At 69.9% G+C, this 46,632-nt stretch carries 37 protein-coding genes; 11 read left to right on the top strand and 26 right to left on the bottom strand.

The genetic code is table 11. The features are described from left to right. Positions 1-135: 135 nt before the first annotated feature. The 6 genes from AC07PZ_RS31090 to AC07PZ_RS31115 are packed head-to-tail and all read right to left on the bottom strand — an operon-like array spanning position 136 to position 8,397. Positions 136-1,773: an AMP-binding protein gene (locus AC07PZ_RS31090; protein WP_495299048.1), complete on the bottom strand. Its 1,638-nt coding sequence runs from the start codon at positions 1,771-1,773 to the stop codon at positions 136-138. Between the two features lie 7 nt (positions 1,774-1,780). Beyond that, on the bottom strand, positions 1,781-2,281 hold the full coding sequence (locus AC07PZ_RS31095) for an aromatic-ring-hydroxylating dioxygenase subunit beta (RefSeq protein ID WP_495299049.1): 501 nt from the start codon (positions 2,279-2,281) through the stop codon (positions 1,781-1,783). Then, complete coding sequence (locus AC07PZ_RS31100) at positions 2,278-3,618, bottom strand: aromatic ring-hydroxylating oxygenase subunit alpha (protein ID WP_495299050.1); 1,341 nt, start codon at positions 3,616-3,618, stop codon at positions 2,278-2,280. The genes AC07PZ_RS31095 and AC07PZ_RS31100 overlap by 4 nt, the downstream gene beginning before the upstream one ends. Positions 3,619-3,641: 23 nt before the next feature. Then, positions 3,642-4,631 (bottom strand): PDR/VanB family oxidoreductase, encoded by a 990-nt coding sequence (locus AC07PZ_RS31105; RefSeq protein ID WP_495299051.1) that lies wholly within the window; start codon positions 4,629-4,631, stop codon positions 3,642-3,644. Positions 4,632-4,670: 39 nt separating this feature from the next. Further along, on the bottom strand, positions 4,671-6,164 hold the full coding sequence (locus AC07PZ_RS31110) for an indolepyruvate oxidoreductase subunit beta family protein (RefSeq protein WP_495299052.1): 1,494 nt from the start codon (positions 6,162-6,164) through the stop codon (positions 4,671-4,673). 13 nt (positions 6,165-6,177) lie between these two features. After that, positions 6,178-8,397, bottom strand: a complete 2,220-nt coding sequence (locus tag AC07PZ_RS31115; protein WP_495299053.1) for a thiamine pyrophosphate-dependent enzyme — start codon at positions 8,395-8,397, stop codon at positions 6,178-6,180. A gap of 115 nt (positions 8,398-8,512) precedes the next feature. Here AC07PZ_RS31115 and AC07PZ_RS31120 point away from each other — a divergent pair, with 115 nt between their 5' ends. Continuing rightward, entirely contained in the window at positions 8,513-8,965 is a 453-nt protein-coding gene (locus AC07PZ_RS31120; RefSeq protein WP_495299054.1) for a MarR family winged helix-turn-helix transcriptional regulator, read from the top strand. A gap of 136 nt (positions 8,966-9,101) precedes the next feature. Here the strand turns inward: AC07PZ_RS31120 and gph are convergent, their stop codons facing one another. Further along, the gene (gene gph, locus AC07PZ_RS31125) at positions 9,102-9,809 is read right to left on the bottom strand and encodes a phosphoglycolate phosphatase (RefSeq protein WP_495299055.1); all 708 of its coding nucleotides are present in this window, start codon (positions 9,807-9,809) and stop codon (positions 9,102-9,104) included. Between the two features lie 80 nt (positions 9,810-9,889). Beyond that, positions 9,890-10,678 (bottom strand): IclR family transcriptional regulator, encoded by a 789-nt coding sequence (locus AC07PZ_RS31130; protein ID WP_495299056.1) that lies wholly within the window; start codon positions 10,676-10,678, stop codon positions 9,890-9,892. A gap of 99 nt (positions 10,679-10,777) precedes the next feature. On the opposite strand from AC07PZ_RS31130, the gene AC07PZ_RS31135 reads away from it, so the two are divergent. Further along, the gene (locus AC07PZ_RS31135) at positions 10,778-12,004 is read left to right on the top strand and encodes a multidrug effflux MFS transporter (RefSeq protein WP_495299057.1); all 1,227 of its coding nucleotides are present in this window, start codon (positions 10,778-10,780) and stop codon (positions 12,002-12,004) included. A gap of 15 nt (positions 12,005-12,019) precedes the next feature. Here AC07PZ_RS31135 and putA read toward each other — a convergent pair whose 3' ends face one another. Further along, a complete protein-coding gene (gene putA / locus AC07PZ_RS31140; protein ID WP_495299058.1) occupies positions 12,020-15,820 on the bottom strand; it encodes a trifunctional transcriptional regulator/proline dehydrogenase/L-glutamate gamma-semialdehyde dehydrogenase in 3,801 nt (1,266 codons plus the stop codon). 63 nt (positions 15,821-15,883) lie between these two features. Between putA and AC07PZ_RS31145 the strand changes: the two genes are divergently transcribed. Further along, positions 15,884-16,390, top strand: a complete 507-nt coding sequence (locus AC07PZ_RS31145; protein WP_495299059.1) for an Lrp/AsnC ligand binding domain-containing protein — start codon at positions 15,884-15,886, stop codon at positions 16,388-16,390. A 39-nt stretch (positions 16,391-16,429) separates the two neighbouring features. On the opposite strand, the gene AC07PZ_RS31150 is transcribed toward AC07PZ_RS31145, so the two are convergent. From AC07PZ_RS31150 to badH, 5 genes are all read right to left on the bottom strand, one after another. Then, positions 16,430-17,434 (bottom strand): tripartite tricarboxylate transporter substrate binding protein, encoded by a 1,005-nt coding sequence (locus AC07PZ_RS31150; protein ID WP_495299060.1) that lies wholly within the window; start codon positions 17,432-17,434, stop codon positions 16,430-16,432. A 93-nt stretch (positions 17,435-17,527) separates the two neighbouring features. After that, on the bottom strand, positions 17,528-19,204 hold the full coding sequence (aliA, locus tag AC07PZ_RS31155; protein WP_495299061.1) for a cyclohexanecarboxylate-CoA ligase: 1,677 nt from the start codon (positions 19,202-19,204) through the stop codon (positions 17,528-17,530). A 42-nt stretch (positions 19,205-19,246) separates the two neighbouring features. Then, on the bottom strand, positions 19,247-20,398 hold the full coding sequence (gene aliB, locus AC07PZ_RS31160) for a cyclohexanecarboxyl-CoA dehydrogenase (RefSeq protein ID WP_495299062.1): 1,152 nt from the start codon (positions 20,396-20,398) through the stop codon (positions 19,247-19,249). 18 nt (positions 20,399-20,416) lie between these two features. Continuing rightward, positions 20,417-21,199, bottom strand: a complete 783-nt coding sequence (badI, locus tag AC07PZ_RS31165) for a 2-ketocyclohexanecarboxyl-CoA hydrolase (RefSeq protein ID WP_495299063.1) — start codon at positions 21,197-21,199, stop codon at positions 20,417-20,419. 48 nt (positions 21,200-21,247) lie between these two features. Then, positions 21,248-22,015 (bottom strand): 2-hydroxycyclohexanecarboxyl-CoA dehydrogenase, encoded by a 768-nt coding sequence (gene badH, locus AC07PZ_RS31170; protein ID WP_495299064.1) that lies wholly within the window; start codon positions 22,013-22,015, stop codon positions 21,248-21,250. 130 nt (positions 22,016-22,145) lie between these two features. On the opposite strand from badH, the gene AC07PZ_RS31175 reads away from it, so the two are divergent. Then, on the top strand, positions 22,146-22,655 hold the full coding sequence (locus AC07PZ_RS31175; RefSeq protein ID WP_495299065.1) for a MarR family winged helix-turn-helix transcriptional regulator: 510 nt from the start codon (positions 22,146-22,148) through the stop codon (positions 22,653-22,655). A 42-nt stretch (positions 22,656-22,697) separates the two neighbouring features. On the opposite strand, the gene AC07PZ_RS31180 is transcribed toward AC07PZ_RS31175, so the two are convergent. Beyond that, positions 22,698-23,429 carry a LuxR C-terminal-related transcriptional regulator gene (locus AC07PZ_RS31180; protein WP_495299066.1) on the bottom strand — a complete coding sequence of 244 codons (732 nt, stop codon included), beginning with the start codon at positions 23,427-23,429 and terminating at the stop codon, positions 22,698-22,700. A gap of 167 nt (positions 23,430-23,596) precedes the next feature. On the opposite strand from AC07PZ_RS31180, the gene AC07PZ_RS31185 reads away from it, so the two are divergent. Then, positions 23,597-24,316, top strand: coding sequence for a DotU family type IV/VI secretion system protein (locus AC07PZ_RS31185; protein WP_495299067.1), 720 nt, complete (start codon positions 23,597-23,599; stop codon positions 24,314-24,316). 14 nt (positions 24,317-24,330) lie between these two features. On the opposite strand, the gene tssJ is transcribed toward AC07PZ_RS31185, so the two are convergent. Then, positions 24,331-24,876 (bottom strand): type VI secretion system lipoprotein TssJ, encoded by a 546-nt coding sequence (gene tssJ, locus AC07PZ_RS31190; protein ID WP_495299068.1) that lies wholly within the window; start codon positions 24,874-24,876, stop codon positions 24,331-24,333. A gap of 71 nt (positions 24,877-24,947) precedes the next feature. On the opposite strand from tssJ, the gene tssA reads away from it, so the two are divergent. The 5 genes from tssA to AC07PZ_RS31215 all read left to right on the top strand — a co-directional run bounded on the left by tssA (position 24,948) and on the right by AC07PZ_RS31215 (position 29,281). After that, the gene (tssA, locus tag AC07PZ_RS31195; protein ID WP_495299069.1) at positions 24,948-25,988 is read left to right on the top strand and encodes a type VI secretion system protein TssA; all 1,041 of its coding nucleotides are present in this window, start codon (positions 24,948-24,950) and stop codon (positions 25,986-25,988) included. Between the two features lie 40 nt (positions 25,989-26,028). Continuing rightward, entirely contained in the window at positions 26,029-26,544 is a 516-nt protein-coding gene (tssB, locus tag AC07PZ_RS31200) for a type VI secretion system contractile sheath small subunit (RefSeq protein WP_495299070.1), read from the top strand. A gap of 35 nt (positions 26,545-26,579) precedes the next feature. Then, positions 26,580-28,076 (top strand): type VI secretion system contractile sheath large subunit, encoded by a 1,497-nt coding sequence (tssC, locus tag AC07PZ_RS31205; RefSeq protein WP_495299071.1) that lies wholly within the window; start codon positions 26,580-26,582, stop codon positions 28,074-28,076. 185 nt (positions 28,077-28,261) lie between these two features. Continuing rightward, positions 28,262-28,741 (top strand): Hcp family type VI secretion system effector, encoded by a 480-nt coding sequence (locus AC07PZ_RS31210; RefSeq protein ID WP_495299072.1) that lies wholly within the window; start codon positions 28,262-28,264, stop codon positions 28,739-28,741. Between the two features lie 36 nt (positions 28,742-28,777). Continuing rightward, entirely contained in the window at positions 28,778-29,281 is a 504-nt protein-coding gene (locus AC07PZ_RS31215; RefSeq protein ID WP_495299073.1) for a hypothetical protein, read from the top strand. A gap of 56 nt (positions 29,282-29,337) precedes the next feature. Here AC07PZ_RS31215 and AC07PZ_RS31220 read toward each other — a convergent pair whose 3' ends face one another. From AC07PZ_RS31220 to tssF, 10 genes are read right to left on the bottom strand one after another with little or no spacing between them, the layout of a single operon-like run. Continuing rightward, on the bottom strand, positions 29,338-30,123 hold the full coding sequence (locus tag AC07PZ_RS31220) for a PP2C family protein-serine/threonine phosphatase (protein WP_495299074.1): 786 nt from the start codon (positions 30,121-30,123) through the stop codon (positions 29,338-29,340). A 14-nt stretch (positions 30,124-30,137) separates the two neighbouring features. After that, positions 30,138-31,916: a type VI secretion system-associated FHA domain protein TagH gene (gene tagH, locus AC07PZ_RS31225; RefSeq protein ID WP_495299075.1), complete on the bottom strand. Its 1,779-nt coding sequence runs from the start codon at positions 31,914-31,916 to the stop codon at positions 30,138-30,140. A 40-nt stretch (positions 31,917-31,956) separates the two neighbouring features. Beyond that, on the bottom strand, positions 31,957-32,358 hold the full coding sequence (locus AC07PZ_RS31230; protein WP_495299076.1) for a DUF4150 domain-containing protein: 402 nt from the start codon (positions 32,356-32,358) through the stop codon (positions 31,957-31,959). 21 nt (positions 32,359-32,379) lie between these two features. After that, positions 32,380-33,057, bottom strand: coding sequence for a DUF3540 domain-containing protein (locus AC07PZ_RS31235; protein WP_495299077.1), 678 nt, complete (start codon positions 33,055-33,057; stop codon positions 32,380-32,382). A gap of 40 nt (positions 33,058-33,097) precedes the next feature. Then, entirely contained in the window at positions 33,098-34,150 is a 1,053-nt protein-coding gene (locus AC07PZ_RS31240) for a pentapeptide repeat-containing protein (RefSeq protein WP_495299078.1), read from the bottom strand. Next, positions 34,147-36,756, bottom strand: coding sequence for a DUF2169 family type VI secretion system accessory protein (locus tag AC07PZ_RS31245; protein ID WP_495299079.1), 2,610 nt, complete (start codon positions 36,754-36,756; stop codon positions 34,147-34,149). The genes AC07PZ_RS31240 and AC07PZ_RS31245 overlap by 4 nt, the downstream gene beginning before the upstream one ends. Positions 36,757-36,771: 15 nt before the next feature. Beyond that, a complete protein-coding gene (locus AC07PZ_RS31250; protein ID WP_495299080.1) occupies positions 36,772-39,531 on the bottom strand; it encodes a type VI secretion system Vgr family protein in 2,760 nt (919 codons plus the stop codon). A gap of 11 nt (positions 39,532-39,542) precedes the next feature. Then, a complete protein-coding gene (tssH, locus tag AC07PZ_RS31255; protein ID WP_495299081.1) occupies positions 39,543-42,230 on the bottom strand; it encodes a type VI secretion system ATPase TssH in 2,688 nt (895 codons plus the stop codon). A 54-nt stretch (positions 42,231-42,284) separates the two neighbouring features. After that, positions 42,285-43,367, bottom strand: coding sequence for a type VI secretion system baseplate subunit TssG (tssG, locus tag AC07PZ_RS31260; RefSeq protein WP_495299082.1), 1,083 nt, complete (start codon positions 43,365-43,367; stop codon positions 42,285-42,287). Beyond that, positions 43,343-45,280 carry a type VI secretion system baseplate subunit TssF gene (gene tssF, locus AC07PZ_RS31265; protein WP_495299083.1) on the bottom strand — a complete coding sequence of 646 codons (1,938 nt, stop codon included), beginning with the start codon at positions 45,278-45,280 and terminating at the stop codon, positions 43,343-43,345. Before tssF ends, tssG begins: the two co-directional genes overlap by 25 nt. Before the next feature lie 348 nt (positions 45,281-45,628). Here tssF and AC07PZ_RS31270 point away from each other — a divergent pair. Beyond that, positions 45,629-46,632, top strand: a 1,004-nt coding sequence (locus tag AC07PZ_RS31270; protein ID WP_495299084.1) for an esterase/lipase family protein, incomplete at its 3' end; no start/stop codon positions are given.

A 46,632-nucleotide genomic window follows, 5' to 3' on the forward strand; every position in this document is an offset into this window, starting at 1 on the left:
CCCCGCAGCGAAATCAAGGAGGAGGCCGCAGGCCGGGGGACATTCGCGGAGGGGAGTACGCCGTCGGCGCGAGCCCGTCCACAGCGCCTCCGATGCACCGCACAAGACGTCATGCAAAAAACGATGCACCCCATCTCAGCCCTGCCGCTTCTTCATCGCACGCGTATCGACGCAATGCGGCCGCCCCGGCAGCGCATGCGCCATCTCGCGCAACTGCCCACGCTGGATCTTCTGCGACGGCGTGAGCGGCAAAGCATCGACGAAGGCCACGTAGCCCGGCGCCTTGTAGTAAGCGAGCTGCGCCAGCGCGTGCGTGACGATGCTCGCAGCAGTCTCTGCGGGTGATGTCGTGTCAGCATCCTCCCGCAGCACCACGCAAGCCAGCACCTCGTCGCCCCGCACCGCATCGGGCGTGGCCGCGACGGCCGATGTCTTCACGGCCGGATGCTGGTTCAGCACGCTTTCGACCTCGACCGCCGAGATGTTCTCGCCGCTGCGGCGGATCACGTTCTTCTTGCGATCGACGAAGAAGAAGTTGCCGTCGACGTCGCGCCGCACCAGGTCGCCGGTGTGGAACCAGCCGCCGGCCCAGGCCTCGTCGGTCGCTTCGGCGTCCTTCAGGTAGCCCGAGAAGAAGTGGCGCCGCGGATCGGCGCCGGCCGAGCGCACCAGCAGTTCGCCCGGCGCATCGGCGGGCACATCGGCGCCGGCTTCGTCGACCAGGCGCAGTTCGAGAAAGTCGGCCTGCCGGCCGAAGCAGCTGGTGCCGACCAGCCGCGGCTCGCGGTTGGCCATGATGCAGGCGGCCACGCCGGTCTCGGTCATGGCCCAGGCCTCGACCAGCGGGAAGCCGAAGCGCGCCTCGAACACCGCGTGGTGCTTGCGGTCGACGCCGGCACCGAAGCCCCAGCGGATCGCATGGTCGCGGTCGGCCGGCGACGGCGGCGCGGACAGCAGCATCGCGGGCATCACGCCCAGGTAGTGCGCGATGGTCGCGCCGCTTTCGCGTGCGCTCTGCAGCCAGGTCTTCGGATGGAAGCGGTCGAGCTGCACCAGGCAGCCGCCCGCGACCAGCACGACCATCGTCGAGCAGGCCATCGCGTTCATGTGCGTGAGCGGCAGCGGCGTGATGACGCGCTCGCTGTCGGGCCGCACGCTGCAGACGCCGTCGAGCGCCGCATACCACTCGCCCGACCAGAGGTAGTAGGCGTTCGACAGGATGCAGCCCTTCGGCCGGCCGGTGGTGCCCGAGGTGTAGAGCAGGCCGCATTCGGTGTCGCGGCCGATCGGCTCGGCGGCGCGCGGTGCGGCGGTCGGCGCGGGCGGAATGGCATCGACGTCGTCGGCCGCCATGGTCGCGAAGGTGCCGACACTGGCCAGCTCCGCGGCGGCCAGCAAGTCGGCGGCGCGTTCCGGCAGCGTGACGGCCAGCGCGATCTCGCTGTGGCCGATCAGGTAGCTCAGTTCGGCCGAGCGCATGTCGGCGTTGATCGGCACCACGCTCACGCCCAGCGCGTTGAGCGCGAGCCAGTGCAGCAGGAAGGCCGGGCGGTTCTCCAGCAGCAGGCCGACGCGGTGGCCGTGGCCGTAGCCGGCGGCTGCATAGGCGGTGCGCAGCCGCTCGACCTGCGTGGCCGCATCGCCCCAACGGAGCGCGCCGGGCGCGATGCCGTAGGCCCGGGCCGTGACCGACTCGGTGAAGAGGAAGTCGGCTTCCGGCGTGCGCGCCGCGGTGGCGCAGAAGACGGCGTGAACGGTGTGGTGCGTCGACATGGAACGGCTAGATGAACAGCTGCACGGCCAGCAGCGCGGCGTCGCAGTTGAGCAGGTTCACGCGCTTGAGCGCGATGCGCAACCGGCCGTCGCGCAGCACCAGCTCGTGGATGAAGCTGCCGACCAGGAACTGCAGATCGTCGCCCTGCGCCTCGGTGTAGTGGAACTCGGTGCGCAACGCGAACTCGCCGGCCTCGACGTCGAAGCGCTCGACCACCGGCACCTGCAGCAGATGGTGGCAGCGGCTCGGCGGCTGTTGCGCGAAGGCGCGCGGGCTCTTGAGGCGCTCGATGCGCAGTTCGCGCAGCAGCTTGTCCTCGTACAGGTGCGAGGTATGGTTGATGCCGTCTTCCTGGTCGGGCACCAGCGGCACCCAGTAGAAGGCCTCGTCGGTGAACAGCGCGTTCCAGTCCTCGTAGCGCTTGTCGTCGAGCAGGCGCGACTCGCGCACCACGAAGTCGATCAGGTCCTGGCGCGTCACCGGCGTCGTGGCGAGTGCGGTCGTCATTTCATCGTCTCCGTCATGCGCTCGACCCAGCTGCGGTACTGGTTGCGCATCGGCAGCTCGCTGGTGCCGACGGTGGTGATCTCACCGCCCGCGAGCTCGGACGGGTCGAAGTTGCGGTGCAGGCTGACCCATTCGTTGCCGCTCGCATGCAGGCCGGCCTGCACCTCGCGGTACGCATGCAGGTCGTCGTGGCCCACCACCGAGAACGGCGAGTTGATGAGCCGGTTGTACATGGTGGTGCGCTGCAGCAGCTCGGGCGGCGCGCCCTTCAGGCGGAAGGTCCAGCTTTCGACCAGCGTGCGGTCGGCGGCCAGCGGCTTGACCACGCGGATCGACTGGATCGCGCCCTTGATCGTGAGGTTCGGGTAGTACACCGTGTTGTGCCGCTGCGTGGCCAGGATGCGCGCGGTGCGCTCCTCGCCGTAGGCCGCCTTCATCGCATCGTCGTACGCCGGGATCGCCTTGTACTTGCTGTGGATGCTGAAGTTCACGCCCGTGAAACTGTGGCCGTGGTCGTACGTGCGCACGCCCATGTCCTCGAAGAACTTGTAGTCGGACATGAAGGGCACGAACTGCTCGATGGCCATCGGCTTGGGCTCGTCGGCAGGCTTGCCGGCCCACATGGCCTTGGCAGTACCGGCCGAGGACTCGTGCGCCACCATCGGATGCATGGTGTCGTTGAGGTTCTCCACAAACATCTTCCAGTTGCAGGGGTGCACGAAGCGCAGGCAGCCGCCCGCGATCTCGAGTTCGCCTTCGGGCGAGCGGTCGGCCATGTTGTCGATCGAGCTCAGCGAGTCGCCGAAGTAGGTGTCGAAGTCCGGGCCGGCGTCGTTGATCTTCAGGAAGATGAAGCCACGGTGCGTGCGCAGGTGGCGCAGCGGCGTCAGGCCCTTGCCCGTTTCGCATTCGTGCAGTTGCGTGCCTTCGTAGCCGTTGCGCAGCGGCATGCCGAGCAACGCGCCGTCGAGCTTGAAGGTCCACGCGTGGTACGGGCAGCGGAAGAACTTGCCCGCGTTGCCGCACGGCGCGCTGACGAGGCGCGAGCCCTTGTGGGCGCAGCGGTTCATCATCGCGCGCAGGGTGCCGTCGCCATGGCGCACGACGATCACCGGCTGGCCGCCGATGTCGACGTTCAGGTAGTCGCCCGGCTTGGGCACCTGGCTCTCGTGGCCCGCGTAGTTCCAGGTGTTCGCGAAGAAGTGCTCCTGCTCCAGCGCGAAGATCTCCTCGCTGGTGTAGAGGTCGCGGTGCACGCGGTCGGGCTGCACCAGCGCGCGGACTGCGTCGGGGTTGCCGCGGTAGGACGTGGGTCTCTGGCCTGTCGTTCTTTCCAAGGGATCGCTCCTTCAGGACGTCGTCAGATGTCGAGCAGCAGCCGCGCGCCGGGCGCGGCACGCGAGATGCAGACCTGGATCACGTTGCCGGCGGCTTTCTCGCGCGCGCTCAGCACGTAGTCGCGGTGGTCGATCTCGCCGTCCAGCACCGGCACGGCGCAGACACCGCATTCGCCGCGGTTGCAGTCGTAGAGCGGGTCGCAGCCGTTGGCGATCAGGCAGTCGAGGATCGTCTGGTCCGCCGCCACGGTGAAGCGCTGGCCCGACTGCGCGAGTTCGATCTCGAAGGGCTGGTCGCCCTCTTCGGCCACCGGCGCATTGAAGAGCTCGAAGTGCACGCGGTCGTGCGCCCAGCCGCGTGCCTGCGTCTGCGCGAGCACGGCGTCGAGCATCGGCTTCGGGCCGCAGACGTAGAGCCGGTCGCCCGCGGGCACGGCGTCGAGCACCGCGGCGATGTCGAGCGGGCCGCCGCGCTCGGCATCGGCATGCACGTGCAGCGCATCGCCCAGCAGCGCCTGCAGCTCGGGCAGGAAGGCCATCGCCTCGCGGCTCGCGCCGGCGTAGTACAGCTGCACCGGCGCGCCTTCGGCCTTGCGGCGCGCGGCCATGCTGGCGAGCGGCGTCACGCCGATGCCGCCGGCCACCAGCACGGTGCCGCCGGGTCCGGTGTGCAGCGGGAAGTCGTTGCGCGGCCGCTCGGCCACCACGCGGTCGCCGGCCTGCAGCCGCTCGTGCATGTAGCGAGAACCGCCACGGCCATCGGCCTCCTTGCGCACCGCGATCAGGTACTCGGTGGGCGCCACGGTCGCGTTGCGCACCGGCGCGAAGTTGACCAGCGAGTACTGGCGCCAGTCGGTCGTGCCGTCGGCCAGCGTGACCTGCACACGCAGGTGCGCGCCCGCCTCGAAGGGCGGCAGCGCCGCGCCGTCATCGGCCCGCAGCCGGAAGATGCGGATCAGCGGATGCGGCGACCAGGCCTCGGCCACGCGCAGGTGAAGGGTGTTCGGGTCCATCGTCGTCGGTCTTCTTCTCTGTCTGTCGGGGGCGCCCGTTCAGCCCAGCGCGTGCTGCGCCATCACTGCGCGCAGCTTGTTTCCGTGCTCGTCGGCGAGCGCCGCGTCGCGCAGTTCGCGCAGCGTGGCCGGCGCGATCGCCGCACCGGCGCGCTGCACCGCGTCCATCACGGTGTCGTAGTTGCGCAGGCCGCGGGCATGCGTGTCGCTGTAGCCCTTCACCAGCCGCTGGCACTGCGCGATTTCCACCGCAAGCTCGGCGTTGCGCGGCGCGGTCGCGGCGATGCGCTGCAGCCATTCGTCGATGCGGCGGTTCTCGGCCGCGTAGCGCAGCGTCGACCGGCGCCAGCGCTTCATGCCGGCCACGGTGCGCAGCAGCAGGTAGCCGCGCAGCGAGTTGGTCTGCACCACGCGGCCCTTCTGCGTGAAGTGCTCGACGACGCGCCGCGGCAGGCCCGACTTGACCAGCCAGCGGCCAATGCCGGCCGGCAGCGTCTCGCAGATTTCCTGCAGCCGCGGATGCATGTATTCGTTGATGGCCAGCACCTGGCCGTCCTGCACGCGCGCCTCGCCGCGCACCCGCTCGAAGCGCGTGCTGCGGGTCTTGAGCGCGGCGACACGCGCCGTGTCTTCGTACGACATCCACAGCGCGAGATGCCGCGCGGTCTCGCGCAGCAGCCGGCCGTCGTCGGCCGCGGGCAGCGCCGCGACGGCCTGCATGCGGTCGAGGTACAGCGTGGCGTAGTCGAGGTCCTGGTAGTCGATCAGCCGCCGCACGCCTTCGAGCAGGAAGTGCTGCGCGTGCGCCGGAAAGCGCGACTGCACGCGCTCGACCAGCGCGCGCACCGCCGGGTGGCGCGGCTGCGGCACCGGAATGGCGGCCACCGGCGCGGCCTCTTCCGCCACGCCCTGCGCACGCGCGAACGCGCCGCCGAAAGCCTTCAGGCTCGGTTTGACGCCGACGCCGCCGCGCTCGATCGTGGCCTCGAACTGCGCACGGCCGAAGGGCAGCACGCCGGCACCCGCGAGCGCGCCGAACAGCACCGCGCTGATCACGCTGCCCGCGGCCTCGGCGGCCTGCGCCATGTCGAAGCGGATGAAGCGCCGGGCCGCGCGCTCGGCATGGCCCAGCAGTTGGCGGCTGTCGACCCGGCCGTCGCCCAGCGCGCTCTTCTCGGCGATCGAGTACACGCGGTGCGTCGACGCGATCAGCGTGGTGCGATCGGGCGTGACCAGCCCGCGCTGCACCGCGCGGCCGGCTTCCATGAGCTCGGACGCGAGCACGATGTCGACGTCGCCCGGCAGCGGCATCAGCGCCAGCACGGGCCGGCCGCCGTCGGCCGCGGCCTGCGCCTCGGGGTAGAGCTCGACGTAGTAGATGGTGGCGCCGGTGCGCTGCGCGACGCCGGGCACCGAGGTGGTCTGCGCGACGTAGCCGTTGGCTTCGCCGAGGTCGACGATCCAGTCGGCGAGCACGCCGCCGCCCTCGCCGCCCATGGCGAGGATCGCGATCTTCAAAGGTTGGACAGACATCGTGGCCGCCCGTTCAGAACGCGTACTCGGCACGGCGCTTCGCCTCGCCGCGCTGCAGCCAGCCGATCACCCCGCTGCGCACACGCTCGCGGATGCGGTCCCAGCGGTTCGGGTTGCTCACGACCTGCGCCTTGTAGAACGACGGGCACAGCACCGCGGCATGCGACACCTCGCCGCAGACGCCGCAGCCCACGCAGCTGTCGAGCACGGTCGCGACCGGGTCGGTGCGCAGCGGATCGGGGTTCGGCTTGATCGACAGCGACGGGCAGCCCGACAGCCGGATGCACGAGTGGTCGCCGGTGCAGGTGTCCGAGTCGACGCCGAACTTCTCGCGCACCATGCGCTTGCCGTCGGCCACCGCCTTGCGCACCAGCGGCTTCTCGCGGCGCTGCCGGTTCAGCATGCATTCGGACTGCGCCACCAGCACCTTCGGGCCCTTCTCGGTGGTGGTCAGCGCCTCGCGCAGCACGTCGCGCATGCCGGCCACGTCGTAGGTGCGGCGCATGGTCTTCACCCACTTCACGCCGACGCCGCGCACCGCGCGCTCGATCTCGTGGCCGGTGCTGCGCGTCGCGTTGTGCGCGTTCGACGACAGGATGTCCTGGCCGCCGGTGGCCGAGGTGTAGTTGTTGTCGACCACGATGGTCAGGTTGTCGCTGCGGTTGAACACCGCGTTGGCGATGCCGCTGGTCAGGCCGTTGTGCCAGAAGCCGCCGTCGCCCATCACCGAGATGGCGCGCTTGCCCGAAGGCACGTTGAGCGCCGCCGCACCGGCCGCGCCCAGGCCGTAGCCCATGGTGGTGTTGCCGATGTGGAAGGGCGGCAGGATCGAGAACAGGTGGCAGCCGATGTCGGCGCTCACGTGGTGCGCGCCGAGTTCGCGCTCGACCAGCTTCATCGCCGTGAAGATCGGCCGCTCGGGGCAGCCGGTGCAGAAGCCGGGCGGACGGGCGTTGACGCTGTCGCCCAGCGGCGTGAGCGCATCGGCCGCATCGGCCGTCAGCGCAGGCTCGGGCGCGTTGTCGACACCGATGGCCGCGACCTCGGTCAGCGGGATCACCTTGCGCACGGGCGCCGCCACGGCGGGCGCGGGCAGCGGCGCGATCAGGCCGTAGCGTTCGAAGAAGGTGCGCGCGCCCTTGAGCAGTTCGGCTGCGGTGTACTCGCCGGCCACCGGCAGCGTGTCCTTGCCGTGCAGCACGGTGTCGGAGCCGGCATGGCGCAGGATGGTCGCGAGGTTCTGCTCGACGAAGTTGGGCTGGCCTTCTTCCACCAGCAGCACGGCGCGCTTGCCTTCGCAGAAGCGCCGCACCTCGCTGTCGATCACCGGGTAGGCGACGTTCATCACGTACAGCGGCACCTGGCTGTTGCCGTAGACGTCGGCCAGGCCGAGCCGCTCCAGCACGCGCAGCAGCGTGTTGTAGCTGCCGCCCTGCACCACGATGCCGACGTCGCCGGCCTTCTCCGCGAAGAATTCGTTGAGCCCGCGCTCCTCGATGAAGCGCACGGCGGCGGGCCAGCGGTCCTTCACCTTCTCCTGCTCGTGCAGGAAGCTGGCGGGCGGCAGCACGATGCGACTGACGTCGCGCTGCGGGTTCTCCATCGCGTCCTTCAGCGTGAAGCTGGCGCGCCGGTTGTCGCTTGCGGTGAAGTGGCCGTGCACGTGGCAGGCGCGGATGCGCAGCTGCAGCATCACCGGCGTGCTGCTGGCTTCGGACAGATCGAAGCCGTCCTTCACGGCCTGCACGATGCTCGGCAGATTGGGGCGCGGGTCGAGCAGCCACATCTGCGACTTCATCGCGAAGGCGTGGCTGCGCTCCTGCATGATCGACGAGCCTTCGCCGTAGTCCTCGCCGACGATGATCAGCGCGCCGCCGGTCACGCCGCCCGAGGCCAGGTTGGCCAGCGCGTCGGACGCGACGTTGGTGCCGACGGTCGCCTTGAAGGTGACGGCGCCGCGCAACGGGTAGTTGACCGAGGCCGCTAGCGTGGCCGCGGCGGTGGCCTCGCTCGCGCTGTTCTCGAAGCGGATGCCGTGGTCGGCCAGGATGTCCTGCGCGTCGGCCAGCACGTCCATCAGGTGCGATATCGGCGCCCCCTGGTAGCCCGCGACATAGGACACGCCGGACTCCAGCAAGGCCTTGGTCACGGCCAGGATGCCCTCGCCGCGGAACACCTCGCCCTCGCCCAGGCGCAGCTTCTTGACCTCTTCGACGAACGAACGCTCAGCCATCTACACGCTCCTGGATGTGGAGGTCCGGTGCAGCCATGCGTGGGGCATGGCAGGTACGCCAGACAGCGTACGAAACCGGTCGATTTAATTTAGAGTTCAACATATGCTTAGTAATATGTCAACGAAGACAAACACGCCTTCCCTGCCGTTCGTCGACCAGTATTTGTCGGCGCTGCTGAACCAGGCGGCCCAGCTGATCACGGTCGATTTCCATGCCGCGGTGAAGCGGCGCGGACTCTCGTTGGTGGAGTGGCGCGTGCTCGCGTCGCTGTACGAGCACGACGAGGTCAGCATCGGCCAGCTGGCCCAGCTCACGCTGCAGAAGCAGCCCACGTTGACCCGGCTGCTCGACCGCATCGAGCGCATGGGCCACATCGAGCGCTTCTCCCATGCGAGCGACCGCCGCATCACGCTGGTCCGCAACACGGCGCTCGGCCGCGAGCTGGTGGCCGGCCTGATCGAGGACGCCAAGGCGCACGAGGCGCGCATGCTGGCGCCCTTCGGCGCCGAGCGCACCGAGGCCTTGAAGGCCACGCTGCGCACCTTGATTGCGCTGTACCGCACCTGAATCGCGCGTGCGGCTCCTGCGGCTCGCGCGGGCCGCGGGCATTGCACCTGGCAAGGGTCGAAATGCTTTAGACATGATTCAATGATTAATCATTGAACAGCAAGATGCGGGCCAGCGCCCGGCCCGGTTGGCGTGCTCAGCGCGCCGTCTGCGGCAAGACGAGTTCGGTGATGTCGGCGAGCGAATCGAGGTAGCCGTCGGCATCGACACCACGCACCGGCTCGCCGTGGTTGTAGCCGTAGCTCACCAGCACCACCGGACAGCCGGCCGCGCGGGCCGCACGCGCGTCGTTGCTCGAATCGCCGACCATCAGCGTGCGCGACGGCTGCGTGCCGAGCACCTCGCAGGTCTTCAGCAGCGGCAGCGGGTCGGGCTTCTTGCGCGCGAAGGCGTCGCCGCCGAACACGGCCGAGAAGAAGCCGTCGAGCCCCTTGGCCGCGAGCAGCGGCACGGCGAAGTCGGTCGGCTTGTTGGTCAGGCAGGCCAGCTTCAGCCCGCGCGCGCGCAGTGCCTCGAGGCCATCGAACACACCGGGATAGACGGCCGAATGCCGGCCGTTGATGGCGAGGTAATGCGCCTGGTAGCGGCCCCAGGCCTGGTCGAACAGCGCACCCGCCGGCGCTGCGAGCGCAGGCAGTCCGGCTTGCGGCGCCACGTGGTTGAGCACCGAGAAGATCAGGTGCTCGGACCCCTTGCCGACCATCGTGCCGACCGCGTTCGCATCGACCGCGGGCAGCGACAGGTCGACCAGCATGCCGTTGAGCGCGACCACGAAGTCGCCGAGCGTGTCGACCATGGTGCCGTCGAGGTCGACGATGGCGGCGTCGAGCGGGAGAGATGACAAGCGAGGGAAGTTCGAAGGCGGCACGCGAAGATCCTGGAACAAGAAGACGTTGGAGTCGGGTCGGCCGGCAGCATAACGATTCAGTCCGCCCGCCCCCTCCCCTCGATCGCATCCCGGCACCGCAGCAGCGCCTGGCTCAGCGCCTCCTTCGATGCCTGGAAGCGGCGCGCCGGCGCCGGCACGGCGATCGCGTAGCGCTCCGCGCCGCCCAGGCGCAGCGCGACGCCGACCGCGCACACGTCGTCCGCATGCTCCTCCAGGTCGTAGGCCAGGCCGCTGGCACGCACGGTGGCCAGTTCGGCCAGCAGCGCGTCCATGCGCGTGATGCTGCGCGGCGTGCGCGCGACGAGACGGCCTCGCACCGCCGCGCGCACGGCGTCGTCCGGCAGCGCCGCCAGCAGCGCCTTGCCGGACGCCGTGGTGCCCATCGGGAATTCGATGCCCGGCGCACAGACGATGCGGATCTCGCGCGACGACGGGACCTCGTCGACCAGCACCGCGTCGGCGCCGCGCGCGACCCAGAGGTCTACCGTTTCGCCGGTCTCGCGCGCCAGGGTTTCGAGGTGGGGCCGGATCTGCTGCGACACGTTCAGGTGCGCCGCGGCCGCGAGCCGTGCCAGCGCGGGCCCGAGCCGGACGCGGCCGTCGGCCACGGCGACGAACTGCTCGGCCTGCAGCGACATCACCATGCGCTGGACCGTGGTGCGCGGCAGGTCGCAGGCGCGCGCCACCTGCGAGATGTTGAGCCCGTCGGGCTCGCGCTCCAGCGTCCGCAGCACCGCGGCGGCGCGCGCGATCACCTGGCGGCTGGCTTCTTCGCCGGTCGGCTGCACGTCGGTGCCCGACGGGGAAATGGTTCGAGTGGTCACGGGCGAGTCTCCTGGCCCGGACTATATCCACATGACCACCTATCGGTCACATCAACCATACAATGGTTAACCCTGATTCCGCCGGCCCGGCCTCCACCCATGACATCGACATCGCCCCGCGCACCGACGCCCATTCCCCTGGCACGGCTGGTCGTCATCCTCGGCATGCTGGCGGCCTTCGCGCCCTTCGCCACCGACATGTACCTGCCCGCCTTCCAGCAGATGGCCGGCTCGTTCGGCGTGGGCGCTGGCGGCATCGAGTCGACGCTGTCGGTGTTCTTCCTCGGGCTGGCGCTCGGCCAGGCGATCCACGGCCCGCTGATCGACCGCTTCGGCCGCCGCCGGCCGCTGCTCGCCGGCATCGCCGTGTACCTGGTCGCGACGGTGGTGTGCGCCACCACGTCGGACCTCGGCGTGTTCACCGGCGCACGCCTGCTGCAGGCGATGGGCGGCTGCGCCGGCATGATCATCGGCCGCGTGATCGTGAGCGACCTGTTCGACCCGCAGGAAGGCGCGCGTGTGCTGTCGCTGCTGATGATGGTGATGACGCTGGCACCGATCAGCGCGCCGGTGCTGGGCGGGCTGATCCTCACCACCCTGGGCTGGCGGATGATCTTCGCCTTCCTGTTCGCCTTCGGCCTGCTGTGCGCCGTGCTGGTGTGGCGCTTCCTGCCCGAGACCTTGCCGCCCGAGCGTCGGCGCCCGCTGAGCGCGGCACGCATCGCCGGCGCCTACGGGCGGCTGATCCGCCGCCCGGCCTTCATCGTGCCGGCACTGGTGGGTGGCCTGGCGCAGGCCTGCATGTTCGCGTACATCACCGGCTCGCCGGGCGTCTTCATCGGCATCCACCACGTGAGTGCGCAGCAATACGGCTGGCTGTTCGCGTCGGTCGCCGTCGGGCTGATCCTGGCGGCGCAGGGCAACCGCATGGGCCTGAAGCGCCGCACGCCGGCCACGCTGCTGGGCCGCGCGCTGATGGTCAACGTGGCCGGCGGCCTGATCCTGCTGGCGCTGGTGGCGGCCGGTGCCGGCCTGGCCGCGCTCATGGTGCCGCTGTGGTTCGCGATCGCGTCGCTCGGCTTCATCACCGCGAACGCGGCCGCCACCGCGATGGCCGCCAGCGGCGAAGAGCGCGGCAGCGGCTCGGCGCTGGTGGGCGTGCTGCAGTTCGGCTGCGCGTCGCTGGTGAGCAGCCTGGTCGCCGCCACGCACAACGGCACGGCCTACCCGATGGCGCTGGCGATCGTGTGCGCGGGGCTCGCGGCCACGCTGCTGTGGTTCGGCTCGCGCTCGCTGCGTGCGCGCAGCGCGGCACAACCGGTCTAGGCGGTCCAGCCGGATCTAGCCGATCGTCATCAGGCTCGCGTTGCCGCCGGCCGCGGCGGTGTTCACGCTCAGCGCGCGCTCGATCACCAGCGCCTCCAGCGGGATGTCGACGCCGCCCGACGGCTGGCTTCGGATGCCGACGATCGGCCCCGCGCGCTCGGCCATCTGAACGCACAGCGCCTGCAGCGACGCCGCGTCGCCGTGATGCAGCGCCGCGTCGAACGCCACCGTCGGCGCGGCCCAGTCGGGCGTGAGGACGACGGCGTCGCGCACCGGTGCGGGCAGCGCATCGTGCAGCGCCTGCGATCGGGCCGGCCAGACCGCGGTGCTGCCGGCCGCGAGCACGGCCGCCAGTTGCACGAGCCGATCGGCATCGTCCGCGGCGATGCACAGCACGGCCTCGCGCGGCTGCAGCGAGTACACGTTGCGCTCGCCGGTCGGGCCGGCGAGCTCGCGCGCGCAACCGCTGCGCGACAGCCGTGCGAAGCGCCGGCATGATGCGGCCAGCACCGGCCGGTCGCCAGCCACGGCCCAGGCTTCGAGCGCCGAGAGCTCAGACACTGCGGTGGGGGCCGCATGCCGTGGCGCATCCACAGGCTCCGCGCCGGCATCGCGAACCGCCGGACCCGCGCCGTCCAGCGCGCGCGCCAGCACGTCCTCGGGCCGCAACGACAGCATGCGCTGCAGATAGAGCGGCCCGCCCGCCTTCGGCCCGGTGCCCGACAGACCTTCGCCGCCGAAAGGCTGCACGCCGACCACCGCACCCACGATGTTGCGGTTGACGTAGACGTTGCCCGCGTGCGCGGCCCGCACCACCTGCGCGATGGTCTCGTCGATGCGCGTGTGCACGCCGAGCGTCAGGCCGTAGCCGGTCGCGTTGATGCGTTCGACCAGCGCGCCCAGCGCGCGCCGCCGGTAGCGCACCAGGTGCAGCACCGGCCCGAACACCTCGCGCTGCAGCTCGGCGATGTCGTCCAGCTCGATCACGGTCGGCCGCACGAAGGTGCCGTGCGCCGTCGCGCCGTCGGCCTCGTGGCCGCCGCGATGCACGGCACGGCCGCGCGCCTGCATCGCGGCGACATGGCGCTCGATGCCGTCGCGCGCTTCGGCGTCGATCACCGGCCCGACGTCGACCGCGAGCGATGCCGGATTGCCGATGCGCGCCTGCGCCATCGCGCCCTTCAGCATCGCCAGCACGCGGTCGGCGATCTCGTCCTGCACGCAGAGCACGCGCAGCGCCGAGCAACGCTGGCCGGCGCTGTCGAAGGCCGAGGCCATGACGTCGGCGACGACCTGCTCCACCAGCGCGGACGAGTCCACGATCATCGCGTTCTGCCCGCCGGTCTCGGCCACCAGCGGCACCGGCCGGCCGCCGGCACCCAGCCGCCGGGCCAGTGTTTTCTGCAGCAGGCGCGCGACCTCGGTCGAGCCGGTGAACAGCACACCTTGCACGCGCGCGTCGCCGACCAGGCCGGCGCCGATGGTTTCGCCCGGCCCGGGCAGCAACTGGAGCGCGGCGCGCGGAACGCCCGCCGCCCACATCAGCCGCACCGCTTCGGCCGCGACCAGCGGCGTCTGCTCGGCGGGCTTGGCCAGCACGGTGTTGCCCGCCGCCAATGCCGCCGCCACCTGGCCGGTGAAGATCGCGAGCGGAAAGTTCCAGGGGCTGATGCAGGCCATCGGCCCGAGCGGCCGGTGCGTGTCGTTGCCGAAGCCGGTGCGCACCTGGGCCGCGTAGAAACGCAGGAAGTCCGCCGCCTCGCGCACCTCGGCGATGCCGTTCGCATGGGTCTTGCCGGCCTCGCGCGCCAGCAGGCCCAGCAGTTGCGGCATCGTGGCCTCGAGCCGATCGGCGCTGCGCTCCAGCACCGCCGCGCGCTCGGCCGGTGACGTCGCGGCCCAGGTGGGCACGAAGGCTTCGGCATCGCGCAGGGCGGCTTCGAGTTCATGCGGTGTCGTGTCGCGCACGTGGCCGACGACGTCGCGGTGGTCGGCCGGGTTCGACACGGGCGACCCGCCCGCATCGTCACCCGCGGCGTCCTGCGCAAGCATCGGCGCCGCCGTCCACGCATGCGCCGTGCCGCCGTCCAGCGCAGCCTTCAGCGCGCGCAGGGCATCGTCGCTCGCCAGGTCGAGGCCGCGCGAATTGCGGCGCGCATCGGCGTACAGCGCCACGGGCAGCGGAATCGACGGATGCGGCAGGCCCACTGCGCCTTCGGCCGCGGCCATGCGCTCGACCGTCGCGACCGGGTCTTCCACCAGCGTCTCCAGCGGAATCGTGGCGTCCGCGATCCGGTTCACGAACGAGGTGTTGGCGCCGTTCTCCAGCAGTCGGCGCACCAGGTAGGCGAGCAGCGTCTCGTGCGTGCCGACCGGCGCGTAGATGCGGCACGGGCGGCCGAGCCCGCCGGCCGCCACCGCGCCGACCACCTGCGCGTACAGCGGCTCGCCCATGCCGTGCAGGCACTGGAATTCGTAGTGGCCGGGCGCCCAGCGCGCCGGGTCCGCGAGTTCATGGATGGCGGCCATCGTGTGCGCGTTGTGCGTGGCGAACTGCGGGTACACCGCATCGGGCGCGGCCAGCAGGCGGCGCGCGCAGGCGATGTACGACACGTCGGTGTAGGCCTTGCGCGTGTAGACCGGATAGCCGTCGAGCCCGTCGAGTTGCGCGCGCTTGATCTCGCTGTCCCAGTAGGCGCCCTTGACCAGCCGCACCATCAGCCGGTGGCCGCTGCGGCGGGCCAGGTCGACCACGCAGTCGATGACGAAGGGGCAGCGCTTCTGGTAGGCCTGGATCACGAAGCCGATGCCCTGCCAGCCGGCGAGCGCGGGCTCGAAGCACAGGCGCTCCAGCAGGTCGAGCGACAGCTCCAGCCGGTCGGCTTCTTCCGCGTCGATGTTCAGGCCGATGTCGTACTGCTGCGCGAGCAGCGCCAGGTCGCGCAGCACCGGATACAGCTCGTCCATCACGCGGGCGCGTTGCGCACGGCTGTAGCGCGGATGCAGCGCCGACAGCTTGATCGAGATGCCCGGCCCCGCATACACGCCGCGCCCCGCCGAGGCCCGGCCGATCGCCTCGATCGCCTGCACATAGGCGATGCGGTAGCGCTCGGCGTCTTCCGCGGTCAGCGCGGCCTCGCCCAGCATGTCGTACGAATAGCGAAAGCCCTGCGCCTCCAGCGTGCGTGCGTGGTCGAGTGCCTGAGCGATGGTCTCGCCGGTGACGAACTGCTCGCCCATCATGCGCATCGCCATGTTCACGCCCTTTCGGATCAGCGGCTCGCCGCCCCTGCCGATCAGGCGCGCCAGCGTGGCGGACAGTCCGGCCTCGCTGTGCGTCGCGACCAGCCTGCCGGTGAGCAGCAGCCCCCAGGTCGCGGCATTGACGAACAGCGACGGGCTGCGGCCCACATGCGACTGCCACTGGCCGTGCGCGATCTTGTCGCGGATCAGCGCGTCGCGCGTCGCCGCATCCGGAATGCGCAGCAGCGCCTCGGCCAGGCACATCAGCGCCACGCCTTCCTGCGAGGACAGCGCGTATTCCTGCAACAGGCCCTGCACGAGGCCGGCGCGCCCGGCCGACGGACGCCGCTCGCGCAGCTGCCCGGCCAGGCGCTGTGCGAGCCGCTGGGCGGCGGCGGCCTGCACGGCCGACAGACGGGCCTCGCCCAGCAACGGCGCCAGGGCCTCGGGCTCGGGGCGCCGGCACGCGGCGGTGATGCGGCTGCGCAGCGGCGAAGGCGGCGCCAGCCCGTCGGCGAAATCCGCAAAGGGCGAAGGGAGAGGGGTCGGCGCAGGGTCTGCCATGGCGTGCATCGGTAGTGAATCGACCAATAATGCCGACGACATGTCGAAATTAGATGTCGAACTTCATCCCATATGCCGAACAAATCACCATCCAGCGCCGACAACGAAGCGGTTCTCGATCGCCTCGACCTGCGCATCCTCGGCGCACTGCAGACGGATGGCCGGCTGTCGAACCTGAAGCTGGCCGAGACGATCGGCCTGTCGCCCACAGCGGCACTGGCGCGGGTGCAGCGGCTGTCGCGCGACGGCTACATCCTGGGGTACGAGGCGCGGCTGAACCCGCTCAAGCTGGGCGGCGGCATGCTGGTCTTCGTCGAGGTGCTGCTCGACCGCACCACGCCCAATGTGTTCGACCAGTTCAAGGCCGCGGTGCAGGTGCGGCCCGAGATCATGGAATGCCACATGGTCGCGGGCGGCTTCGACTACCTGCTCAAGACCCGCAGCGCCGACATGCAGGCCTACCGCCAGTTCGCCGGCGCGGTGCTGTGGCAACTGCCCGGCGTGCGCGAGACCCGCACCTATGCGGTGATGGAAGAGGTCAAGAACTCGACGCACCTGCATCTGCAAGGGCTGTACTGACGCAGCCCTCCGAGGCGCGAGGCGCCCGGCGCCGCCGCCTCAGTCGACCACGATCTTCTGGTCGCGGATCAGCGTCGACAGCAGCTTGCCCTCGTCGTCCAGCAGCGTGCGGAACTGGGGCGTGTCCATCGCGATCGGCTCGGCGCCCAGCTCGCCGTAGCGCGCCTTCAGGGTCGACTGCGCCAGCGCCTTGCCGATCTCGCGGTTCATGCGGGCGATGACGTCGGGCGGTGTCTTCAGGGGCGCCCACATGCCGAACCAGATGTCGAGGTCGGCTTCCTTGAAGCCCATCTCGCCGACCGTCGGCACGTCGGGGAAGAACGGCGAGCGCTTGGCGCTGACGATGCCCAGCAGCTTGACCTTGCCGGTCTTGATGTGCGGGAACGCGATGCCCGGATCGCAGACGAAGTCGGCCTGCCCCGACATCACGTCCATCAACGCCGGTGCCGCGCCGCGGTAAGGGATGTGCGTGACGTAGGTGCCGGTCGCGAGCTTGAAGAGCTCGCAGGCCAGGTGCGGCGGCGTGCCGGTGCCGGACGAGGCGTACGACAGCCTGCCCGGCTGTGCCCTGGCCAGCGCCACCAGCTCGCGCACGTCGTTCGCCGGCAGTTGCGGCCGGGCCACGAGGTACATCTGCGTGCGCCCGACCGTCGCCACCGGCAGCAGGTCGCGCGACGGCAGGATGGACGACTTGAACAGCGACGGATTGGCCGTCTCGACCGAGGTCGGCGCGATCAGGAAGGTCGCACCGTCGGGTGCGGCACGGATCACTTCCGAGGCCGCGATGTTGCCGCTCGCGCCGGGCTTGTTGTCGATGATGACCGGCTGGCCCAGCGCCTCCGACAGCGACTGCGAGAGGATGCGCGCCATCACGTCGGTGCTGCCACCGGGCGCGAAGCCGACCACCACGCGGATCGGCTTGGTGGGCCAGGCCGGTGCGGTCGCCTGGGCCTGCGCGGCGCCGGCCGCGGCCAGGCAGCACGCCGAGGCCACCAGCGCCCGCAATGCGCGGCGCCGCCGCGGGAAGGAAAGGTCGAGGTTCATGTCGTGTCTCCGTTGTTGTAGTCGGCGCCCCGGCCCGCCCCGCTGGCAGGTCGCGCGCGCGAGCACCGGAGCGCTCGCGGGGCGCCCGCGCGCTCAATCGGCCCTGGCGGCGGCTGCTGCTGTTGGCGCTGCGGCTTCGGCCTGCAGCAGTTCGCGCAGCTTGAACTTCTGGATCTTTCCGGACGGCGTCGACGGCATCGCGTCGCGCAGCACGAGCCGCTCCGGGATGTACTGGACGGCCACCTTCTGGGCCTTCAGGAATTCGACGATGGACGGCAGGTCGACGGCCTCGCCCGGCCGTGGCACGACCACCGCGCAGGCGCGCTCGCCGAGCCGCTCGTCCGGGTAGGCAACGATCGCCGCCATCGCGATCGCCGGATGGCGATACAGCAGCGACTCGATCTCCACCACCGGAATGTTCTCGCCGCCGCGGATGATCACGTCCTTGGTCCGGCCGGCGATGCGCACGTAACCCTGCGCATCGAGCCGCGCCAGGTCGCCGGTGTCGAACCAGTCGTCGGCATCGGTGCCGTTGAGCTGCTGGCGCTTGAGATAGCCGCCGAAGTTCGAGCAGGCGCGCAGCATCAGCTTGCCGATCTCGCCCGGCGGCAGCGCCTGGCCGTCGACGTCGACCACCTTGAGTTCGACGCCTGGCAGCGGACAGCCGTCGGTCTGGACCGACCGCGCATCGTCGTCATCGAGCCGCGTCAGCGTGACGGCGCCGTTCTCGCTCATGCCCCAGGCCGACACGATCTTCGCGCCGAGCGCGCTGCGCGCCTGCTCGACCAGCGGCCCGGGAATCGGCGCGCCAGCGCACAGGAACACGCGCAGCGTGGGCACCGCGACGCCGCTCTCGGCCACGGTGCGCGCCAGGTCCGACAGGAAGGGGGACGAAGCCATGGTGAAGCTCGCGCGCTCGGCGTTGATCAGCGCGATCGACTGGTTCGGCTCCCACACGTCCTGCAGCACGGCCGACGCGCGCAGCATCAGCGGCATCACGAGGCCGTACATGAAGCCGGTCTGGTGCGCCATCGGCGAGGCCATCAGCACCACGTCGTCGGCACCGAGCCCCAGCCGCTGCGCATACGGAACGATGTTGGCCATCAGCGAGTTGGCCGAATGCATCACGCCTTTCGGCTCGCCGGTGGTGCCCGATGTGTAGATCAGCTGGGTGACGTCGTCCGGGCCGGGCCGGCTCGCGCGCAGGATGTCGGGCGCATCGGGCGCGTCCTCCCAGGCCGGGCCCGAGAGCAGCGCGTCGAAGCTGTTGGCGCCGCTGCCGCCGACGATCACCACCTGCGCCAGGTCCGGCAGTTCGGCCTGCAGGCCCATCGCCATCCGTTCGAAGTCGAAGCCCTTGAACCGTGCCGGCGCGATCAGCACCTTCGCCTCGCCGTGGCGCAGCATGAAGGACAGCTCGCGCTCGCGAAAGATGTGCATCAACGGGTTCATCACCGCGCCGATGCGCGAGCACGCGAGGTAGGTCAGCGTGAACTGCCACCAGTTCGGCAGCTGGCAGGCCACCACGTCGTTGCGCCGCACGCCGAGCCGCGACAGGCCGACGGCGATGCGGTCCGCCATGCGTCCGAGTTCGCGGTAGGTGAAGCGATCGATCGTGCCGCCTTCCATGCGCAGCGCGGTCAGCGCGATCTTGTCGGGACACGCGGCGATGCAGGCATCGAGCTCCTGGTTGATGGTGCGGTCGTGCCAGAGCCCTTGCGCCACCATGCGCGCGCGGCGTGGAGGCAGCAGTACGGCGTCGAATTCCATGGTCTTGTCTCCTGTCGTTGTTTTTTGTGGGCCGGGCGTGTCTCAGGCCGGCACGGCCGAGCGCCCGGCACGCGTGCGCGCCACGATGGTCTTCATGATCTGGGCCGTGCCGTCGCCGATCTGGAAGCCCAGCACGTCGCGCAGCCGCTGCTCCATCGGCCCGCGGTCGTAGCCGCCGTGGCCGAACATCAGCAGGCACTGGTGGATGGCGTCGTAGGCGAGCTTGGGCGCCCACCACTTGCACATCGCCGCCTCGGCCGTGTGCGGCGCGCCGCGGTCCTTGAGCCACAGCGTCTGCAGGCACAGCAGGCGCGCGGCTTCGACCTGGGTGTCGAAGTCGGCCAGCGGATGCGACACGCCCTGGAAGGCCGACAGCGGCTTGCCGAAGGCTTCGCGCTGCGCCACGTGGTCCCAGGTCTCGTCGAGCGCGATGCGCGCCACCGCCAGCACCTGCAGCCCGATCAGCGCACGCGAGAAATCGAAGCCCTGCATCACCTGCACGAAGCCCTTGTTCTCCTCGCCGAGCCGGTGGTCGGCCGGCACGCGCACGTTCTCGAAGAACAACGAGCCGCGCCCGATGGCGCGCTGGCCGTGGCAGTCGAAGCGGTTGCGCGTGAGACCGGGCACGTCGGTCGGCACCAGCAGCGCGGTCACGCCGTGCGCGCCGGCCTCGACCGTGCCGGTGCGGCCGAACACGACCACCGCATCGGCCTGGTCGGCCGCCGAGATCGAGGTCTTCTCGCCGTTGATGACGTAGTCGTTGCCGACGCGCTCCACGCGCAGCCGCAGGTTGGCCGCGTCCGACCCGCCGCGCGGCTCGGTCAACGCGATGGCGAGCAACGCGTCGCCGCGCGTGAGCCTGTGCAGCCAAGGCTCGACCACCTCGGCGCGGCCATGCGCGGACAGGATCTGGCCGTTCAGCGAGGCCAGCAGGTTGATGTAGCTCAGGCTCAGGTCGGCGCGTGCGATCTCCTCGTGGATCACGCCAGCCGCGAGCGAGCCCATGCCCTGCCCGCCGTGCGCCGGCGCCAGCTCGGGGGCGATGAAGCCCATCTCGCCCATCTCGCGCATCAGTGCGCGGTCGAGCACGCGCGTGCGGTCGCGCTCCAGGAAGCCCGGCGCCACGCGCCCGCTCGCGAAGCGGCGCGCATGCTCGGCCAGCGTGGCAAGGTCGTCGTCGATGTAGGGGTTCATCGCTGCGCCTTGCCGCGGCTACTTCGCGTACTTGCGAAAGTCGGGCTTGCGGCGTTCCGCCAGCGCCTTCACGCCTTCGCGCGACTCCTCGGTGTCGTAGTAGAGCTTGAGCGCATACATGCCCATGCCCGCGATGCCGGCCTGGTGCGCGGTGTCGGCGTTGAAGCTGCGCTTGGCGATCGCGATGGCCGTGGGGCTGCGCTCGCAGATCTCCTCGGCCCAACGCTGCACTTCGGCATCGAGCTGCTCATGCGGCACGACCGCGTTCGCGAGGCCCATGGCCACGGCCTCGGCGCCGCTGTAGCGCCGGTTCAGGTACCAGATCTCGCGCGCCTTCTTCTCGCCCACCACGCGGGCCAGGAAGGCCGTGCCGTAGCCCGGATCGACCGAGCCCATCTTCGGGCCGACCTGCCCGAAGACGGCCTTCTCGGAGCAGATGGTCAGGTCGCAGATCGTGCACAGCACATTGCCGCCGCCGATGGCGAAGCCCTGCACCCGCGCGATCACCGGCTTGGGCACGTTGCGGATGGCGTCGTGCAGTTCCTCCATCGGCAGGCCGATGGTGCCGCGGCCGTCGTAATTGCCGTCGTGCGCCGACTGGTCGCCTCCGGTGCAGAAGGCGCGCTCGCCGGCGCCCGCCAGCACGATCGCGCCCACGCTGCGGTCGTAGCCCGCGCGGTTGAATGCGCGGATCAGCTCGTCGCAGGTCTGGCCGCGGAACGCGTTCATCTTGTCCGGGCGGTTGATGGTGATCCAGGCCACGCCGTTGCGCAGCTCGTAGAGGACGTCCTCGAATTCCATGCGGGTCTCCTTGTGATGTGTTGGTGGTGTGTGGTGCCGCGCGGCGCTTCAGCCGTTCATCGTCAGGCCGCCGGACACGCTGAGGACCTGGCCGGTGACGAAGCCCGCGTCGTCGCTCGCGAAGAAAGCGATCGCGCCGGGCAGGTCGTCGGGCTGGCCGATGCGCCCGAGCGGAATGGCACGCGTGAAGGCTTGCATGAGCTTCTCGGGATTGCCCGCGCCTTCCTTGTAGTCGGCGAACAGCGCCGTGTCGGTCGGCCCGGGGCACACCACGTTGACCGTGATGCCGTGCCGCGCATGCTCGCGCGCGATGGTCTTCGAGAAGGCGACCAGGCCGCCCTTGCAGGCCGCGTACACCGCCTCGCCCGACGAGCCGACCCGGGCCGCGTCGGACGCGATGTTGACGATGCGCCCCGCCTTGCGCGCAGCCATGCCGGGCAGCACCGCGTGGTGCATGTGCAGCGCACCCGTGAGGTTGATGGCGATGAGCCTGTCCCACTGCGCAGGCTCGGTCTTGGTGAAGGGCCGGAACACGTCCCAGCCGGCGTTGTTCACCAGCACGTCGATCGGACCGAGGCTCTCTTCCACGGCCGCCACCGCCGCGTCCACGCTGGCCCGGTCGGTGATGTCGCAGCGGAAGGCCTGTGCCTGGCCGCCGGCGGCGCGGATGGCGTCGGCCACCTGCCGCGCCGCGTCCGGGTTCAGGTCGAGCACCGCAACGCGGGCCCCTTCGCTCGCGAAGCGCCGGCAGGTCGCTCCGCCGATGCCGCCGCCGCCGCCGGTCACGGCCACGGTCTTTCCTTCGAATCTCTGCATGCGTTCTCCAGTTGAAGCTTGGTATCGTCGATCGACCGGTCGGCCGACTTCGCCATTAATACGTCAATGTATTTACGTATCATAGGAGTTTGGCAAGCGGCCCGACACCCTTCCAACTTGCAAGAAGACCATGGTTATCCCTATTGAAGACAACGCCTCGGCCCGAATGGAACTCGCGAACCGGGTCTTCTTTCGGCTCTATCAAAGCGCCAACATGTTGCATAAAACCGGGACAAAGGCCGTCGAGGAGGAAGGCCTGACCACCCAGCAGTGGGCGGTGCTGGGCGCGCTGTCGCGCAAGGCGGTGGCCGACGGCATGAGCGTGGGCGACCTGGCGCGCTACCTGAAGGTGAGCCGGCAGAACCTGTCCGGCCTGCTGGGCCGCATGGAGCGCGATGGCCACCTGCGCATCACGCCCGACGGCCGCGACCGGCGCTCACGCCTGGTCACGATGACCGACTCGGGGCGGCATGTCTGGCTGGTGGAAGCGCAGCCGAAGATCCACGGCTACTACGAGCAGGCGCTGGCCGGCTTTTCGGTCAACGACATCGCCCACACGCTGCACTACCTGCTGCGGCTGCTGGAGAACATGCAACGCGTGGATGCGGTGCAGGGCGGCACCGCGGACGTGGAGGAATGATGGAGTGAACGAGAAAGGACCGCGGAAGGCCGCGGAATCGGTTCAGGCCTCGGCCAGCGACTGCGCCGCCACCACCGCTTCGGTGCGGTTGCGCACGTTGAGCGCGCGGAAGATCGCGGCGAGGTGGATCTTCACCGTGCCTTCGCTGATGCCCAGGCTGCGGCCGATCAGCTTGTTCGGCTTGCCCTGCGACAGCAGCTGCAGCACCTCGACCTGACGCTCGGTCAGCACGTTGCGCAGATGATCGAGCGTCTGCGCCGCGCCGGCCGCAGCGGCGGGTGCACGCGGCGCCAGGTCCGCGACCGCGCCACCGGCCACACCGGCCAAACCGGCGGCAGCCAGGCCGGGCACGCCCGCAACGATGCCGGGCGGCACGGCCGACAGCATCATCTGCGGCACGTACACGCCACCGGCCAGCACCAGCCGAACGGCCGAGATCATGACTTCGGGTGAATAGGCCTTGGGGATGAAGCCGAGCGCGCCACGGCTGAGGGATTCGCGCATCACACCCGGGTCTTCGGTGCCCGACAGCACCACCACCGGCACCGCCGGATGCCGGCGCCGCAGTTCGTCGATGTGCGCATAACCGGCCGCACCGGGCATGCTGAGGTCGATCAGCGCAAGGTCGACATCGGCGACCGCCGCGGGGTCCAGCGCCAGCAGCTCGTGGACGGTCATGGCGAGGATGAACTCGACGTCGTCCGCCAGCTCCGAGAGCTTGGACTTGACCGCCTCGATGACGAGCCGGTGGTCGTCGGCGATCAGGATTTTCATGGCATGCCCGAGCGTTCGGGAGAGAGTGGATCGGCACCGAAGAAGATACCGGCGATCGGCGTTGACGGCAAGACACGTTTGCCACACGAAAGGCATAGGCCCCAAGCGCTATGGCGCGGGCCCGGCGCCCCGGAAAGAATCGCCCCATTCCAGCCCCCAACGATGCCATGGCACGCCTGATCGATCGGTTCTCGGCGCTGTCGGCGTTCGGGCTCGAACTCGGCGCGGCGATGGCCGCCGGCCACGTGCCCGCATCGCTCGGACGGCTGCAGGAGCGTGCGCTGCTGCTGCTCGACGCCGCACGCGCCGACGCGCTGGCCGATGGCACCGCGCCCCCGCAGGTCGAGGCCGCCTGCTTCGCGATGGTCGCGTGGATCGACGAGCTCATCGCGCGCGCACCCGGCTGGAACGGCAGCCGGCCGACACTGCAGGCGCAGCTCTTCAACTCGGACAACGCACGCAGCGAGTTCTTCCATCACCTGGCCGGGCTCACCGCGCGCGACAACGCCGTGCGCGAGGTCTATCTCGATGTGCTGCAGAAGGGCTTCAAGGGCCAGTACTACTACGAGGACGGCGACAGCGGCGAACTCGGCAAGCTCAAGCGGATGCACGGACTGCAACTGCATGCGCAGTCCATGGCGGCGCGGGATCCGGCGTATGGCGCAGGGTATGCGGCGGGGCACGAATCGGCGAATCCGCCGAGCATCTTCGGACTGCCGAGCCACTTCGGCGATGCGCCACCGCTGGATGCATCGGAAGCACCGGAGGCATCCGTCGCGCCGCATGCCGACCCGCCGCACAAGCCACGCCGCGCCCTGACCTCGCTGCGCGTGGGCAGCCTGATCGCGGTGCTGATGCTGCTCGCGATCGCCGGCTGGTGGCTGTGACGCCGTGAAGCGGCTCAGGGCGTGGTGCTGATGCGCACCTGCCGTGCGCCGACGTCGAGCGTGAGGTTCACCGGCGTGCCCGGTTCCACGGTGCGCTGCTCGCGCCAGCGTGCGCGGTCGAGGTCGCGGTAGGCCGCGAGCAGGCCGATCGCCTTCACGTCGGCGGCCAGCGTCATCTCGATCTTGCGGGTCTCGCCGGGGCGCAGCAGCACTTCTTCGCGTTGCGCCATCTCGGCGCCGAGCGTGGCCTGGTCCTTGTCGAACAGCGAGAAGAAATCCGCGGCCTCGAAGGGTGCCGGCGTCTTCAGTGCATAGACCCGCAGGGTCAGCGGCGAGGCCCGTCCGCGTGCATCGGGATTCATGTCGGCACCGCCGACGAGCGTCAGCACGACGGGCGTGACGATGGGCTTGGGAGGCGGTGGCGGCGGTGCTGCGCAGCCTGCGATCAGGCCGGCGGCCCATATGGCTGCAGATGCGGCGGAGAGGCCTGCGATGAGGCGACGCCGCGGCGTTCCATCAGAGGGCTCATAGGACGAACGGCGTGTACCAAGGACTCTCATGCTATTCCCTTCGTTGCATTGACCGGCCTGTGTGCATCTTTGATTATCACCACGCACATCGAACAGGCAACATGCTTACATCCGAAGTCGTCGACGATCTCCAGACGCCCATCAGCGAGGCATCGCCGTGCGGCGACGACCTGGAATACGACCCGGCCTTCACGGCGCTGGAGGCCGCTGCGCAGGGCAAGCCCGAGCAGCAGTTCGGCGACACGGTGATCCCGGCGGTCGAGCCCGAATGGCGCGTGGTGTCGGAGCAGGCGCAAGCCGTGCTGCGCCGCGCGAAGGACGTGCGTGCGGCCATGCTGCTGCTGCGCGCGGCCACGCGGCTGCAGGGCGTGACGGGCTTCGTGCTCGGCATGCAGCTGCTCATCGGACTGCTCGACCGCTTCTGGGAGCAGATCCATCCGCAGCTCGATGCGGACGACGACAACGACCCGACCATGCGCCTCAATGCGCTGGCACCGCTGGTCGACGAGAACATGGTGCTGCGCGACCTGTACGACGCGAACGTCGGCATGGCGCGCGGCGTCGGGCCGATCCGCGTGCGCGACATCGCGATCGCGCACAACGCGCTGGCGGCGGGCGGCGACAGCGGCTACTCCGCCGCACAGGTGCAGGGCGGGCTCGAGGACATCCATGCGCAGCGCCCCGAAGCGCTCGCCAGCCTGGGCGACGTGGGCGCCGAGGTGCAGCGGCTGCAGTCGCTGCTGTCGGACCGCACGGGCCGCTCCGACGCCATCGAGCTGGCGCGGCTGCGCGCGCTCGGCAAGGTGCTGCGCCAGGCCGCGCAGGCCGTGACCGGTGGTGCGCCCGACGCATCGGCCGATGCCGCCGCGCCAGCCGATGCGCAGGACATCGGCGGTGGCGCCGAAACGGCGCGCGCGCCTGCCGTGCGCGGCGAGATCCAGAGCCGGCAGGACGCGCTGCTGATGCTCGACCGCGTGATCCATTACCTGCAGCAGTCGGAGCCCGGCAATCCGGCGCCGCTGCTGATCGAACGTGCCAAGAAGCTCATCGGCGTGAGCTTCCTCGAGATCATGCAGAACCTGGCGCCCAACGCGCTGGACACCATCGAGACCGTCACGGGCGCCCGTCCGTCGGGCGACTGATTTCCCCTGCCGACCACCATCCAACCGAAGGAGCGTCTTCATGTCCAAGAGCAGCCAGAAGTTCATTGCCAGGAACCGCGCGCCGCGGGTCCAGATCGAGTACGACGTCGAGTTGTACGGCGCCGAGAAGAAGGTGCAGCTGCCCTTCGTGATGGGCGTGCTGGCCGACCTGTCGGGCAAGCCGGCCGACCCGCTCGCGCCGGTCGGCGACCGCAAGTTCCTCGAGATAGACACCGACAACTTCGACTCGCGCATGAAGGCCATGAAGCCGCGTGCCGCCTTTGCCGTGCCCAACACGCTGACCGGCGAAGGCGAGATGAAGGTCGACATCACCTTCGAGAGCATGGACGACTTCTCGCCGGCCGCGGTCGCGCGCAAGGTCGACGCGCTCAACAAGCTGCTCGAGGCGCGCACCCAGCTGTCCAACCTCGTCACCTACATGGACGGCAAGGGCGGCGCCGAAGACCTGCTGGCCAAGGTGCTCGAAGACCCTGCGCTGCTGCAGACGCTGGCCGCCAGCAAGAAGCCCGAGGACGGCGCCGCGCCGGCCGCCTGACCCCCCACCGATCACGATCCGAGAGGAGACCGCCCATGGCCGAAGCACTCGAACAGCAAAGCGCATTGAAGGATGTCGCATATGCCGGCAGCGACTTTTCGTCGCTGCTCCAGAAGGAATTCAAACCGCGCAGCGACGAGGCCAAGAGCGCCGTCGAAGCCGCGGTCCTCACGCTCGCGCAGCAGGCGCTGGCCAACACGCAGGTCATCGGCAAGGACGTGACCAAGTCGATCCAGGCCATGATCGCCGCGATCGACGCCAAGCTCACCGAGCAGGTCAACAAGATCCTGCACAACGAGGACTTCCAGAAGCTCGAGAGCGCCTGGCGCGGCCTGCACTACATGGTGAACAACACCGAGTCGGACGAGAACCTGAAGATCCGCGTGCTGGACATCTCGAAGAAGGACCTGCACAAGACGCTGAAGAAGTTCAAGGGCGCGGCCTGGGACCAGAGCCCGCTGTTCAAGAAGATCTACGAAGAGGAATACGGCCAGTTCGGCGGCGAGCCCTTCGGCGCCATCGTCGGCGACTACCACTTCGACCAGAGCCCGCCCGACGTCGAGCTGCTCGGCGAGATGGCCAAGCTCGCGGCGTCGGCGCATGCGCCCTTCATCACCGGCGCGAGCCCGAACCTGATGCAGATGGAGTCGTGGCAGGAACTCGCCAACCCGCGCGACCTGACCAAGATCTTCTCGACGCCCGAGTACGCCGGCTGGCGCAGCCTGCGCGAGTCGGACGACTCCAAGTACCTCGGCCTGTGCATGCCGCGCTTCCTGGCGCGCACGCCCTACGGCGCCAACACCAACCCGGTGGAGGAGTTCGACTTCGAGGAAGACACGGCCGGCGCCGACCACAGCAAGTACGCCTGGGCCAACGCGGCCTATGCGATGGCGACCAACATCAACCGCTCGTACAAGATGTACGGCTGGGGCTCGCGCATCCGCGGCATCGAGTCGGGCGGCGCGGTCGAGAACCTGCCGCTGCACACCTTCCCGAGCGACGACGGCGGCGTCGACCAGAAGTGCCCGACCGAGATCGCGATCAGCGACCGGCGCGAGGCCGAACTGTCGAAGGCCGGACTGCTCTCGCTGATCCACCGCAAGAACTCCGACTTCGCGGCCTTCATCGGCGCACAGTCGCTCAACAAGCCGGCCGAGTACGACGATCCGGACGCGACGGCCAACGCCAACCTGGCGGCGCGCCTGCCCTACCTGTTCGCGTGCAACCGCTTCGCGCACTACCTGAAGTGCATCGTGCGCGACAAGGTCGGCAGCTTCAAGGAGCGCGACGAGATGCAGCGCTGGCTCAACAAGTGGATCACCAACTACGTCGACGGCGATCCGGCCAACTCGTCGGAAGAGACCAAGGCGCGCAAGCCCCTGGCCGCTGCCGAGGTGATCGTGGAAGAGGTCGAGGGCAACCCCGGCTACTACACCTCGAAGTTCTTCCTGCGCCCGCACTACCAGCTCGAAGGCCTGACCGTGTCGCTGCGGCTGGTGTCGAAGCTGCCGACCGCCAAGGGCGCGGGCTGAGCACGCGCGCACGGATGAGCGCATCGCGCGCGGGCTGCAAAAGACTTCGAAAACTTTGAAAAAACGCGCGCAGCCATTCGTTATCCAGACAGCTCCGGCAGAAAGCACCAGCCGCCGGCCAGGAGCCCGAACCCTCCCATCGTCAGCCACATTGCCTGCAGCGCAGGCCCATGAAGGAGCAAGAAATGAGTTCAGACTATTTCGTGAAGGTCAAGGAAGCCGAAGGCGAGTCCCAGATGAAGGGACACACGGGCGAGATCGAGATCACCTCGTGGTCCTGGGGACTGAGCAACACCTCGAGCGCCGGCTCGGGTGGCGGCATGGGCACGGGCAAGGCGGTGCCGCAGGACCTCCACTTCACGGCCGACCTGAGCAAGGCCACGCCCAACCTCGTCAAGGTCAACGCCAAGGGCACGCACATGGGCGAGCTCAAGCTCACGGCCCGCAAGTCGGCCGATGGCCAGGAGGACTACATGACCATCACGCTGACCGACGTGTTCGTCACCAGCGTGACGCTCGGCGGCTCGGCCGGTGGCGGCGTCAGCACCACGGTCAGCTGCGCGTTCAAGAAGTTCAAGATCGAATACAAGTTCCAGGATGGCAAGGGCGCGCTGAAGGCCGGCCCGGAATTCACCTGGGACATCGCCAAGAGCGAATTCGCCTGAGCACGCGCGCCGGGCCTTCCACGTTCGACACACGCCATGGCGTACCAACTCGAATGGACCGGCCGCAAGACCGGCCACAAGTACCTCTACTACAACCTCGCGCATCCGGTGGGGCTGTCGGTCGGCTCGACCGAGGACGACACGATGCTGATCCAGGCGCTGTTCCGCGTGGTCTTCTACGAGACCCGCTCGATCGAGCCGCCCGCGGGCCACAAGGGCATCGCGGTGGACGGCAAGTGCGGCAACATCACGCAGGCCCACATGCGTGCGTACAAGCAATGGATGCGCCGCAACGGCCTGCCGACCGTGGCCGACGGCAAGATCGACCCGATCGAGGGTAACCCGAACGAGGCCGCCACGCCGCTGCACCACGACCGCTATGTGCTGGAGACGCTGAACTACCAGTCGATCACCGAATGCGACAAGAAGGGCCTGGCCAAGCGGCGCGACTTCCACAGCGCGCCGCGCGAGGACATCCCCGAGCCCTTGTTCAAGGCGCTGCAGACGCGAGGCACGGTGTTGAACTGGCCGTTCAACTGATACGCGCTTCAACGGCGGAACATGAACGAAAGGCGCCTCGGGCGCCTTTCGCCGTTTCAGGCGACGGTGCCGTTGCCCGGCAGCAGCCGCGTCATGTCGTCATCTTCCGCCCGCAGCCACAGCGCAACGGCCGTGTAGTTGTCGTGCCCCGGCTTGGCACGCGCGCGCACCTGTGCGTCGATCTGCTCGATCCACTGGCTCGGGTTGCGCGAGGCGCGCAGCGTCTCGGCCAGGCACTCGTCGCCCAGCGGCTCCCAGACGCCGTCGCTGCACAGCAGCAGCGCATCGCCCGGCTGCAGCGGCATCGGCGCCGACACCGTGATCTCGGGCGGCTCGTCGACCGAGCCCAGCGCCGACAGCAGCATGTTGCGCTGCGGATGCTGGCGCGCGCCCTCCTCGTCGAGCATGCCGCCAGCGACCATCTGCTGCACCAGGCTGTGGTCGACCGTGCGCTGCACGCGCGCACCGCCGCGGAACAGGTAGGCGCGGCTGTCGCCGGTGTGGGCCCAGGCCAGCCGGTTGTCCTGCAGGTCGATCGCGGCGAGCACCAGCGTCGAACGCATCGCCGCAAGCACCCCACCCTCGGCCTGGCGCGCGACCACGGCCAGGTTGGCGTCTTCCACCAGCCGGCGCAGCAACGCCGCGTCGAGCCCCGGCGACTGCGCGAAGCCCTGCAGCACGCTGAGGCGCGCCGTGGCGGCCGCCACGTCGCCGCCACCGTGGCCGCCCGCGCCGTCAGCCACCAGACAGGCGACATGGCGGTCGTCGTGCCAATGGCCGTAGACGTCCTCGTTGTAGCTGCGGCCGCCCTGTCGGGACAGCGTGACGATCTCGATTTCCACCGGTGCCTCTTTTCTCATTGGCCGGGCGCACCCGATTTCAGACGTGCCATCTGCTCCTCGTAGGCCTGCAGGAAGGCCTTGCCGAACAGGCTGTGGAAGTCGTCCTCCGCCTCGGTCGCGATGCCCGCATAGAGCGCCACGAACTGGTCCCACAGCTTGGCCTTGCGGTTGGCCGCGAACAGGCTGTCGAGCGCCGAGCGCGCCGCGATCTTCTTCTCCAGCTCGGCCGGCTCGAAGCGCGCGATGACGTGCGCCAGCGCCGCGCGCAGGCCGACCATCACGCCGAACTGATGCGCGCGCAGGTCGTCGTAGGCGTCGCGCATCGCGGCCTCGGCGGGCATGAAGCCGCGCACGCCGGGCCCGAGGAGATGGGCCAGCGCGACCTCCACGGTCGGGGAGAACTTGAGCGGGTTGTTGGCCTGCGACGCGATCATCGTGACCTCGGCGCGCACCTCGCGCTTGAACTCCTGGCGCGTGAGCAGCAGTTGCAGCGTGCCTTCGGTGGCGCTGCGCAGCATGGCGCCGACGCGTTCCATGAGCTCGGGCGTGAGTGCTTCGGGCGGCTGGTGCGTGCCGCCCAGGCCGCGCAGGAAGGCGGCGAACAGCGCATCGCCGCCGGCCGGCATGGCGGTCGTTGGCGTCGTCCGCGGGGCGGGTGCGGGCACAGGCGCCGGTGCGGACGGCGCCATGGGTGCGGCCATCGGCGCAACGGCTGGCACGGCGGCGGGCGGCGGCGCCTGCAGCGGCGTGATCGGCGTCAGTGGCGCATCGAAGTCGCCCAGTGCGTCGAGCAGCGACGACGTCGACGGCACCGACGCGGGCGGCGGCACATAGCCGAACTGGCCCATCGGCAGATGGTCGCTGCGCGGCGCGCCAGTGGCGGGCGGCGGGCTGCCGAAGGCGGCCAGCGGGTCGGCCGATCCGGCGGTGTTCGGCTGCCGCAGCGGATCGGCCAGTGGCGACAGCGCCAGCGGGTCGGCACCGAAATCGCCGAGCCCGCCCATGCCGCCGAACAGCGCGTCGATGCCCGCGCTGCCGGGCGCGGCGGGCGGCAGGCCGATGCCGGCAAAGTCGTCGAGCGCGCCGACATCGCCGGCACCGCGGGCGCCATGGGTTCCGTGCGCGGGCGATGACGTTGCGGCAGGCGACGGCCCGCCGAGCAGGTCCGCGAAGGGGTCGACGGCCGCGCCGCCGGCGCGTGGCGGCGCCGCGCCGAGCGGGTCGGCGAACCAGTCGGCATCCAGCGCCGATGCGCCGGAAGGCGCCGGGAATGGCGCGGCCGGCGCTGCGGAGGGCGCTGAAGACGTGGCGCTGCGAGCCGGCGCGGATGCATTGGCCGGCGCGGAGGCGGCCGGCGCCCCCAGCCCGGCCAGCAGATCGGCGAAGGGATCGTCGTCGCTCGCCGAAGGCCCGGCCGGCGCGCCGAACGCGGGCGATGCGAAGGCCGGCGCGGCAGGCGCAGCGGCGACGGCGCCCCCACCATCCGCCTGCGCCACCACCAGCTCGAAGCCGCCGATGACCAGCCGGTCGCCGTCGGCCAGCAGCACCTCGTTGCCCGCACCGAGCGGACGGCCGTTGCTCTGCATCGGGTTGCTGCCGCGGTCGACGATGAAGAACTGGCCGTTGCGGCACAGCACCTGCGCATGCACGCGCGACACGGTGCGGCCCGGGTCGTCGAGCACCAGCGTGTTCGTCGGCGCGCGCCCGATGGCGCCGCCCTGCTCGCCGAACTGTGCGGCCACCGCCGGACCGACCGGGCCACCGGGATGATTGACGACTGCGATCCGGATCACGGGACGCCTCCTTGCTGCCGAGGGTAGGAACGATCGGTTCTCATGGCGCCAGCATCATCACCAGCGTCTGGCTCGGCACCAGGCGAACGCCGGGGCAGTTGGTGCTGTTCTGCAGTGCGACGCTGGTCATGCGCGTGGCCGGCATGCCCATGTAGAGCACGGTGAACGCGCCGGTCAGGTGGCGGCTCGGCCCCATCACGGTGCCGGACGCGACGCCCGTCGCCAGGCCCGCGTTGTCGCCATTGGTCATCGGGATGGTGGTGCCGAGGTTGTGCACCGGCATGCCCATGATCAGGATCAGCGGGCAGTTCGGTATCGCCATCGGCCCCATCGCGATGTTCGGATACGGGATCGGAATGGGTGCCGGCGACGGCGGTGCGGGCGTCAGGCAGACATCGGGAAAGCCCATGTCGGTGCCCATCATCTGGCAGTTGGCGAACATGCTGCGGGCTCCCTGTCCCGTTCATCCGAAATGGATCTGGCCGCCGCGCGCCTTGACCAGCTTCTCGCCCTGCACCAGCAGGTGCTCGGCGGACAGCGACATCAGCTGCCCGGCCTCGCAATCGATCTGCGTGGCGCGCACGCGGTCCAGGCCTTCGGTGGTGCGCGTGTGCTGCCGGCTGAAGTGGACCGCCCGGTCGAACACGGTCGACAGCAGCGTGCCGATCAGCTTGACGGTGCCGCCGACCAGCCGCACCTGGCGGCTGGTCAGCTGCACGTCGTCGGCCGCCATCTCGGCATGCCGCGCCTGCAGGTGGAAGCGTGCGCTGTCGATCGCGACCTCGGCGGCACCGAGCGTGAGCGACCCGCCCGCGCTCTCGAGCCGCGCCGGGCCCTGCGCCCGCAGCACGTGGGTCGCGCCCTCCTCGCGCTGCAGCACGGCGACGATCCAGGTCTCGTGCGGCGCCACGCGCAGGCAGGCCACGCTGTCGCCGGGCATCGGCTCCAGCAGGCAGCTCGCGGCGCGCCGGCCATCGGCCTGGAACGCCGCGCTGCGGACGGCGAAGCCGCCGGCCGGGTGGCGCGCCGTCACGGTGCCGACGAAGTGCGTGGCGGGGATGGCCGCGCCATCGCGCCCGGACGGGCCGGCCGCCGGTGCCGGCCGCTGCGCGCGCACGGTGCTTCGGGTGGGTGTCTTCATGGTGACGGCTCCTTGGGTCATTCGGTGGTCATGCGGTGGCTCACGCGGTGGCGGGCTGCCAGCGTTCGGCCTGCGCCAGGTCGGGGTCGGTTTCCAGCGCACGGGCGCGGTCGGTCATGGCGGCGCCATCGAGCTTCGTGCCGTGGAGCACGGCGCGGAACATCGTGGCGCCGCGCAGGTCGGCGCTCTGCAGGTCGGCATGGCGGAAGTCGGCGTAGGTCAGGTCGGCGCGGGCGAGCACGCTGCCCGGCAGGCTCGCCTCGGCGAAGTGGCACTGGTGCAACTGCGCGCCGTCGAAGCGCGCCTGCGGCAGCGCCGCGCGCGTGAAGAGCGCCTGGCGCAACTGCGCACCCGTGAAGTTCGCGCCGCTGCCCTGCGCGTCGCAGAAGATGGCGTGCATGGCCTGCGTGTCGCTGAAGTCGGCGCCATCCAGCGTCGCCTGCTGGAAGTTGCACTGCGCGATCGAACAGCCCGCGAAGCGCGCCTGCGACAGGTCGGCCTGCGTGAACTGGCAGCCGCCCAGCGCGAGCCCCGCGAAGTCTCGGCCCTGCAACCCGGTCTTGTGGAAGACGACGCGGTCGAGCGTCGCCTCGTGCCACGTGAGCGCGCGGATGTCGCACTGCAGCAGGTTGCTCTGCAACCACCGGCTGCGGTCGGCGTTCACGTCGAGCAGCCGCGACTGGTTGAAGGTGGTGGCGTCGAGCAGCGCCTCGGCCAGGCTGGCATGGTCGAGCACGCAACGCGAGAAGGTCGCCATGCCGAGCCCCGCCTGCATGAACTGCGCATGACCCAGCGTGCATTCGGAGAAGGTCGCGCCCTGCAGGTTGGCGCCGCGGAACTCCGCGTGCGTCATCTCGCATCGGTGGAACACCGCGCGCCGCAGGTTGGCGCCGCCGAACATCGCGCCCGACAGCCGGCACTGGTCGAACACAACCTCGCGCATGTCGGACTCGCGGAAATCGGTCTCGTCGAAGCGCGTGCCCGAGAACACGCCGCCGCCGAGGCTGCTGCGGGCATACGCGCCCTTGCGCAGGTCCTGCCCGTGGAAGTTCTCGCCCAGACCGACCGCGATCGCCAGCAGCTCGGCCTTCATGGCGCGGCGCTCCGGGCCCGGTTGGCCTGCTGCTCGGGCGTCCAGCGCGGCCAGGTGCGTGCGCGCGTGACGAGCGCGCCGTCGAAGCGCGTGTCGCCGTCGAGCCAGACGCGCGACAGGTCGACGCCGAACAGGTTGGCACTGCGCAGGTCGGCGCCGCGCAGGTCGGCCTGCTGCAGGATCGCGTCCTGCAGGTTGATGCCGCCGAGCCGCGCCTGCACCAGTCCGGCCTTGCGCAGCAGCGCGCCCTTGGCGCTGGCCAGCCGCGCGTCGCAGCGATCGAGCTGCGCACGCCCGAGGTTGGCGCCGTCCAGCACGGCCTTGATCAGCCGCACGCCGTCCATGCGGACTTCGCCGAAGTTGACGTTGCGCAGGTTCGCCTGCGTGAGGTCGGCGCCGGTCAGCGTGGTCGTCTTGTCGAAGACCGCGCCCGCGAACTGCGCACCCATGAGCCGGGCGCCGTCCATCGCGCAGCCGATGAAGCTGGCACCCGCCATCTGCGCTTCCCGCAGGTCGGCGCCGGTCAGCGTGCATTCGATGAAGCTGGCATTCGCCAGCTCGGCGCCGGCCAGGGTCGTGCGGCTCAGGTCATGCCGATAGAACAGGTGGCCGGGCGCGCGCAGGCCGGTCCAGTCGGCGGCGCCCCAGGCGGTCTCGTGCATCAGCGCACCGGCGATGAGCGCACGGCGCCACTGCGTCTGCGCGAGGTTGCAGTGCATCAGCATCGCGCCCGACAGGTCGGCGTCGTCGAACACCGCGTCGGCGAGTTGCGCACGGCCGAGGTTGGCGCCCGCGAAGCCGGTGCCGACCGCGATCAGCCCGCGCAGGTCGGCATGCGCCAGCACGGCGCCATCGAGCTTCGCGCCGGACAGGTTGGCACCGCGCAGGTCCGCGCTCTCCAGCCACGCACCCGAGAAGTCGACGCCGCGCAGGTCCATGTGCGACAGGTCCGCACCGGTGAGGTCCATGCCGGCCAGCATGCGCACACCGGACGCCATCAGCAGTTGCAGGTCGCGCCGCAGCACGGCCGACTCGGCCTCGGGCAGCGCATGCGCGGGCGGCTGGGTGTGCGCCGCCTGCAGGTAGCCCTGGCGCTCGACGGCCTCCTGCTGCACGAGCTGCGCCGCGAGCCGGTCGACCGGCGGCAGCGCGCTGGCCGGCACGGTGGCCTTGAGCTTGCGCATCTGGGCCTCGGCGCGGAAGGCCGGCGGACCGCGGTGCAGCAGCGACGCCGGATCAATCTTCGCGTGCTCGATGGCGTCGAGTGCCTTTTCCATCGCCTGGATGCTGTCGTCCAGCAGCGCGAGCTGCTGCGCCTCGGCTTCCTGGCGCTTGGCCTTCAGGTAGGCCGGCAGTTGCGCCATCGGCGGCGGCGGCTCGCGCTGCGGCAGCTTCAGGCCGAGCGCGTCCGGGTCCTTGCCGAGCGCGGTCACCTTGTCGCGCGCGATCTGCATGTCGATCTGCGCGGCGCGCAGCTGCGCCTCGGCCTGCAGGCCGTCGGACTTGAACGCGGACAGCGCCCGCTCGAATTCCGGGTCGAGCGTGTCGAGCCTGTCGGGCAGCAGGTCGGCGTCGTTGAGCGCATGCAGGCCGCCGTCGACCGGGTCGAGCCGCCGCTCCAGCGCGCCCGCGTAGTGGGCGTCGTCGCGCACCTCGCCCAGGCGCTCGACCGCGCCCATGAGGTGCGCGATGTCGGCGCCGTCGTCCTCGCCGACCTCGGCCATGCCCTGGAACACCAGCACCGCGCGTTCGGCATGCGGGAAGAACCAGACGGTGGTGAGGCGCATCGGCACTTCGCGCAGCTTGTGCGCGCCGGCCGGCAGGCGGTAATTGGCGAACACGCGCACGCGCAGGCCCGGCAGCGCGCCTTCGATGTGCGGCTGCGTGGGATGCAGGTGGTCGAGCGACCACGGCTCGTCGCCGCGCAAGGGCGCACCGAGCCACTGGTCCGCCGGCGCCATGTTGAAGTACTTCCAGTCGAGGTCCGGCGCGAAGCCGGGCGAATGGGCCTGCAGCCAGTCGTCGCCATAGGTGCCGCGCCAGGCCGCGCGCGCGGGGTGCATCGGGTCGAGCGCGGCGAAGCCGGCGGGCGCGCCCGGCTGGTCCGGCCGCAGCCAGCGCGCCTGCGGCGACTCGATGTTGGGCAGCAGCAAGGCACCGTCCGGGCCGGGCCGTCCACGCCCCACCGGATTGGCCGGCACGTCGGCGCCGCCATAGGCGCGCGTCCAGTCGATCGGCATGCGCTCGAACGGCCGGGGCTCGCTCGCGCGATCACCGGCCCAGTAGCGGTCGCCGAAGACCAGCAGCGTCTTCTCGGTGCCGCCGAGCCGCACGCGCACGGCGCAGGCGTTCGGCCGATCGGCCGGCGGAAAGGCATGGCCGGCGACGAGGAACTCGGGCGTGAGCTTGCTCACGCCTTCGTCGATCAGCGGCACCGCCATCTCGCCGGCGAGGAAGTTCCACATCGACTGCTCGCCCCACAAGGTGCCGCCGGCCGCCTGCGCGAAGGGCACGTGCAGGCAGCCCGAGATGCACAGGCCGAAGCGCTTGCGGTATTCGATCGGGCGGCTCGACAGACCGAGCACCTGGGGCTTGCAGACGTGCATGGGCGGCTCAGTCCGTCATGGCTGGGGCGGGTCCATGAAGGCCGCGTCGTCGGCGCTCGGGCCCTGCACGCTGGGCATCGCGGGCACGTTCTGGGCCACCGTGGCCGCACCGTCCGCCGCGGAAGACGCCGAGACCTCGGCCACGCGCGCCGCGTTCGAGAGGAACACGCCGGTGCGGTTGCGCAATGCCTGCAGGCGCGTCCAGGTGGCCGGCGAGACCTTGCCCTTCAGGTCCTCGAGGTCCTTGTCGCGCTGCTCGGTGAGGTTCATGTAGACCGCGGCCGACGAGCCGAGCCCGGCGCCGAGGCCGGCCGCCACGCCCATCGCGGCAGCGGTTGCCGCCGCGCCCGAGAACATGCTGGCAGCGCCCGGCGCGCCCGCGCCACCGGCGCTGTAGAGCTTGATCGCGTTCTGGTCGAGGCCGACGCCCGCCATCGTCATGTCCACCGCGTTCATGCCCATGGCCAGCACGCCGTTGGAGATGTCGACGCCCAGCACGTTGGAGATCGACACGCCCAGCGCCGACGAGATCTGGATGCCCGCATACACCGCGTTGTCGGGGCCGGTGGTCATGCTCTGCTGGGCGCCCTGGAAGATGTTCATCGCGCTGCCGATCACGGTGCTGCTGCTGGCGCCGATGTAGGTCTCGGTGTTGGCGCCGGTGACCACGTCGTTGGCCTCGACCACCGTGCGGTTGAACTGGATGCACGAGAAGTCCATGTTGCCCATGGTCCCGAACTTGTACGACGCCGCGGTGGACACGAACCCGCCGCCGACCTTCAGGCCGTAGGCGCCGATGCAGTCCAGCGTCATGTTCGCGCCGCGCAGCGAATAGGCGCCCGTCGCGTAGTGCGTCATGGTGGTGCTGTAGGTCGCGTCGTCCACCGCGACCACGGTCTTGCGACTGGGGGTGATCTTCACGTCCTCGCCGCCCTCGATCTTCACCGTGCGCAGGCCCTTGATGGTCACGGTCTCGGTGCCGGTGCTGATGGTGGTCGTGCGGTTGCCCTTGCCGATGGTCAGCGTGTCGTTGCCTTCCAGGATGGTGGTCGTGCGGTTCTTCTTGATCGTGTTGGTCTGGTGGCGATCGACCTTGGTCGACTGGTCGTTCTCGACCGAGGTGTTCATGTTCATCTCGGCATGGATGCTGATCGCCTCCGCACCCTTCTTGTCCTCGAACATGATTTCGTTGAAGTTGTTCACGCCGCCGCCGGGCGTGGAGCGCGTCTTGAAGCCGCTCTGCGTGGCCGACTTGTACGGGATCGGCTGGTCGTCGTTGTACATGCGCCCGACGATGATCGGCCGGTCCGGGTCGCCGTTGAGGAAGTCGACGATCACCTCCTGCCCGATGCGCGGCGCGAAGTAGCCGCCCCAGCCGTCGCCCGCCCAGGGCTGCGACACGCGCACCCAGCAGGTCGACTTCTCGTTGCTCTCGTCGTAGCGGTCCCAGTGGAAGTGCACCTTGACGCGGCCCATGTCGTCGACGTGGTGCTCGTCGCCCTTCGGGCCGACCACGATGCCGCTCTGCGGCCCGGGCATGGTCACGCGCGGCGTGAGCCGCGGCGGGCGGAACGGCATGTCGGCCGGCAGCACCGTCAGCAGGAAGGCGATGTTGCCCGCCACGCCGCGCCGCAGCTCGGGCGTGTCGGCGATCAGCGATTCGAGCATGTCGAGCGTGTCGGCGTTGACGGCGTCGTCGGCCAGCGCGTTGTGCAGTACCGCGCCGATCGACTCGGTTTCTTCCTGCACGTGGATGCCTTCGTAGCCCGCATGCGTGGCGACGAAGGTGCAGGCGGCGATGGTGTAGTCGCCGTCGGTCACGCCCTCCGGGTCGCCCGCGAAGGTGAAGGCGCGGCCGACCGCCACATCGGGCCAGCGGGTCAGCGCCCAGTGGCGGTCGCGCCGCGCCTGCAGCTCGTCGCCGCGCACCCGGGCCGTGGTGTCGGCATCCTCGCCGCTGAAGTAGCCGCCGGGGAATTCGAAGATCTCCAGGTCCGCCAGTTCGTGGTCGTCGTGCGCGTCGATGTCGGCGCCGACCTTCTTGCGGATCGCCTTGAAGTCGCTGTCGCGCGCCGCATGCTTGCCGGTGTCGAAGCGGCGCGCGCTGACCCAGCGGCGGATCTCGTTGTAGCGGCCCTCGCCCGCGCCCTGCGGCACGAAGTTCAGCGTGTCGGCCACCGGCAGCTTCTCGTGCGCGACGTCGCTGGCATCGGCCAGGTGCATGGTGCCCGGTGCATCGTGCGCGTCGAACCAGTAGTAGATGCCCGCGTCTTCCAGCAGCCGCGACAGGAAGCGGTAGTCGCTCTCCTGGTGCTGCACGCAATAGCGGCGCGACTTGTGGGTGCCGATCACGCCGCCGGCGCCGAGCTTCTTGAAGCGCTTGATCGGGCTGTCCTCGAACACCGCGTCGAGCACCTCCAGCACGCTCTTGTCCTGCAGGATGCGCGAGTTGGTGCGCTTGGCGAGCAGGCCGAACCAGGAGCGCAGCGTGATGCGGTATTCGAAGAAGCGGCCGACCGCGCGCAGCCGCACGAAGCGCACCGCATGGCCCTGGCAGTGGCGCTCGTGCGCGCCGCCATCCGCGTCCTGGAAGTCGATCGTCACGTCGAAGGCATGACCGAGCACGTCCTTGGCGTCGACGCCCTTGTTCTTCGACAGCACGGTCAGCTCGTACAGCGAGGGCCGCGACAGCGCCTCGTGCCCGACCACGCTCCAGAACATCAGGTCGGCCGCGGCCGGCGAGTCGCTCTTGATGTGAAAACGTTCTTCGGCCATCACCGCCCCGGTCAGTCGAATGCGTAGGTGAAGTCGCTGTCCTTCACGTCCAGCGCCACGCGCCGGATCTCGCCGCCCGAGGCGAGCCGTTGCAGGTATTCGACCGAGATGGTCGGCAGCACGGTGTTGGTGAGGATCGCGTCGATCACGCGGCCGCCGGACTCCGGGTCCTGGCAGCGCGCGACGACCTGGTCGACCACCGCGTCGCTGTAGTCGAAGGGCACGCCGTGGTTGGCCTCGACGCGCTTCTTGATGCGGCCCAGCTGCAGCCGCACGATCTTCTTCATCATGTCCGGCGACAGCGGGTAGTACGGGATGGTGACGATGCGGCCCAGCAGCGCGGGCGGGAACACCTTCATCAGCGGCGCCTTCAGCGCATCGGCCAGCGCGTTGGGCTCGGGCAGCAGTTCGGGGTCGCGGCACATGCTCATCACCAGTTCGCTGCCGGCGTTGGTGGTGAGCAGGATGATGGTGTTCTTGAAGTCGATCATGCGGCCTTCGCCGTCCTCCATCCAGCCCTTGTCGAAGACCTGGAAGAAGATCTCGTGCACGTCCGGGTGCGCCTTCTCGACCTCGTCGAGCAGCACCACCGAATAGGGCCGGCGGCGCACCGCCTCGGTCAGGATGCCGCCTTCGCCGTAGCCCACGTAGCCCGGCGGCGCGCCCTTGAGCGTGGAGACGGTGTGCGCCTCCTGGAACTCGCTCATGTTGATGGTGATGATGTTCTGCTCGCCGCCGTAGAGCGCCTCGGCCAGCGCGAGCGCGGTCTCGGTCTTGCCGACGCCGGAGGTGCCGCACAGCATGAACACGCCGATCGGCTTCTGCGGGTTGTCGAGCCGCGCACGCGAGGTCTGGATGCGCCGCGCGATCATCTCCAGGCCATGCTTCTGGCCGATCACGCGCTGGTTCAGCGTGTCGGCCAGCTTGAGCACCGCCTCGACCTCGTTCTTGACCATGCGGCCGACGGGAATGCCGGTCCAGTCGGCGACGACGGAGGCGACGGCTTGCTCGTCGACCGAGGGCAGGATCAAGGGTGACTCGCCCTGCACGGCGTGGATCTTCGATTGGAGTTCGTGCAGTTCCGCCAACAACGCCGCCCGGTCTTCGCTCCCTCTCCCTTCGGCAGAGGGCAAGGCATCCACCGGCTTGCTGCCCGCACGCAACTGCGACCGCAGTTCCAGCAGCCGATCGATCAGCCCCTTCTCGTCCTTCCAGCGCGCATTCAGCGTCTCCAGCTGCGCCTTCGATTCGGCCAGCAACGCCACGACCGATGCCGAGCGCTTCGCCACGTCGATGCCGATCGCCTCCTCGCGGCCGATGATCTCCTGCTCGACCGTCAGCGCCTCGATGCGGCGCAGGCAGTCTTCCACCTCGGGCGGCGTCGCATGCTGGCTCACGGCCACGCGCGCGCAGGCGGTGTCGAGCAGGCTCACCGCCTTGTCGGGCAACTGGCGCGCCGGGATGTAGCGGTGGCTCAGCTTCACCGCGGCTTCGATCGCCTCGTCGAGCAACTGCACGCGGTGGTGCTTCTCCAGCACGCTGGCCACGCCGCGCAGCATCAGGATCGCCTTGGCCTCGTCGGGCTCGGGCACCTGCACGACCTGGAAGCGCCGCGTGAGCGCCGGGTCCTTCTCGATGTACTTCTTGTACTCGGCCCAGGTCGTGGCGCCGATGGTGCGCAGGTTGCCGCGCGCGAGGGCCGGCTTCAGCAGGTTGGCCGCATCGCCGGTGCCGGCGGCACCGCCCGCACCGACCAGCGTATGGATCTCGTCGATGAACAGGATGATCGGCGTCGGCGAACTCTGCACCTCGTCGATCACCTGGCGCAGCCGCTGCTCGAACTCGCCCTTCATGCTCGCGCCGGCCTGCAAGAGGCCGATGTCGAGCGTGAGCAGCTTCACGTCCTTCAGTTGCGGCGGCACGTCGCCGCGCGCCAGGCGCTGCGCGAAGCCTTCGACCACCGCGGTCTTGCCGACACCGGCCTCGCCCGTCAGCAGCGGGTTGTTCTGGCGGCGCCGCATCAGGATGTCGACAATCTGGCGGATTTCCTCGTCCCGCCCGGTCACCGGATCCATCTCTCCCTTCTTCGCCTTCTCCGTGAGATCGACAGCAAATTTCTTGAGCGCGTCGCCCTTGCCCATGGCGGCCGGCGCCATCGCGCCCGCGTCTTCGCCGGGCGCGCCCGAGCCCATGCCGGTGCCGTCCTGCGCGCGCATCTGGGCTTCGGGCGAGGCATCGCAGATCTTCGCGAAGTTGTCGCAGAGGTCTTCCAGCTTGACCTTCTCGAATTGCTTCGACAAGCCGAACAGCGGATTGCGCAGGCTCTGCGTCTTGAGCATGCCGACCAGCAGATAGCCGGTGCGCACCTGCGCCTCGCCGAACTGCAGCGTGGCGTAGGTCCAGGCGCGTTCGATCGCGTTCTCGATGTGCGGCGAGAAGTCGCTGATGGCGGTGGCGCCGCGCGGCAGGCGGTCGAGCGCGGCCGTCATGTCCTTGGCCACCGCGGAGATGTCAAGGCCGTAGTGCTGGATCACGCGGTGCAGGTCGGAGTCCTGCGCCTGCAGCAACTGCGCGAACCAGTGCTCCAGTTCGACGTAGGGGTTGCCGCGCATCTTGCAGAACACCGTGGCGCCCTCGATGGCCTTGTAGGCCAGCGAATTGAGCTTGCCGAACAGCGCGGTGCGACTGATTTCACTCATGTGCTTTTCTCCATCTCGGTGTCTGTGTTGAGAACGATCCGGGCGCCCTGTTTTTCAAGCGCTGTCGATGCGCACGTCCGCCGCATCGCGCCCGCGTGGCCGTGCGCCGAGCCACGACACCCAGCCGAGCCGCGGCGCATTGCCCGCATGCCGGCCGAGCCGCGTCGGCGGCACCTCTTCCTTGCGCAGTTGCAGCGCGGCGTCCCAGTACAGCTCGTCGCCGAGCAGTTGCTGCATCCAGCGCTGCAAGGCCGGCCGGGCAGAGCCGATCGGCAGGAAGTCCCGGTACTGCGCGAGCGTGAGCGGCCCCAGGTGCAGCCGCACGCGGTGCTGGCGGTCCCAGGCGCGCTGGCCCAGCATCGCGCCCATGCCCATGGCGCGCGAGCTCTCGCCGCGGCCGAGCCGCGTGAGTTCGGCGGCGGGCAGCGCCATCCAGTGGCCGACCCAGCGCTCCAGCCGCACCGGCACGCCGAAGTAGCTGCACAGCACGGCCTCGACACTCTCGGCGTTGTGCACGCGGCGCACCAGCCGGCCGGCGAAGTGCAGGCGCGCGTCGTCGTGCACCGCATCGCGGTCGGTGCGCGCCGCGGTGCCGATGCCGATCAGCGCGCCGATCTGCAGGCGGAACGCGTCTTCGCCCGGCCGGTCCAGCGCGACCGCCGGCCGCGCCTGCGCCCAGGCGCGATAGAAGTGCAGCGCGAAGCGGTGCGAGAAGGTGTCGAGAAACGCGAGCCAGGTCGGGTCGCCGTGGTTGATGAAGCGCTCGCGGATGAAGTCGCTCAGGTGCACCGGCAACGGCCCGTTCGGCCCGATGTAGCCGAAGAAGTGCTGGCGCAGGCGCGGCGGCGATGTCGCGGTGGCGGGCTCGAAGCGGCTGAAGCTGGCCGGCGCGAACGACAGCGACGGCTCCTGCCCGACGCGCACCGGCTCGGCCGACGGCAGCAGCGCGCGACCCCAGCGCGGCGTGGTCTGCGCGACGGCCTCGAGGCGGCGCATCAGCGCGAAGTAGTCGAAGGCCCAGGGCGTGTCGGCGTGCTGCTGCAGGCGACCGGCGACGCGCGCGGACACGCTGGCGCTGTCCGCGCCGGGGACCACGCCCGAAGGCGCGCCGCTCACAGCACCGGCCGGTTCCCGCACAGCGGCCTCCATCGCATGATCTCGCCCTTGCCGGCGACGCTCAGCACCGTCTCGACGAAATGGTTGACCTCCACATGGCGCGCCAGGTACTGCGCGAGCACCGCGCCGAACAGGAACACGCTGTGGCCGTGGAAGGCGTTGCGGTCGACTTCCAGCGTGACCTCGAGCCCGCGGCCGAAGGCGATCGGCCCGGCCATCGGCAGGCGCCGCGCCACGGCCTTGCTGCGCACCGACAGCAGCCCCCGCACCTGGCCCTGGCGCATCTCGTCGGCATGCACCGCGTACAGCATCAGCATCTCGCGCAGCGCGGCCGCGCCCTGCTGCGGGCTGCTGTCGGACAGCGACAGGTAGTTGAGCGCGAGATGGTCGACCACGCGCCAGCCCAGCCCCTGGCTGACCACCGGCGACACCGGCCGCGACGGCCCGCGCACCATGCGCACGCGCTGCACGGGGAAGGAATCGACGCAGTCGAAGTCGTTGTCGCGCCCCATCGGCAGCAGCAGCGCCAGGTCGCGGTTGGTGACCAGCGCCGTCACTGCCAGCTGGCGCAGCGCGCCCGAATACGGCGCCTGTTGCGGATCGACCACCTGCATGTAGAGCTCGGAGCCGATGTGGCTGCTGCGGTGCCCTTCGGTGCGCTGGCGGACCGACAAGGTGCGCGGCTCGCGGGTGGTCGTGTAGTACGCGGGATGCGCGTGGCGGCTGCCGTGGAAGGCCGCGTAGAACGGGCGGAAGACCTGCTCCGGCGCGGCATCGCCCGCGCCGCCCGAACCTGCCGAGCCGCTCGCGCCTGCCGAACCTGCCGCGCCCGGATTGCCGTGGCCGACCACCTCGGTCACGCTGTGGACCTCGAAGTCCTGCGGTCGCGTGCGGTCGGGCACCAGATGGAACTGGCTCACGCCCTCGCTCACCGGCACGCGGTCGAGCCGCTTCGGAAAGAGGTTGATCGCGGGCACGCAATGCAGTTGCACGTTGTCGGCGGTGACCAGCTTTTCCAGCGACGGATCGCCGCGCGAGAACAGCAGCACGAGCTCGATCTCGGTGCAGGCCATGTCCGCCAGCACCGGCCGCAGCCCGGTCAGTTGCGCGAACTGAAAGCGCTGCGGGAACGCGAAATATTCCTGCACCAGCCGGTAGCCCGAGAAGCCGGTGGCGGTGGCGGGCAGCAGCGCTTCATCGTCCGCGAAGCCGACCGGCGCGATGCTGCGCGACGGCAGGCTGCGCGCCGCGCCCGCCACCGTGCCGGTGGCCGACAGCGGCTGCACCAGCAGCCCGATCGGCTGGGCCAGCGCGCATTCGTGCAGCTTCCACGCGACGTCGTCGGCGCCGCCGAAATGCAGCACCAGGTCGTCCAGCGGCAACTGGTCGAAGCGCAGGCCGGCGGTCGCGCGCAGCACGATGCGCAGGCCGCCGCGGATGTCGCGCGACTGCGGATGCGTGGCCAGCGGCAGGTCCGGCGCGTAGCTGAAGTACTGCGCGCGCTTCACCTCCAGCGGCCAGACGCGCAGCGCCGCGGCGGTGCGGAATTCGCAGTGCGTGTTCTGGCCCACGGCTGCGCGCGCACGCAGCCCGCTGTTGCGCTGCAGCGTCGGGCCGGTCGCGAGGTTGGCGTCTTCGAGCTCGGGTGAGAACGCGAGCACCGCCATCGACGGCGTCGGCGCGAGGAAGTGCGGATAGACGATGTCGAGCAGGTGCCCGGTGAAGCGCGGGTATTCGGCATCGAGCTTCAGGCCGACCCGCGCCGACAGAAAGGCGGTGGCCTCGATCAGCCGCTCGACGTACGGGTCGGCCACCTCCTGCCCTTCGACGCCGAGCCGGTGCGCGATCTTCGGAAAGGCGCGCGCGAACTCGGCCGAGCTTTCGCGGAAGTAGCGCAGCTCCTGTTCGTACAGGTTGAGCAGGCGAGGGTCCATGGGCGGGCGATCGGTCTCCGGCGTGAGGCACGGCACAAGCGAGATCGACGCCGGCGGCGCCCTGGCATGCGTGCTTCTTCAGGCCGGGGTCATGCTGACACGCGGTGTGCGGTCGCGGAACTGGCTGGACGGGATAGGCAATTGGGGGAAGGCGTGGGAACCGCCTCCAAGGCAATCGCTTTTCGATGTCAGGAAACCATCACTTGGACGACCTGTTTCGGCGCTTCGATACGCCACCGCCACAAGGGCCGCCAGCGCGCCACGATCGCCCGCTGCACCGCGGGCCTCACCGCACATACACCCGCCCCCGTCATTCATCCTGTTCACGGCAACCAGCTCATCCGAACCATGACACCACCCACCCCTCCCACCCCCCGTGTCGCCCATCCGGTCTCTGCGGATGGTGACGTCCTGCAATACACATGGACCCTCACCGAGCGAAGTCGCACAGATCTCGTCGAGGTCCGTGTCGATGTCATGAATGTGCTGCCCATCGTCTTCGTGCCGGGGATCATGGGGACGAATCTGAAGCGGAAGGACGGTCCGGAGAAAGTCTGGCGGCTGGACACACTCGGCGGCGTCGAACTTGGCCTGGCCGGTGGCAAGCTTCTCCAGCTAGCCGGAGAGCGCCAGCAACTCCTCCATCCCGACCGCACGGAAGTCGATGCCGGTGGCAACGTCCCCACCCGCGCCGATGGCTCTGCCACCAGCATCCCGTACAAGGACCGCGGCTGGGGCGAGATCGGCGAGGGCAGCTACCACGCCTTCCTGCTGAAGCTCGAGAAGCTTCTCAATGGCTTTCGCTCTGGCCTCCCTGCCACTGCGGCTGAAGCCCAGATTGCAGCCCTGATGGCCGAACGCACCGGCGCCGATTCATCCTGGCGCCCGCAGAAGCCGTTCGTGGATGCCAACCCGGAGGACTTCGCCAAGCTGCGCAACTGGCTGTTGCCTGTCCACGCCTGCGGCTACAACTGGCTGGACGACAACGCCAAGGCTGCGAAGCTTCTGAAGCAACGCATCGAGCAGATCATCGCGAAGCACAACGGCCCCTGGGCGCGCTGCGAGCAGGTCATCGTCATCACCCACAGCATGGGCGGGCTGGTGGCGCGCGCCTGCCAGGCCTTGCCGGGCATGCAGGAGAAGATCGCCGGCGTCGTGCACGGCGTGATGCCCGCGAACGGCGCGGCGGTTGCTTACCGGCGCTGCAAAGTCGGCATGCTCGAGGAAGACCCGATCGGCGGCCGCGTCATCGGTGGCACCGGCCAGGAGGTGACGGCCGTGTTTGCCCAGGCGCCGGGCGCGCTGGAGCTGTTGCCCACGCAGCGCTACGACAAGGGCTGGCTTGAAGTGCG

The organism is Variovorax sp. GW821-FHT10B04 (assembly GCF_059415645.1).

Coding starts and splice junctions, on each gene's coding strand:
- AC07PZ_RS31095 (WP_495299049.1), bottom strand. CDS start 2,281: ATGACGACCGCACTCGCCACGACGCCGGTGACGCGCCAGGACCTGATC.
- AC07PZ_RS31145 (WP_495299059.1), top strand. CDS start 15,884: ATGCCGAACAAATCACCATCCAGCGCCGACAACGAAGCGGTTCTCGAT.
- tssH (WP_495299081.1), bottom strand. CDS start 42,230: ATGAGTGAAATCAGTCGCACCGCGCTGTTCGGCAAGCTCAATTCGCTG.
- AC07PZ_RS31245 (WP_495299079.1), bottom strand. CDS start 36,756: ATGCACGTCTGCAAGCCCCAGGTGCTCGGTCTGTCGAGCCGCCCGATC.
- AC07PZ_RS31110 (WP_495299052.1), bottom strand. CDS start 6,164: ATGTCTGTCCAACCTTTGAAGATCGCGATCCTCGCCATGGGCGGCGAG.
- tssF (WP_495299083.1), bottom strand. CDS start 45,280: ATGGACCCTCGCCTGCTCAACCTGTACGAACAGGAGCTGCGCTACTTC.
- AC07PZ_RS31230 (WP_495299076.1), bottom strand. CDS start 32,358: ATGTTCGCCAACTGCCAGATGATGGGCACCGACATGGGCTTTCCCGAT.
- AC07PZ_RS31250 (WP_495299080.1), bottom strand. CDS start 39,531: ATGGCCGAAGAACGTTTTCACATCAAGAGCGACTCGCCGGCCGCGGCC.
- AC07PZ_RS31210 (WP_495299072.1), top strand. CDS start 28,262: ATGAGTTCAGACTATTTCGTGAAGGTCAAGGAAGCCGAAGGCGAGTCC.
- tssC (WP_495299071.1), top strand. CDS start 26,580: ATGGCCGAAGCACTCGAACAGCAAAGCGCATTGAAGGATGTCGCATAT.
- aliB (WP_495299062.1), bottom strand. CDS start 20,398: ATGAACCCCTACATCGACGACGACCTTGCCACGCTGGCCGAGCATGCG.
- AC07PZ_RS31235 (WP_495299077.1), bottom strand. CDS start 33,057: ATGAAGACACCCACCCGAAGCACCGTGCGCGCGCAGCGGCCGGCACCG.
- tssA (WP_495299069.1), top strand. CDS start 24,948: ATGCTTACATCCGAAGTCGTCGACGATCTCCAGACGCCCATCAGCGAG.
- AC07PZ_RS31120 (WP_495299054.1), top strand. CDS start 8,513: ATGTCAACGAAGACAAACACGCCTTCCCTGCCGTTCGTCGACCAGTAT.
- tssB (WP_495299070.1), top strand. CDS start 26,029: ATGTCCAAGAGCAGCCAGAAGTTCATTGCCAGGAACCGCGCGCCGCGG.
- AC07PZ_RS31175 (WP_495299065.1), top strand. CDS start 22,146: ATGGTTATCCCTATTGAAGACAACGCCTCGGCCCGAATGGAACTCGCG.
- AC07PZ_RS31215 (WP_495299073.1), top strand. CDS start 28,778: ATGGCGTACCAACTCGAATGGACCGGCCGCAAGACCGGCCACAAGTAC.
- badH (WP_495299064.1), bottom strand. CDS start 22,015: ATGCAGAGATTCGAAGGAAAGACCGTGGCCGTGACCGGCGGCGGCGGC.
- tssJ (WP_495299068.1), bottom strand. CDS start 24,876: ATGAGAGTCCTTGGTACACGCCGTTCGTCCTATGAGCCCTCTGATGGA.
- AC07PZ_RS31105 (WP_495299051.1), bottom strand. CDS start 4,631: ATGGACCCGAACACCCTTCACCTGCGCGTGGCCGAGGCCTGGTCGCCG.
- AC07PZ_RS31115 (WP_495299053.1), bottom strand. CDS start 8,397: ATGGCTGAGCGTTCGTTCGTCGAAGAGGTCAAGAAGCTGCGCCTGGGC.
- AC07PZ_RS31090 (WP_495299048.1), bottom strand. CDS start 1,773: ATGTCGACGCACCACACCGTTCACGCCGTCTTCTGCGCCACCGCGGCG.
- badI (WP_495299063.1), bottom strand. CDS start 21,199: ATGGAATTCGAGGACGTCCTCTACGAGCTGCGCAACGGCGTGGCCTGG.
- putA (WP_495299058.1), bottom strand. CDS start 15,820: ATGCACGCCATGGCAGACCCTGCGCCGACCCCTCTCCCTTCGCCCTTT.
- AC07PZ_RS31240 (WP_495299078.1), bottom strand. CDS start 34,150: ATGAAGGCCGAGCTGCTGGCGATCGCGGTCGGTCTGGGCGAGAACTTC.
- AC07PZ_RS31180 (WP_495299066.1), bottom strand. CDS start 23,429: ATGAAAATCCTGATCGCCGACGACCACCGGCTCGTCATCGAGGCGGTC.
- AC07PZ_RS31135 (WP_495299057.1), top strand. CDS start 10,778: ATGACATCGACATCGCCCCGCGCACCGACGCCCATTCCCCTGGCACGG.
- aliA (WP_495299061.1), bottom strand. CDS start 19,204: ATGGAATTCGACGCCGTACTGCTGCCTCCACGCCGCGCGCGCATGGTG.
- AC07PZ_RS31185 (WP_495299067.1), top strand. CDS start 23,597: ATGGCACGCCTGATCGATCGGTTCTCGGCGCTGTCGGCGTTCGGGCTC.
- AC07PZ_RS31150 (WP_495299060.1), bottom strand. CDS start 17,434: ATGAACCTCGACCTTTCCTTCCCGCGGCGGCGCCGCGCATTGCGGGCG.